This is a genomic window from Phycisphaerales bacterium (genome assembly GCA_016699835.1).
Taxonomy (GTDB): domain Bacteria; phylum Planctomycetota; class Phycisphaerae; order Phycisphaerales; family UBA1924.
Map to the genome: position 1 here is coordinate 518470 of CP064987.1, position 57162 is coordinate 575631.

The window sequence follows — 57162 nt, forward strand, 5'->3', positions numbered from 1 at the left end:
TCGGCCTCTGGTTCATCCACCTGCTCATCGTCGGCATCCTCGTCGCCTATGTCACGTCCCACGCCGGTCTCGTCAGCGGCTCGGATTACCTCAAGGTCTTCCGCGTCGCAGGAACCGCGGCTCTCCTTGCCCACGCCGGCGGCGCCCTGCCCGCCTGCATCTGGATGGGCGCCCCATGGTCCCATCTCCCCGGAAAACTCATCGATGGCGTCGTCTACGCCCTCCTTACCGCCGGCGCCTTCGGCTGGCTCTGGCCCCACGCCCAAGTCGCCGCAAACTGAGTCACGCACTGCGCTCAAAATAAACAACTACGCGTGTGCTTCGCTCGCCGGCTCGATCACGCGCCACACACCAACCGCCCCGATCGCCCCCGCCACCGGCGCGACGACGTACATCCACAAATGCTCCAGGTGCCCGCTCACCACCGCTGGCCCGATCGACCGCGCCGGGTTCATCGACGCCCCGCAGATCGGCCCGGCAAAGAGCGCTTCCAGCCCCACCGTCGCCCCCACCGCAATAGCCACGTTCAAAAGCGGCCCGCCACGCGAGCCTGACCCCAAAATCACCAGCATCAGAAAGAACGTGAGGACTCCCTCAAGCACCAGGCTGACCCACGCCTCGCCGCTGGGGAGCGTCGCGCCGAGATGTGACGCCTCGAGAAGCGTCGGGTCATGACCCACAAGCACACGCAACAGGGCGCTCGCCGCCAATGCCCCGGCGATCTGCACAATCACATACGCCCCGGCCAGTCGCACGCCGATCTCACGCCGCATCACAAACGCGATCGTCACCGCCGGATTGATGTGCGCCCCCGACACCCGCCCCAGCGCGAGGATCATCGCCAGCACCACCAGCCCAAAGACCATCGCCACGCCCACGTGCGTGATCGCCCCCCCATGCCCCCCATTTGACGCCGCGTCGAACACGATCGCCCCCGTCCCCGCGAAGACAAGGCAGAACGTCCCCAGCCCTTCGGCCAGCAACTTCGATCCTACAGAATGATGCGGCAAGCCCGACATGGGGCGGTAGAGTACACGCGTCACTCGCGCAAAGCCTCTACCCACGACCTCTCTTCGATTCCCCAACCATCACCACATGAGCACCTGCTTCCGTGCATGCGGTAGTGCCATGAATAGCCACCCAGACGTACAGACCCGCCTGGGTGGTTGCGTGGGACCATTGGACGCATCCAACACGGCCGACTCACACGCGACTACTTCTCAAGGTCGCTCAGATTCGCACCAAAGTTGATGTGGTACGCCTGCCCATCGATCACCAGCGCGGGAACAGATTTCACGCCCGCCCGACGAGCCGTGGCGATCCGGTCCATGGCCTTTCCAAGGTGAACGATCTCGACGTCAAACCGTCCCTTGTCCAGCGCCGCAGCGACCGACTGCTCCGCGCTGACGCACACCGGACATCCCGCATGATAAAACGTGGCCTTGCTCTTCATCGTGTACACTCCTTACGCATGGGCTCGGACGCACCGTGCTTCCACCCACGTCCTCAAATTACTCGCAGGACACGGGCAATCAACCGGGCACCACTTTGTGCCCTACGTACATTCTGGTTGCATCTGCAATGAAATCAGCCAAGAAAAAAATATCGCCTCGGCGCCGCGATCGACCCCGAGTGCCGGCCCCCTGCGACCCCATATTGACAGGGCGAACACCCAGTCTCCTGACGTGGCCTCGATGATCGAGTCGATTGTCGGGTGCAAGTGGTCCCTCCACGTGCTGGCCCAAATCCGATGCGGAGTCAATCGACCAGGCGCGCTCGCCCGTTCGGCAGATGGTCTCACGACAAAGGTCCTGAACGAACGTTTGAACAAAATGCTCCGGTTTGGCATCCTCGCGCGCCACGCCTATCCCGAGGTCCCGCCACGCGTCGAGTACTCACTCACACCCTTCGGCGAGCGATTCGCCGAGATCCTCGATGCGGTTGAGCGTCTCAAACACGACGCGGCCAGAGGACACATCGAGACCAACTCGACAGAGGTCGTCGATCGTTGACCACTCAACCACTCGAATCTCGATCAGGTCCCGACCAGGCCGCAACTCGTGCTATGGTCCCACACGTGCTTGAACCGTGACCCAGAGTGGCGCTACGGCTCGATCATCGCCGGCAGATCCCGGTCGATATCCCGGCACCACCGCCGAGCCGTCGCCGCGTCGAACTTCTGCGGGAGCGTGCACTCGTGCTCCAGCACAAACCGGACCACGGCCTCGATCACCCGTGATGGCGCGATCCTGCCCGACGTCCAGTACTCGTGATCGACCCAACTCATCGACGCCTCGTGCTGCGTCGCCGCCCCGTCCTCGAAGTGCACCTCGAGCCGATACACCCACCCGCGCGGCGTGTCGCATTCGTCGAGGATCTCGATCCGTTGCACTCTCGCCAAGGGCATGGGTCACAACTCCAGTTCACGCGCACTCGCCGGGGGCACTCAACCCTCTCGGCCCGGCCGACACACATCGGCCGCTCCAATCACTCGGGCATATCGACCTACGCTCTTCACCAGACTTCGAAACTTCGTGTACTCGGACGCTCGCGGGCATTCCCGGGCGCCCCTCCGACCGACATTCGCTGAACCATGTTCATCCTCGAGACGATACGACTGGGTTTGGCCAATCTCAGGCTCCACCTCCTGAGATCCATCCTCACCGCGCTCGGCATCATCCTCGGCGTCGCCGCCGTCATCATCATGAGCAGCCTCGGCGAAGGCTCCAAACGCGAGGCCCTCAGCCAACTCGAACGCCTCGGAGCCCGCAACATCATCGTCCGCTCCCAAAGGCCCCCCGAGAGCCAGAGCCAGGGCCAGCAGCAGCGAAGTTTCGTCAGCCGCTTCGGCATCACCCGCGCCACCTTCGACGTCCTCGCCGAAAACTTCAAGGACGCCGAGGCCATCGTCCCCCTCAAGGAAGTCGGCAGCCAGGTCATCCGTGACGACAAGCGAAAAACCAGCCAGGCCTTCGGCACCACCCCCGAGTTCCTCACCGTTGCCAACCTCCACCTCGCCAAAGGCCGCTACCTGAACCAGAGCGACCTCGACCAGAAAGAGGCCGTCGCCGTCCTCGGCGCCAATGTCGCCCGAGAGTTCTTCCCCCTCGAGAACCCCCTCGAAAAGACCATCCGCATCGACGACCGCGCCTTCCGAGTCGTCGGCGTCCTCGGCGAGATCGGCCTCGCCGCAGGCCGGGGCGCCTCCCTTGTCGGACGAGACCTCAACCTCGACGTCCACATCCCTATCACCACCGCCCGCGCCGCCTTTGGCGACACCGTCAGCCGCGGCGGCTCGGGAAGTTTCGAGAACACCGAGACCGAGGTCGCCGAGGTCTACATCGCCAGCCCCACACGCGAGCGCGTCATGCCCGACGCCCAGCGCGTCCGACGCATCCTCGACGTCCGCCATGCCGCCACACGCGACGTCATCGTCCACGTCCCCTACGAACTCCTCGAGAATGCCAAGAAGACCGCCATGACCTTCAACCTCGTCTTCGGCGCCATTGCCGGAATCTCCCTCCTCGTCGGCGGCATCGGCATCATGAACATCATGCTCGCCAGCGTCACCGAACGCACACGCGAGATCGGCATCCGCCGAGCCATCGGCGCCACCCGCGATCAAATCCTCTGGCAGTTCCTCGTCGAGACCGGCGTCCTCACCGCCATGGGCGGCGTCGTCGGAGTCCTCCTCGGCGTCGGCGGCAGCCTCTTCGTGCGATGGGCCGTCAAAAGACTCCCCACTGCCCCCGTCATCGGCACCCTCTTCCCCCGCGACCTCAACCTCCCCACCAGCATCACCCCGGGCTCCATCGTCCTCGCCTTCGCCGTCGCCACACTCACGGGCCTCATCTTCGGCATGTATCCCGCCAAGCGCGCCGCCGCTCAGGACCCCATCGTCGCCCTCCGCCACGATTAGGCACAACTCACTTCTTCAGTCTGATCACCCGCCACGCCTTCGTCTCAAGATTCACCTCGATGATTCGCTGATTGTTCGTGTCCGCGACATACGCCACTGCGGCCTCCCCCTCCTTCACGCCACCAATCACGCACACGCCCCCCGGCTCATCCAGATACAAATCCTTCATCTCCCCGATCGCCCCATCGGCGCGCTTTCCCATCCCCACAAACGCCCGCGACGAACGCGCCCCGGCGTCCACAATCTTCAGCCGATGGTTGTACGTGTCCGCCACCAGCAACTTCCCGGCCTCGCCCGGAATCACGCTCACCCCAAGGCAATGCTGCAGCCGCGCCTCCGGATACGTCCCATCCACATCGCCAAACTCGAACAACCCGCGCCCGATGATCGTCCGCACCGTCCCCTTCGCCAGATCCATCGCCCGGATCGCCGACGTCTCCGAGTCCGCGAAGTACAGCGTCCCGCCATCACCCGACAACGACAACCCCGAGGGCTGCGCGAGCGCCGCCTCCCTCGCTGAACCATCAATGATCGACTCCCGCCCCGACCCCGCGAGCGCCCTCGCCTCGCCCGACGCCACATCCACGCTCCACAACTGGTGCGTCCCCGCCATCGCGACATACAGCGTCTTCACGTCCGCCGAGAGCGCCACATCCCACGGCGAAGCCAGCGACTGCACAACCCCAGCACGCCCACCACGACGGTCATACCCCTGCTTCCCCGTCCCCACCAGCGTCCCCACGCGCCATGTCGTCGTGTCGATCGTCCGAATTGCGTGATTCTCCCGATCCGCGACATACAGAATCCGCGTCCCATCAAACGCCAGCCCCTGCGGATCATGGAACACGGCCTCATCCGCCGCCCCATCCACCAGCGTCCGCTCCGGCGACACAGACCACCCCTTCCCGATCACCCGCTCAACCTTCGCCACGCCATCCTCACCAGGCAGCCGCGCCGCGATCACTCGATTCCCCGTCGAATCGCTCACAAACAACCATCCTCCATCGCCCCGCGTCGCGAGCACCTTCCCAGGGAAACTAAGCGAGACCACGTCCTCGGCCTTCGTCCCAGCCTTCGAACTCGATTCCGTTCCCGCCTTCGGGTCGCGCCACGCCTTCGCCGCCAGCGTCCCTTCCTTCTTCCCCTTCTCCAGGAGCGCCCCCACCAACTGATCGAGCAACTCCCGATTCCCCTCCCCCGACTCGCTCCCCACCACGAACCCGCGCGAATCCACCACCACGAAACTCGGCCACGCTCGCACGCCATACTTCGTCCAGATCCCCATCCCGTCATCGATCACCACCGGATGATGGATCGAGTACCGCTTCACCGCCCGCTCCACGCTCGCCCGCTGCCCCTCGTTGTCAAACTTCGCGCTGTGCACGCCAACCACCACCACCGGCTGGTCCTTGTACTTCTCCTCGATGAACTCCAGATCCGGTAGGATGTGCATGCAGTTGATGCAGCAGTACGTCCAGAAATCCAGGATCACCACGTGCCCCTTGAGTTCATCGCTGAACCGCAACGGCACACTCGTGTTCACCCAGCCCAGATTCGGCGAGAGTTCCGGCGCCATCTCATCCTCTCCATTCAATTCCAACTCCATCCCGCCACGATCGATCGACGCCACGGCACGCGACAGCGACCCCTTCTCCCCAGCGATCGAAGCGAAGTATGCCGTCCCCGCGACCATCGCCCCAAGAAGCAGCGCCATCACGAATCCACCTGCCTTGCTCATAACCCGCTCCTTGCGCTCTACCCACCCTCGTGGGGCAGGCGGCCCGCCTGCCTCTACATCTTCTACAACTCCCCCACACCCGAGGTCATATTCGATCTCTTCAGTCACGCTTCGATGCCCCACCACCCCATCGGTCTCACTCCTCATCGGCCATCCGAACCCGAGCCCGAAACCTCCGGATCCTCCCCAATCACCCGCTCCACATCAATGGTCGCTCCCTGCGACGCAACCCTGACACCACCCCCGGACAATCGCCGCAGCGTGTGCACCAGGCGCGCCATGTCCCCGCGAAACGGCGCCTCAAACCGCATCGCCGCCCCACTCACCGGATGCTGAAACGCCAGCATGCACGCGTGCAGCGCCTGCCGATTCATCAAACCCTCCACGCTCTTCGGCGGCGCCGACGCCTCAGGCCCCATCCCGTTCGCGTTCCAACCCACCAGCACCTCATCCCCTCGCTCGCCACGCAGCCCCAGCGCCCGCCCGCCATACATGTCGTCCCCCACGATCGCCCACCCCTCGTGCGACAGGTGCACCCGAATCTGGTGCGTCCGCCCCGTTCGCAACTCCAACTCCACCAACGTGTACTCCGCCGTCGCCAGCCCTTCGATCCTGGGAACCGTGTACCGCTCACGCACCCGCGCCACCGTCGTCGATGGCTTCCCCAACTCGTCGTGCCGAACGACATACTTCTCCCGATACCCCTTCTCTTTCGAAGGATGAGGCCCGATCGGCAACTCGATCACATCCACATCCGGCTCCACACGACCATGCACCAGCGCCAGGTACCGCTTGTCCACGCGCCGATGCTCGAACTGGTGCCCCAGTTTCCAGTGCGCCTCGTCCTGCTTCGCAAAGACGATCACCCCCGTCGTGTGCCGATCCAATCGATGCACGACACCGGGCCTCGCGATGTCCTTCCCCACGCTCGACAGCGCCCCGCCGCGCCCCGAACCGTGCATCAGGTGGTACGCCAGCGCGCTCAGCATCGTCCCACGCAGATGGCTCCGCGCTGGATGCACGATGATGTCCGCCTGCTTGTTCACCACGATCAACGCGTCGTCCTCATACAGCACATCCAGCGGGATCGCCTCCGGAACAATGTTCCGCTCCGGCGGCGGCGGCACTACCACCTCCACCACATCACCCGCGTGCAACACCGTCGACGCCTTCGGCACCTTCTCGTTCACCAGCACCCCGCCCTCGTCGATCAGCCGCTGCAAACGGCTCCGCGACATAAACGTGATGCGATCCGTCAGATACTTGTCCAGCCGCTTCTTCAGATCACGCCGGATCTCAAAGACGACACGCCGGATCTCGCTGTCGTCCTCGCCCCCCTCGCCACCCTCGCCACCGCCCTCTTCGCCAGTCTCGGCACGCGAAGACTGCTCCTCCAGCGCCCGCCGGATCGCCTCGGGGTCCACCTTCCCGCCACGCATGATGTACGAAGCCCCCGCCCCGACACGCACACGCTCATCGCCGTCCTGAGAAACAGAGTCCGGCATCCCATCCTCGACTGAATCTCATGGGACAGAGAGGGGGGAGGGGGAGGCCCACCTGCCCCTTCTCTTTCCTACATGCCCTCGTGGCACAGGCGTCCCGCCTGTGTCCTACTCCTCATCACCCACACACACCCTATGGCGTCCCTTGAGGCGCCGGCTCCGGCGCGGGCCCGCCGGGAGTCGCCGTAGGCGTCGGCATCGGCCCAACAGGCGACACCGCTCCCGCACCAGGCTGCAAATCCAGCACCGCCCCCGTCTCCTTCTTCGGCAAGTCCGACTCTTTCAGCAACGCCGGCGACTGAATCACGCTGTCGATGCTCGACTCCCGAGACTCCGCCAAAGCCACCGCATACTCGAACCCCGAAGATTTCGCCAGCGCCTTCGCCCGCTCATACTCGCTCTTCGCCTGATCCGCAGACCCCCGGCACTCCGCCAACGCCGCCAGCCCGAAGATCGCGCGAAGCCGCAACAGTTCGCGCCCCTTCACGCCGCTCAGTTCCTTGTCAACTTTCGAGTACGACCGTTCGATCTGCGTCAGCAGCCCCTCGCGATCCTCCGGCGTGAGAACCATGCTCGGGTCCTTGAGCGTCCCATCGACATCGGTCTCCGCCCCAGGCTGGATACCACGCACCAGAGCCTGCAGCCGTGTGTCCGCCGCAGTCAACTCCGCGAGATTCGCCACCGCGCTGTCGCCCTCAAACTCCCGCGCGATCGCCTGCAATGACTCCGGGCTGGGCGACCCGCTCTCGGTCGCGAGCGTCAACTCCGAGAATCCACGATCCAGTTCCGCTTCCTTGTGCTCGCGATACTTCCGCAACCCCACAAACCCCAGCGCGATCACCGCAAGCACCAGCAGCACAGGCGTGCTGTACTTCTGCAGGAAGTCAATGAACTCCTGATTAAGCCGAGACTCCTCGAGCCCGGCTCCTTCCTTGATCTGCGCGTGCCGTTTGTCCATCGCCATGTCGGCCCCATCCTTCAATCTTGAAACTGCGTCACCAGGTTCCCCCACGCCGAAACCGCCGCGGGAACCACAAGTCTAGACCCCACCCGGCGTGCCCCCACACTCCGCTTAAGTCTCCCCCTCGTCCCAGAACTTCCACGCCCGATCCGACTCCAACTCCACCTTGGGCACCAATCGCTCCCGAATCAACGCCGAGAGCCGATCACAGCCCGCGCCCGTCCTCCCCGAAACCGCAAGATCGTGTTCAAACGCCGCACTTCCCGCGTCCGCGCGCAATGCCAGCGTCATGATCTCGCCCGCCGTCTCGACCGCCACAGGCCGCGCCGTCGAATCGCCGCACGACAAAACCAAATCCGCCTCACGCACCAGATCCAACGCCCGCGCGCGCGCCTCACGCTCCCCCGCATCGCCATGCTCGCGGATCCCCGCCGTATCCACCATCCGCACAACCACACCATCGCACTCGACCATCACCCCCACATGATCGAGCGTCGTCCCAGGCTCGTCCGCCACCACCGAAACCGCCCGGCGTGCCATCGCGTTGAGCAGCGTCGACTTCCCGATATTCGCCGCCCCCACGATCGCCACCAGCGCCGGATCCATCAATCGCCCAAGCACGCGCGCGCGTCGACGATCATCCTCCGTCCACACCCCATGTTCCACGTGAAACATCTCATGCCGCCGCGGCTGCTCCAACAGCAAATCAATCCCCAACGGACTCGCGCACCGCGCGAGCGCGTCGAGCATGCGCGCTTCCAACGCCGTGCTCGCTTCGGGATACAACTCGCACGCGTCGGCGGTTCCACGTGGAACGCCCGCGCGTTCGAGGGCGGCGGCGAGGGCGGCGATCACGGCGATCCCGCCGTGGGGCATGATCTGCGCGCACGTCTCGGCGAGTCGGGCCACCAGGGCCGTGTCCACACCAACGATCGATCGCAGCGCGATGTGACCTACCGGAACGTCGCGAACGCCGAGCGCACGCAGGACGGTTTCGACATCGCCTTGGATCTGCACGATCGCCACCGCACCCGCGGCGTGGGACGGCGTCAGCAGCCGCCAGGTGGCGTCGATCACAAGTCGTCCTCGTCGTCGGCGTCGTCGAGGGCGAGTTGGCAGGATCGCGCGATGCCGACGAGTTGGAGGTCGGGGTCGAGGCGATCGATGATGGGGTCGCCGTCGAAGAGGGCGACGGCATCGCCGCCGGTCGCGAGGACGGGCGGGTAGGCGCCATAGGCCTCGGCGTATTGGTCAACGAGATATCGCGCGAGCCCGCGGACGCTGGCGGCGACACCGAGTTGCATGGCGTGGGCGGTGTCCTTGCCGAAGACGCCGCGTTCGGGGTTCTGCGGCGCGAACTCGAGTTTCGGGAGCGCGCTCGTCTGCTCGTGGAGGGCGCGGAGCATCATGCGGACGCCGGGCGCGATGGCGCCGCCCTGGAAGACGCCCTCGCCATCGACGAAGTCGACGGTGACGGCGGTGCCGGCATCGATGACGACGCACGCCGAGGAGACGCGTGTGAACGCGCCGAGGGCGGCGAGGAGCCGGTCCTGGCCGACGGTCGAATCATCGTCGAGGGCGTTGGGAATGGCGATGGGCAGATCGATGCCGAGGCGGTAGACCTCGACGCCGAGTGAGGCGCGGAGTTCGGTGACGAGTGCGTCGGCAACCTTGTGATTCACGCTCGCCAGGGCGACGACGGCATCCGGTTCGTTCGACGACCACTCGGCGGCGCGGGCGACGATGGACTTGATGTCGGCGTTGTCGAAGGACTCGGCGGATTCGACGCTGGCGCCGCGGAGCAGGCCGAGGCGGGTGCGTGAGTTGCCCACGTGGATGGCGAGCACGGCGGAGAGGTCATCGGGCGTGTCGGTCATGGTCGAGCGTACGGCAGTTGGTTCCTTTGGAGTTTGGACAGGAGGTTGGAGTATGGGAAGGAGGCACAGGGGGGCGCCTGCGCCACGAGTAGGGGCAGTCAGTGAACTGATTCATGGTCGCGTCGCGAAGGTGGCGTGCCGTAGAGTTGGTTTATGGCGACCTGCAAGGCCGATCCGTCGATCGAGCGTGTGGTGGTGGACTCGTTCACGTTTCCGCTGGGGGTGTATCCGGTGGAGACGATGACGCCGTCGCCTGGGTACACGGTGGAGTTTGAGCCGGCGGATGGCGACGACGAGGAGGGTGACTGGGAGGAGTGGCCGGATCGGTATGTGTACGACATCGTGATCTCGGCGCATCGGCTCGAGGCGCTCTGCCATCGTTTGTTCTCGCTGCTGCCGGGGCGGATCTATCCGATCCTCGACGTGCTGGGACATGACGCGTATCGCGAGATCGATCCGTATATCTCGTACGACCTCATCGGGCTGGATCGATTTCTCGACACGCTGCGGCGGTACCACGACTTTTTCTTTGAGGACGGGCTGTGCGGCTTTGGTGCGATGAGCGAGCAGCCGTTTGTCTATCTGTTTGTCGATGAGCACAAGATCATCACGGTGCGTGTTGAGCCGTCCATGAAGGAGCGGCTGGATCGATTGCTCGAGACGTTTGATCTGGAGCCCGCGAGCGGCGACGTGATCCCGGCGGGGGCGGACTCGGCATCGCACGAGCATCGGTCGGTGCTGCTCGCGCCCCCGGACAAGCCCGACATGCTCTCCACGGATGAGATCGTGGAGCGTTTGCGCGACGACTGGGAGTTGCTGCTGAACGTGGACCCCGAGGAGAACGTGGACGAGCAGGGGCGGGAGTTGGGCGTGACGAGTTGGCGGGTGATCGCGCGGTGCGAGGTGGATATTTCGGCGGAGCCGTTGCGATATGCCGAGGTGCTGCTCTATGCCGGTTCGTTGCGGCGGGCGGAGGAGATCGCGGCGGATGCGGTCCTGGAGTTGGCCCCCAAGCCGGTGGACTATGACATCGCGACGGCGGACCGGATCGGGGTGGAGACGCTCCGCGAGGCGATGGGTGAGGCCGGGGCGGCCCTTGAGGATGAGGGCGCGATCCACGAGGAGGGGGTGATCGTGGCGCGGTGGATCGACGACACGCCACAGCTCTCGGATCGCATCGATCTGTGAATGCAGAACTTGCGCGAACTCATCGGGCTTGTCGGTTGTGATACCGTCCAAAGCCCTGCCGAGGATGGCATGGATGAGTTTGCTGTTGGGTTGGTCGTGTTTGCGTGCGGCGAGAATGGGCAGTATCTTGTGGAGGTGCCGGAACCGGAACGGGTTGGATGCGGATCCGATTCACGTTCCGGAACGCCGCCCGCTCGTGCACGCGCACGGGACACTTGGGATGGCGTCGGGTGGACCGGGTGTTCGCTGGCGGCTCCTACGGGGCATGACCGGGCGAGAAACCACGATCCCTCGCGGCAGGCACTCGGCACCATGCCAATACTTTGGCCTTGGTGCCGGTGGCACGCGTCGTTGAGTCGGGATGGGTCGGCCTTGGAACCGGTCGCGAATCGCGGACGGGGCTTCGGACGACGCCAGGCATGGCGCAACGCGAGCGGCACATGAGTCGGGTCGCACACGCGTGCGACCACGACGCCAAACTTGAGGTACGACAATCGATCGGGCAGGAAGCCCGTGCAGTCACGAAGTGGATTTGGAGAGAACCATGAACGTTCGCAACTCGCAGTCGGTCCGCACCCTCCTCGCTGCCGCCGGTCTTTTGGTGAGCGCCCACGCGATAGCGTTCGCGGAGACGGCTCCTCTGGAGGCAGCCCCCACGACGGATTCGGTGAAGGACGCGAGCATGTCGCTCGACCAGGCGAAGGACCATGAGGCGAACGGGCGGCTCTTTGAGGCCCGCGAGATCCTTATCTCGCTGACGACCGACCGCGGGATGCTGGGGCTGACCGACACGCAGCGTGTCGAGGCGTCGGACCTGCTGGCGTCGACGAACCGGAAGATCAAGTCGCTGGCCCCCACGGATCGCAGTGTGCTCACGGCCGAGTTCTCGCTGCACGCGGGCGACCTGGTGGGCGCGGAGCGTCATGCCGACGCGGTGGTGAAGGACCCGCAGGCGAGCAACGGGATGGCGATGCGGGCGAGGAAGATTTTGGAGACGATCGGCGAACGCCGCGCGGAGATCTCGGGGACGGCTCCTGCGATGCTGGACCGGGCGACGGCCGCCCTCGACTCGGGCGATACGGGAACCTGCAAGACGCTGGTCGAGACGCTGTCCAAGTCGGGCGTGACGCTCGACGGTGCGAACGCGGATCGGTTGTCGCGGTTGCAGTTGGCGATGTTTGACCTGCACAACGCGTCGGCGCCATCGGCGGGGTTGCTGCAGCCTGGCGTGGTCCGGCCTCGGAATCCTCGCGAGAACCCGCCCGAGCCCACTCCCGAACCCACGCCGGAGCCGACTCCGGAGCCAACGCCGGCGCCGGCCCCGGAGCCTGTGGTGGTGACGCCAGCGCCCGAGCCTGTGGTGGTGACTCCTGCCCCCGAGCCGACGCCCGCTCCGGCCCCGGTGCCGACGGTGGACCCGGTCGAGCAGGCGATGCGGATGTCGATGCAGCAGTTGCTGGCCGAGGCGGATCAGGCGTTCAACGCGGGGCGGTATAGCGATGCCGTGTCGAAGTATCAGCAGGTTCGTTCGACAGGCTCGCAGTATCTGAGCGGCGACCAGATCCAGATGGTTGATTCGCGGATGGCCGAGGCGCGGGCGCGGCTGAACACGAATGTCGGCACGCAGAACATCCTGGATCAATCGATCCAGACGCAGCAGGCCATCTTGCAGAACGCCCGCGCCGAGTTCTCGAACTACATGGAGCAGTCTCGGGCAGCACTGGCGTCAGGGGATTATGAGGCCGCCCGGAACATGGCGGCGAGCGCACTGCTCCGCCTGGGGCAGGCGAAGAACTTTCTCTCGGCGGGGGAGTATGAGTCGCTCCTGCAGCAGCAGAAGGATCTGCTCGCGCAGATCGGAATCGAGGCGGATCGTGCTCGGGCTGCGGAGACCGTGAAGAACGCCCAAGAACTCGAGATTGCACGCCGCACCGCGGAGGCGACGCTGGAGCAGACCAAGCGTCAGCGGATCGACGAATCGATCAAGCGGATCCGGGCGTTGCAGGTTGAGCAGAACTATGGCGACGCGCTGCAGCAGGTGGACGCGCTCCTTCTGATCGACCCTCGCAACCCGACGGGTTTGCTGCTGCGTGATGTGTTGACCGACATGCTGGCGTATCAGCGGGACTCGTTCGCTCGTGACCAGATCCAGAAGAGCGTGGCGAACCACTCGGCGGAGACGGTCGAGGCGACGATTTTGCCGCGTGGGATCATCAACTACCCGCCGGATTGGCCGAATATCAGCCGTATCCGCGGGACGCCTCTCGCGTTCGCGGACACGGAGGAGAATCGGCGGACGCTGGCGTCCCTGGGCAAGAGTGCGCCGGCGAAGTTCGAGGACAACTCGCTGGGCGACGTGATCGCGTACATTGGGTCGATCAGCAACACGCAGATCGACCCGGACTGGGCGTCGCTCGAGGCCGAGGGGATCGACAAGGACACGCCCGTCACGCTGAACCTGACGAACGTGTCGATCCGGACGATTCTGGATCGCGTGTCGGAGAAGGTGAGCATCGATCCGTACGACACGTCCACGGGGGCGAGTTGGACGATCAGCGACGGCGTGGTGCTCTTTGGCTCGAAGAAGCAGATCAACCGGAACAAGGCGCTGGTGATCTATGACATCAAGGACCTGTTGATCGAGGTGCCGAACTACACGAACGCGCCGGAGTTTGACCTGAACACGGTGCTGCAAGGCTCGGGCGGGCGCGGCGCGTCGCAGGCTCGGTCGCCGTTCCGTGACACGGGCGGAGCCGGGCAGAACGACGAGGATCGCCCGACAATCGAGGAGCGGACGGACGATCTGATCCGGATCATCACGGCCCACGTGGACCCCAACGGGTGGTCGAACAACGGCGGCGACATTGGGTCGATCGACAAGTTCCAGGGGAACCTGATCGTCAACAACACGCCGCGGAACCACCGCGAGATCCACGGGCTGCTCTCGAAGTTGCGTGAGTTCCGCGCGATGCAGATCAACGTTGAGGCGCGATTCCTGCTCGTGTCGACGGGGTTCTTCGAGGAGGTCGGCGTCGATATCGATGTGTACTTCAACGCGAAGAACAACCAGGTTCGGACGGCCCGGGCGACGGACCGGAACATTCAGGCGAGCGACTTCTTTGACTTCCAGCGCGGCGGGCTGCGTCGTGTGCTCGATTCGGAGCAGTATGCGCCAGATGGGAGCATCACGCCCGCCACGGGCACAGATCCGACGGCGAACAACGCGCTCCAGAATGTGTCGAATCCCTCGCCGATGTCGGTCGTGGGCGCCGGGCAGGGCTCATTGAGCCTGGCGGAGCAGTTGATCCAGGGTGGGTTTGCCGGGCTGGTCGGGCCCGAGGCCCCGGCGCTGGGCATTGCCGGGCAGTTCCTGGACGACATCCAGGTGGACTTCCTGATCAAGGCGACACAGGCCGATCGGCGGACGGTGACGCTGACGGCTCCTCGACTGACGTTCACGAACGGGCAGACGTCGAACCTGATCGTGGCGACGCAGCGGGCGTTCGTGTCGGACCTCCAGCCGGTGACGGCCGAGGGCGCGGTCGGGTTCGATCCGACGGTGGGCGTCGTGAACGAGGGCGTCGTGCTCATCGTGAACGGGACGATCTCAGCGGATCGTCGGTATGTCACGCTCGACGTCTCGACGAGCATCTCGAAGATCGACGGGTTTGCGCAGCAGGAAGTGAACGCGACGGCGGGGAACCGGATCGTCGGCTCGGGCGATGTTGCCGGGTCGTTCATCCAGTTGCCGACGGTGACGGTGACGCGTGTGAGCACGACGGTGACCGTGCCCGATCAGGGGACGATCCTGCTCGGCGGGCAGCGCCTGGTGACGGACTCGGAGGTCGAGACGGGCGTGCCCGTGCTCTCGAAACTCCCGATCCTGAACCGGCTCTTCTCGAACCGGATCTCGTCTCGTGAAGAGCAGACGCTGCTCATCCTGATCAAGCCGACGGTCCTCATCCAGAACGAGCAGGAAGAAGGCTCGTTCCCGGGGATTGGCGAGAGCATTCGGGCCGGGTTCGGCGGGTAAGGCGTCGGCCTGACGAGGGGCCACATCCCATGAATCGCTTCCGCCCCGCCCTCATCGGCGGGGCGTTTTCTTTGGCTGGGGCCTCGAGGACGTGAACGTATCGGCGTGCCCTGACGTGTTGGATCCGTCACAGATCGGACGTTCCACTTCGTATTCCCGGCTTCTCGTCGAAGGGGGGGAGAAATCGTGCCGACATTGTCGAGGCGCGGGCCGCGCATGGGCCTATGGATGGGCTGACTGGCGGTGGGCCGCGCTACACTCTTCCCCTTGCGGGCGGTCGTCCGAGAACCACCGGTCCTTGCCCGTTTTGCTCACGTCTTCCACGGAGGTCCAGCATGACCCAGGAATCCCGGCTTCGCGTCAAGCGTCAGAACGACATCACGGTCGTCGAGTTTGTCGACCGCAACATTCTCGACGAGGCGAACATCCAGGCGATCGGCGACGAGATCGCGACGCTGATCGATGCCGAGGCGACGCCGAAGATGCTGATCAGTTTCTCGAACGTCGACCACCTGTCGTCGGCGGCGCTTGGCACGCTCATCACGATCAACAACCGCGTCCGGCACAAGAACGGGCAGTTGCGTCTCTCGAACATTGACCCGCAGATCTACGAGGTATTCGTGATCACGCGGCTGAACAAACTGTTCCAGATCTTCGAGACGTCTGACGAAGCGATCAAGAGTTTCGCGTGAGTTCCAGGGCGTGAGGCCGGGCACGAGCCGGCTGGATTCCGGTTGATCGCACGATGACGAGATGAGTGGAGCCCGATTGAGTTCTCCCGCGCCCACACACGGTTCCGCGACGCATGCGCCCTCGCGCGGGACGATCGTGGTCCGCGAGGGGAAGGCGGGGATAGAGCCGGCCCTCGTTCGGCTCGTGGTGGCAATCGAGGAGCACGCCTATCCCAAGGCCGGGGTCTTCGCGATGAGGCTGGCCTTGCACGAGGCGATCACCAACGCGATCGTGCACGGACACAAGGGGATGCCCGAGACGACGCCCGTGTTGATTGAATATGAGGTGACGGCGTCCCACGCGACGTTCACGGTGGTCGACCAGGGACCGGGCTTCGACCCCGAGGCGATCCCCGACCCGACGCTCGACGAGAACCTCGAGAACACGTCGGGGCGGGGTTTGATGCTCATCCGGGCGTATATGGCCGAGGTCTCGCACAATGCCGCGGGGAACCGGCTGACGATGCGATTCGTCCGGAAATAAGGGCGATCGAGGGTGATTCGCGACTGATTCTGCGAAACCTTTGGCTGCTAGAATGATTCTAAAGATCAACTGGGACGACTGGCGGAGGCCCGCCGGGGGATTCCGTGGAGACTCGAATGGCTCTGAAACTACCCATCTACATGGACCATGCTGCGACGACGCCGTGCGACCCTCGCGTGGTGGAGGCGATGCTGCCGTATTTCACGAAGGTGTTCGGGAATCCGGGGAGCCGGAACCATCGGTTCGGGTGGGAGGCGGAGGCGGCGGTGGACAACGCTCGCGAGCAGGTCGCGGCGCTGATCGGGGCGAACGACAAGGAGATCATTTTCACGTCGGGCGCGACGGAGAGCAACAACCTGGCGATCAAGGGCGCGGCATACATGTATGAGAGGGCCGGCGCGGGATCCTCGAAGCGTGGGCACATCATCACGAGCATCATCGAGCACAAGGCGGTCCTTGATCCGGCGAAGCGACTCCTTAAGGAAGGGTTCGATGTGACCTTCCTGGAGCCGCCGGCGGACGGGATCATCACGGCGGCGATGGTGAAGGAGGCGATGCGCGAGGACACGATTCTCGTGAGCCTGATGTGGGCGAACAACGAGATCGGGACGATCAGCGAGATCCGCGAGATCGGCGCGCTCTGCCACGAGCGAGAGATCGTGTTCCACACGGACGCGACGCAGTGGGTCGGGAAGATGCCGACGGACGTCGAGAAGGACAACGTCGACCTGATGTCGTTCAGCGGGCACAAGATCTATGGGCCCAAGGGCGTGGGCGGGTTGTACGTGCGTCGGCGCCGGCCTCGGATCCGGCTGCAGTCGCTCGTCGATGGCGGCGGGCAGGAGCGCGGGTTCCGTTCGGGGACTTTGAACGTGACTGGGATTGTGGGCCTCGGGAAGGCGGCGGAGATTGCGAAGGCCGAGATGCACGCGGACGGCGAGAGGCTGTTCAAACTCCGGACGAAGATCGAAGCGGAGTTGACGAAGCGTTTGGACAGTTGCGCGGTGAACGGGCACAAGGACAAGCGTCTGCCCCACCTGACGAACATCTCGTTCGGGTTTGTGGAGGGGGAGAGCCTGATGATGGCGGTGAAGGAGATCGCGTGCTCGAGCGGGAGCGCCTGCACGAGCGCGAGCCTGGAGCCGAGTTACGTGCTCAAGGGGTTGGGCGTCGGGGACGAACTGGCGCACAGTTCGCTGCGGCTGAGCCTTGGGAAGGGGACGACGGCGGAAGAGGTGGACTATGCGATCGAGAAGATCGCGGAGAATGTGAAGAAGTTGCGATCGCTCAGCCCTCTCTATGACATGCACAATGAGGGTATCGATCTGTCGAAAGTCGAATGGGCGCACCACTAGGAGGATTCGAATGGCCTATGGACCGAAAATCATCGATCACTACGAGCACCCGCGGAACGTGGGGAACTTTGGCACGCAGGCCGAGGTGAAGTCGCGCAAGGACGTCGGCGTCGGGCTTGTCGGCGCGCCCGAGTGCGGCGACGTGATGCAACTCCAGATCAAGGTGGACCAGGAGACGGGCCTCATCGAGGACGCGAAGTTCAAGTGCTTCGGGTGCGGCTCGGCGATCGCGTCATCGTCGCTCGCGACGGAGTGGCTGAAGGGCAAATCGCTCGACGAGGGCCTGGCGATCAAGAACACGCAGATCGTGGAGGAGTTGAGCCTCCCGCCGGTGAAGATCCACTGCTCGGTGCTGGCGGAGGACGCCATCCGGGCGGCGATCGCGGATTACAAAGCGAAGAATGGCGTGAAGGCCGCACAGAGCGCGCACGCCGGAGCGTAGTTGAATGAGCATGGCGCGAGCCGCCGAACTGACCGATCGAGCTTGCCGATAGGATTATTCATGAGCACGACAACGACCACACCGAGCACCGAGACCCAGGGCGTGATCCTCACCGAGGTGGCCGCGAAGGAGATCAAGCGGATCATCGTCGAGCAGGAACTCGACGCGGAAAAAGTCCGCCTGCGCGTGGGCGTGAAGGGAGGCGGGTGCTCGGGGTTCTCGTACATCCTCGATCTCACCGAGACGCACAAGGAGACCGACGAGGTCTTCGAGCAGCACGGCGTGAAGATCATCGTGGACCCGAAGAGCCTCTTGTACCTCAACGGCGTGACGATCAACTTCCGTGACGAGATCATGGGACGCGGGTTTGTGTTCGACAATCCCAACGCGACGAGCACCTGCGGCTGCGGATCGAGTTTCCAGGCCTGAGTTGATCGCGGGCTGGCTCGTCGATCCGCGGATTTTGCCACGGCTGACAGACGGTATTCGTTGGAGTTTCTGTGTACGCGGGCGCCACGGCAAGACGTTTCGTGCCTGATTCGGCGTTGTTCCTCAACGCGTTTGCCCTTCGTTCGCGGCTTGCGGTGGAACCGAACCGGTGTTAGGATCAGGCGAGGCGGGAGGGGCACGCGTCGGGTTTCTGGCGCACACTCTCGGTAGGGACGACGCCCCATGACGCAATCACCGGTTCCGCTCGGCACAACGCAGAGTTTCATGCCGCCCTCGGCGACGCAGTTCAGCGTCTTCCTGGCGAACAAGGTCGGGCGGCTTTTGGATCTTGTGGAGCGGCTGGACACGGAGACGTGCCGCATTTGTGCGTTGTCGGTGCACGAGGCGAGCGATCACGCGGTGGTGCGGATTGTGCCCAACAACGCGAAGGCGGCGCGGGAGCGGCTAAAGACGCAAGGACTGCCGTTCTCGGAGCGGGAGGTTCTGCTCGTGGAGATCGGGCCGAACCAGAGCCTGGCGAAGGTGTGCCTCGCGCTCCTGTCGGCGGAGTTATCGATCCACTTCGCGTATCCGTTGCTCACGGCGATGGATCGCGGGCCGGTGATCGCGCTCGCGGTGGACGACATGACGCTGGCGGGGCAACTGCTGCGGAAGATCGAGTTCCGGTTACTGGGGGAGAACGACCTGCCGCAGTATCGCGGATCGTGAATCGATCGCTTTCGACTGGTCAGTTGAGGAGTTCTAGTGGACACCCTCGGCGGCGAGCCATCGCTCGGCATCGAGGGCGGCCTGGCACCCCATGCCCGCGGCAGTGACGGCCTGGCGATAGTCGGCGTCGGCGACGTCGCCCGCGGCGAAGACGCCGGGGATATTGGTGTATGAGTTTCGCTTCGTCAGTTCGACGTAGCCCTTATCGGTGAGGTTGATGCCCGAGCCTTTGAGGAACTTGGTGGCCGGTGTGTGGCCGATGGCGATGAAGAGGCCCTTGACGTCGAGGCGGGAGCGTTCACCGGTCTGGGTGTTCTCGAGCGTGACGCCCTCGATCTTGTCCTGGCCCAGAACGTCCACGACGTGGCTGTTCCAGACGACCTTGGCGTTGGGGCGGTCGAGGAACCGCTTCTGCATGATTTTGCTGGCGCGGAGTTCGTCGCGACGGTGGATGATGTAGACAGTGCTGGCGAACTTGGTGAGGTAGGTGGCCTCTTCCATGGCGGTGTCGCCGCCGCCGACGACGGCGAGGGGCTGGTTTCGGAAGGCGGGGAGGGCACCGTCGCAGACGGCGCAGGCGGAGACGCCCCCACCGCTGCGGGCGAGTCGCATCTCGTTGTCGAGGCCGAGCCAGTTGGCGGTTGCGCCGGTGGCGATGATGACGGTGTGGGCGTGGACGGGCTTGCCGCCCTCGACGTGGAGGGTGAAGGGGCGCGTGGAGAAGTCGCAGCGTTCGATGTCTTCTTCGATGACCTTGGTGCCGAAGCGTTCGGCCTGCTTTCGGAAGGTGTCCATCATCTCGGGGCCGTTGATGCCGTGCTCGAAGCCGGGGTAGTTCTCGACCTCGGTGGTGAGCATGAGTTGGCCGCCCGGGAGGACGGGGCCTGGGTCCTGCTTGGGGACGCCCGTGTAGAGGACGGGTTCGAGTTGGGCGCGAGCGGCGTAGATGGCAGCGGTCCAGCCGGCGGGGCCTGAGCCGATGATCGCGACTTTGTGGGCGTGTGAGGGCATCGTGGTCCTAAGAGCGTGGTCCAAAGTTGGATGCCGGGCGTTGATGGAGATTACTTGAGGAGTCCAACGGACTTTTTGTACTCGCGCGAGAGGGAGAGGATCGGGGGCCAGAGGATGTAATCGGCACCCTGGACCGTTTCGGTGGTGTTCTGGGCGCGCTGGCAACCCTGGTCGGTGGTGTCGCTGCCGAGGGAGTAGAGGACGAAGAACTCTGGCGGAATCTTGGCCTCGAAGTTCGGGCCGAAGTGGTTGACGATGGCGATGGAGAGTTCCTCCTCTCGCTTACGAGCCGGTTTGTAGATGAATGGAGGCTTGGAGAAGAGTTCTCGGTTGGTCCAGTTGTATGGATCGGAGTCGATGTCCACGATCCAGGAGGGGCGTATGGCCGTGATGACCGGGGGTGGGAGTTCGCGCGAGCGCCAGGTTCCGACGAGGGCGATGCAGACGCGGGTGCCGCCGAGTTCGACTCGGACGCGGTTGCGTTTGCCGAAGATCTGGCTGCGATCGCCGACGCCGGCGATGACGATGGAGTCCTTCTGGGTGTCGAGGCGTTCGAAGGCCCAGGCGGCGTTGAAGTGTCGGTCCCAGATCTTCAGGCCCCAGCGCCGCTTCCAGTCGTTGTCGCACGCGTCGACGGCGGCAAGGCTCTCCTTTTTATTCGCGATCGTGCGGGCCTGCTCACGCCAGTACGCGCCCTCGGAGAAGATCCGGAGCGGGTGATTCGAGATGACGAGGCGTCCCATGTTTCGGGCGAGGACGTCGGCGTTCATTGTGCCGCTGCCGTCGTAGACGAGCGAGAGGAGTTGGCGGCCGGCGATGGCGTTGCCTACCGGGAACTTGGCGCGTTCGACGGAGACGTAGGCGGTCGGATCGTTCTCGATGTTGAGGCGGCCCAGCATCTCGCGGAGTTCGGCGTCGGAGAGGAGCTTCTTGCCGATGCGGTCCTGGTAGAGGACGTCGCGGAGGCGCTCGAGACCGAGGGACATCGTGTCGTATCCCCAGCCGACTTCCTGGGCGAAGGTGCGATCGACCATCTGGCGGCCGAAGTAGATGACGGAGATGATGACCTTGCCGGCCTCGGCGGGCTTGTCCTGGGTGAGGAGGCGTGTGGCCTCGATGTGGGCGAGGCTCATGAGTTTGCTGAGCGCCGGGAGACAGTGGAATCGGGCGGCGGAGAGCATCGGGGGGTCACCGAGATCGGTGTAGAGTCCGGCGCGAAGGATCTCGAAGTCGATGCCCTCGGTGCCGTAGTGCTGGCCGAAGCCATAGGCGTCGCGCCAGGCCTGTACGGAGGTGACCTTGTCGAGTGCGGCGAGGGCGTCGCGTTGCGGCTTGCCCATGGCCCATGCTTCGAGGGCCTGCCATTGCGAGGAGTCGGCGGGTATCTCGCAGACGGTCATCGGATCGGCAACGATGTCCGGGGCGGCGTCGAGTTTGGCAAGCAGCGGGAGGAGCACGAGATCGCTCCGGAGTTCGGGGCGGCGATCAAGGGCTTCGTAGGCGTTGTTGACCTGCTCGAGTTCGGTGTTCTGGGCGACCGCGAATGGCGCGATGAAGGCCGCTGCGAACGCGAGGACGAGGATGTGTGCGGCCCGAACGATTCGTGTTGCATGGGTCATGGCCCCATCGTAGCCCACGGGCGAAAAGATCGGGCCTCAAGAATGACATCGCCCCGCACGAGGGCGGGGCGATGAGAGTTGCGTCGTGTCGGGGCTCGGGTCAGGGGGCGATGGCCGACTCAACCTCGGGGACCTCATCCTTGGCATCCATGGCCTCGGTGAGCCGGGCATTGAGTTTCGTCAAGGCCTCGTCGCTGATCTGGCGGACGCGTTCGCGGCTGAGGCCCATCATGTCGGAGATGGTCTTGAGCGTCGCGGGCTCGCACCCGTCGAGGCCGAACCGCATGCGGAGGACGATGGCCTCGCGCTCGTCAATGGTGTTGAGGAGTTTGCGAAGGGCGGAGAGTTCCTCACGCTCGAGGCAGTTTTGCTCGGGTGTCAGGATCTTGTCGTCGGCGAGGATCTCGGCGAGAGTGAGGACGTCGCCCTTACCGTTGCTCCCGGCCTGGGTGGCGGTCTGGATGGCCTTGACAGCTCGCTTGATGATCCGGACCTTGCGGACCGGGAGGTCCATGGCCCTGGCGAGTTCGTTCATGGACGGTGGATAGCCGAGTTCGGCCTCGAGTTTACGGGCGGCGAGTCGCCACTTGGCGATCAGTTCGACCATGTAGGCCGGGACGTGGACGGGCTGGCTTGCGGTCGCAAGGGCCCGCTTGATGCACTGCTTGATCCACCAGGAGGCATAGGTGCTGAAGCGAGTGCCCTGGGCTGGATCGAAGCCCTCGACGGCACGGAGGAGGCCGATATTGCCCTCCTCGATGAGGTCGGAGAGGCTGAGGCCTCGGTTCAGGTATTGCTTGGCGATGGCCACAACCAGTTTGAGGTTGGACCGGATCATTTTGTCGCGCGAGATGGGGCAGTTGTCGTTGATAATGGCCCAGCCGAGTTCGCGTTCTTCCTCCATTGTGAGCAATGGATAGCCGGCGATCTCGCGCATGTAGACAGTGATGCTCTGGGCGACCCCAGAGTCTGCGTCGCGCCTGCGTCGGAGGTTGTTGTGTTCCTTGGTTGCCACTCTCTACCCTGCCCTTCTCCTGGCTTCGCCAGTCCACCCTCAGGCAGCGTGGTGAGGGTGAGTATATCACCATCACCTGCTCAAGGGAGGAATCGGGTCGTCTCTCTTGATCGACCCGAATGCTGAGGCAATCAAGCCCCGGCGAAGCGCCCTATCTCTCACTATGAACGTGCAACGGTTTTGGCGAAATGCAAGGAAAGTTCGGAAAAAAACTTAGAAATCTTCGTATCGTTGCACGCATCACACCCTGACACTGGTCGAAAATACCATACGGAAGGGTGGGCAGATCGGTTTCTGCGAACACGGACCGAACAGGTATTTTGAGCACGATTTCACATGTCCCTTGATCTCTTCTCCATCTTAAAGGACTGGCCATTCGAGCCTGGGCACATCAAGGCCAGGATCATCGAGGGGGACGATGGCGAGCCCAAAATACAGGTCCGTTTGGATTTGGGCATGATCCAGATGGCCATGGAGGGGAGGCCAGATGGGCAACGACCGAACGGTTATGGGAGTTACCTGGAGTACTACGAGTCGAAGCTGGATCGGAGCGAGATTGAGGGTGGAGAGGCGGGAGCAGAAGTTGTCGAGGGGTTCTCGCTGAGTTCGGAGGATTGTCGGTTACTCCGGGAGGAGGCGGCTCAGTACTACCACCGGTATGTGGCACTGATGGTGCTGGAGGAGTATGAGGGCGTTGTTCGGGACACGACCCGGAACCTGCGGGTGATGGAGTTGTGTGCGGCGCATGGTGAGACCGAGAGTGACCGGACGGGACTGGAGCAGTTCCGGGCGTATGTGACGATGATGCGTGCGCGGGCGATGGCGAGCCTGGCGATCAAGCAGAACGAGCCAAGGGCGGCGGTGCACGCGCTGGACGAGGGGCTGACGGCTCTGCGGCAGCATTTCTCGGATCGCGGGCAGGCGCAGATGTTCGACAGTTCGAGTGAGGCGGAGATGCTGAAGGGGATGCGGGACGCGCTGGTGCCGAAGTTGCCGGTGAGCCAGGGGTCGGAACTTCGCCGGCGTCTGCAACGGGCGATCGAGCAGGAGAACTATGAGTTGGCGGCAATCCTGCGCGATGAGATCAAGAACCTGAAGGACGCGGGGCCGAGGGCGACATAGGGCCTGTGGGGGCGTGCGATTCAGGCGAAGAGATCGAGTGCCGAGGGGGGGTTCTCGCGACCCGGGGTGGGTGCGGGCTGGTGATTCGCACGAGAATCTCGAGAGGCCGAAGTGTCTTTGTCCTGCTTGGGCCATTCGCCATCGACGAGATCGGGGTCGATGACATCCTTCAATCGATCGACGGCAGCGTCACGGAGTTCTCGTTGCTGTTCGAAGATGTCGCGGGTTTGATCTGGGTCTGGGCGAGACGATGATCGTGTGGGCTTTGGGGCGACTTTGGTTGGGGTGGTGTTGGTCTGGGCGGCGCTGTTCGGGGCGTCGTCCTGATGATCCTGTTCGCCCGGGCGTTCGCGGGATTCTCGCGTCGGCTGCACGCGGGCGTTGGATTGGATGCGTTTGACAGCGTCGGCGCCGGCGAGACTCGCGGCGGGCGTGGCGCTGTAGTTGGCTCCCGTGGGATCGAGATTCATGGCTCCACCTCCGTCTGCTCCACAGAGATTCGCATCGACGTGGAGTCTCGTCGTGTGGAGCAGGAGAGCCTTGTCGGCATATAGATTGGACTGAGGCGTCCGTGTGGATGGCCTGTGCCGCTGCAGTCGTCGCAGAGCGACGTGGTTCTCGGAGCGAGGTCAACCCATTTTTCTCAAGTTGCTCTCACAGCCCCCAAGCGGGTGACTACGGGACGTTCCCAGAACCTGTGGAGTGTGTGGGTGGGTGTCGCGAGATACTCGGACGGGGCTGTGCTCGTCCGATCACCGCCTGTGCGTGGGCAAGGACTCACTTTCACACGTTGAAGTACTTGGCCTCGGGGTGGTGGACGATGATGGCGCTGGTGCTCTGCTCCGGATCGATCTGCCAGTTCTCGGTGAGTGTGCAGCCGATGCGCTCGGGCCTCAAGAGACGGAAGAGTTTTTCCTGGTCGGCCATGTTGGGGCAGGCGGGATAGCCGAAAGAGTAGCGGCTGCCGCGGTATTTCTGGGTGAAGAGGTCCTTGATCTTCGCGGAGTCCTCGGTGGCGATGCCGAGTTCCTGGCGCATGCGTTTGTGCCAGTATTCGGCGAGGGCCTCGGCGGTCTCGACGCAGAGGCCGTGGAGGTAGAGGTATTCGGTGTAGTTGTTGGACTCGAAAAGTTTGCGGGAAGCGTTGGAGGCGTTGTGGCCGACGGTGACGCAGTGGAGGCCGAGGATGTCGTGCGAGCCCGAGCCGATGGGGCGGAAGAAGTCGGAGATGCAGAGGCGGCGCTTGTCGGGCTGGCGCGGGAAGGTGAAGCGTTCGAGTTCGCGCGTGCCTGGGGCGGCGGGGTCCCAGACGACGAGGTCGTCGCCGTCGCTGTTGCAGGGGAAGTAGCCGTAGACGACCTTTGGCGTCAGGAGTTTCTCGCGAAGGCATTGGGTCTTGAGGCGCTCGAAGACGGGGAGGATGGTGTCCTCGATGAGGGCGTCATACTCGTTATCGGAGAGCGCGCCCTTCTTGACCTGCCACTGGCCTCGGAAGAGAGCGATGGGGTTGATGAAGGGGTAGATGTCGTCGAGGTGGATTGAATCGACGACGCGTGTGCCGAGGAAGGGAGGCGTGGGCACGGGGGCGTTGGCGGCGACATCGGAGCGGGCTTTGATCGTGGCCGTGGATGACGCGCTCGCGGCGGAGTCGTTGGCGCTCGCGAGTTTCTCGGCTCGCGTTCTGACGATGGCGTCCTCGGCCTTGGAGCGTTTGGCGAGGCGGTCGTCGATTTCGGAGTGGAGCGTGTCGTGCTTGCCGCCCATGATGAGGTCCATGGTGCGCAGGCCGTCGAACGCGTCCTTGCCGTAGTAGCAGTGGCCCTGGTAGGTGGAGCGAAGGTGGCTCTCGCAGTAGTGACGAGTGAGGGCGGCGCCGCCGAGGAGGATGGGCGGCTTGACGCCTCGCGTGTTGAGTTCCTTGAGGTTCTCTTCCATGACGTTGACGGACTTGACGAGGAGTCCGGACATCCCGATGGCGTCGGCCTTGTGCTCTTGCCAGGCGGCGACGATGGCGTCGATGGGCTGCTTGATGCCGAGGTTGACGACCTTGAAGCCGTTGTTGGTGAGGATGATGTCGACGAGGTTCTTGCCGATGTCGTGGACGTCGCCCTTGACGGTGGCGAGGACGATGGTGCCCTTGGCGGTGCCTGCGGCCTTCTCCATGTGCGGCTCGAGGTGGGCGACGGCCATCTTCATGACCTCGGCGGACTGGAGGACGAAGGGCAACTGCATCTGCCCGCTGCCGAAGAGTTCCCCCACGGTTTTCATGCCGTCGAGGAGGTGGTCGTTGATGATGTCGAGGGGTGAGTACTTCTGCATCGCCTCGTCGAGGGCGGCGGTGAGGCCTTCCTTCTCGCCATCGATGATGTGCGCGCGGAGGCGCTCTTCGAGAGTGAGCGTGCGGGCCTCGCGCTTGGTGGTGGCTGCGGCGGATTCGTCCTTGAACATCTCGACGAAGGCCTGGAGCGGGTCGAAGCCCTCGCGCCGGCGGTCGTAGATGAGTTCGATCGCGGCGTTCCAGTGGTCGTCGGCGATCTTGGTGCGCGGAAGGATCTTGGAGAAGTGCAGGATGGCGCTGGTAAGGCCGGCCTCCTGGAGTTCGTGGAGGAAGACGCTGTTGAGGACGACGCGGGCGGCGGGCTTGAGGCCGAAGGAGACGTTGGAGAGGCCGACGGTGGTCTGGGACTCGGGGAAGGCACGGGAGATGGCGCGAACGCCCTCAATGGTCTCGAGCGCGCTGCGTCGATCGCTCTCGAGGCCCGTCGAGACCGGAAGGACGAGCGGGTCAAAGAGAATGTCGGCAGGGGCAAGACCATGGACCTTTGTGGCGCGCTCGAAGGCGCGGCTGGCGATGCTCAGTTTGCGATCGGCGGTGCGCGCCATCGAGGCTTCCTTGTCCTCGTCGATGGAGCCGATGACGAGGGCTGAGCCATAGGCCTTGGCGAGGCGGCAGATCTCGTCGAACTTCTCCTCGCCATCCTCGAAGTTGGCGGAGTTGATGATGCACTTGCCGGCGGCGTTGCGCAGGCCGGCCTCGATGGTCCTGACCTGTGTCGAGTCGAGCATGAGCGGGACGTTCACCTGTCGCACGACACGCGAGACGATGTCGGCCATGTCTTTGGCGTTGTCGCGGCCGGCGTAGTCCACGTTCAGATCGAGAACATGGGCGCCGTCGTGGCGGACCTGCTCGCGGGCGAGGGAGACGATGCCATCGAAGTCTTCGGCTTCGAGGAGCCGCTTGAAGGCGCGGCTTCCCGAGGCGTTCATGCGCTCGCCGACGATGAGGATCGACTGATCCTGGCGGTATTCCTGGGGGCTGTAGAGCGAGGTGATGCTTGGTTCGAGGGGCGCGGGATTGAGGATTGTGCGCGGGAGCGAGAGGCGTGCCGTGCGGTTCGATCGGGCGATGGACTCGCTGGCCTTGACGAGGGTTTCGATGTGGGCGGGGCGCGTGCCACAGCAGCCGCCAACAATGCCGACGGAATCCTCGGCGAGGAATCGCTCCATGGCCTCGGCGAATGGCTCAGGTTTCAGCGGAAACTCGGTGCGACCCTCGACGAGGACGGGGAGACCGGCGTTGGGCATGACGGAGACGAGGCGGGGCGTGTTCGTTCCCGGGATCGTGCCCATCGATGGCCAGTTTCGTGCGAGCCAGTGGACGTGGTCGCGCATCTCCGTCGGACCTGTGGCGCAGTTGAGGCCGAGCGAGCAGATCGGGTAACCCGCGAGCGCGTGGGCGGCGGCGGCGATCTCGGTGCCCAGGAGCATGGTGCCTGTGGTCTCGATGGTGACCGAGGCCATGATGGGCTTGTCAGCGGGGGTGAGACCTTTGGATTCGAGTGCGCTCAGGATGGCGTTGATGACGCACTTGACCTGGAGGAGGTCCTGGCAGGTCTCGATGACGAAGCAGTCGATGCCGCCGTCGAGCAGACCGAGCGCCTGGGTGCGGTAACTGTGGAACATCGCGTCCCAGTCGATGTTGCCGAGAGTGATGAGTTTGGTGCCGGGACCCATGCTGCCGGCGACGAAGCGCGGCTTGTCGGCGGTCGAGAACTTTGCGCACGCGGCCCGGGCGAGTTCCGCGGCGGCCTTGTTGAGTTCGTGGGCGCGGTCCTGCAAACCGAACTCGGCGAGGACGTGGGGCATGCCGCCGAAGGTGTCGGTCTCAACGAGGTCCGCGCCGACGGCGAGGAAGGACTCGTGGATAGATTGGATGAGATCAGGACGGCTGGCGATGAGGATCTCGGGGCAGTTCTCGTGGCCCTGGTAGTCGCGCTGGACGTCGAGATCGGCGTCGTGGGTGGCCGTGCCCATGGCGCCGTCGAAGACGTGGGGGCGGCGGGCAAGTTGGGCAAGCAAGGGAGTGGGCATGGAGTCCTTTCATCCATTCATCCGGATGAACGGTAATATAGCGTCCTGGCAGGACTATCGCGGTTGATGGCCAACCCGGTCGAACTACTTCCTGGAAGTGCTGGAGTTCAATGGAGGCCGGAATGAGGTCATCGGCCAATACCAGTCCATGAGCCACCCAGAGTGGCATGTGGATGGGAAAGCCGCCGGGAAGTCGGGTATGATCGTGGCCCCGTTTTGGCCGGCTGGCCGGGCGAGGCTTGGAGCACTGCGATGAAGGACGGCGTACACCCCAAATATTACCCGAACTGCAAGATCTACCACAATGGTCAGGTCGTGATGACTGTCGGTGCGACGGTTCCCGAGATGCACGTCGAAGTGTGGTCTGGTTCGCACCCGTTCTTCACGGGCAAGCAGACGTTCGTGGATGCGGCCGGCCGCGTCGAGAAGTTCCAGAAGAAGTATTCCGGGAACTACTTCGCGTCGAAGAAGAAGGCCTGAACCGGGTCGTGATCGAGTTCGGCATGTCGCCGTACTTTGGGCGGCAATCGCGGAAGTGCTGGGCCTCGTTGATCACGCCGCCGTGAACTTAGAAGCTACTCGCGACCTACTTCTATTTCGCACGACAATCGATTCCCCGATAGCTCAATGGTAGAGCGAGCGGCTGTTAACCGCTAGGTTCTAGGTTCGAGTCCTAGTCGGGGAGCTTCCTTCCGACCCCGCCTCACGGCGGGGTCGTTTGGTTTACAGGCGGACCGCTTTGCCCTTCGCGGCGGGTTGGCCAGAAACCCCCGCAGAATCCGGGCGGTTTGGCGATTCGGGCCTGCGGGCGGCGGCGCTCTCGGTTCGAGGGCATTTCAGAGCCAACCGGTCAGGACACCGGGTGTCTCGGCATGGGTGCGTCGGAATCCTCTCGAACTCTCGGTGTCTCGGGTTGACGGGCGGAGGGGTTAACAGGGGCGGAGGAGGGCGGCGAATGGCGAAGACCCGCTCACTCGCGACGTCGTACGCCGTGGTGCTGGGCACCGTACCGCGGAAGCCGTGACGCCAGCACAGCCATCGCTTGTGCGGCCGAGTCTGCTCCGAACACCTGGTCGTCTGGCTCGTCGGCATATCGGATTCGGTCATCGATCCGCTGCCCCGCTACTCGGCCACTCCACCCGTCAACCCGCATAGCGATGATCAGACGCTTGTAGATCCACGCAAGACAGATCTCGGACATCGTGCCCGCACCACCGCCGATCGCGATCATGGCGTCCGCGTGGGCGACTACCGAGTTGCGGACGTGATCGAGACCGGAGGGGATGACGATGTCGACGTAGGGGTTCGCCTCGGCGGGGTCATGGCCGGGTAGTACCCCGATGGTGTCGCCCTCGGCGTATCGGCTCGCCGACTTCGCTCCGCGGCAGGCAGATTCCATGACGCCGCCCAAGCCACCGGTCATCACGCGGTAGCCCGCGTCAACGAGTGCGCGGCCTATCTCTTCGGCGAGCACATCCTTCGCTGAACCGGCAGACACCACGGCGTCGCCAACCACTGCGACCACCTTGCGACGGGATTCGGATCTCATGGACGAGGCTCCTGTTGCGACGGCTTGGTGCCCGAGAGGCGGAGCGTGCCCTCCTCACGGTCTGCTCGGTCAAAGGCCGGATCAAATGGTGCAGTTTCAATGCCCATAAAGCCTGCAGTCTCAAGCAGATTGGACAGGCTCTGCCGGTCATACGCGAACAAGTGCTCACCGAAACGATCTCGGAAGTGGTAGTTCAGATGCTCGATCGGCAACCGGACCTCCGGTGGATGCCATCGCTCTCGAGCAACCCGGAAGTACTGCGCATTGTCGCCCTCCACGTACGCCCGAATGACCTTCTCTGAATCCGGTACCCCCACACGGACGGTGCCGCCGGGGGTCAGCACGCGGTAGCACTCCGTGAGGACGTGCAGCGCCTCGTCCGGATAGGCGACATGCTCCAGGACATGCTCAAGTCGGACGCCGACCAACTGCCCATCCTGAATAGGCCAGCGAGCGCGGATGTCGAACATGACGTCGGCGTCTCGGTAGAGGTCGGCGTTGATCCACCCAGGAATCAGGTACTTGCCGCACCCAAGGTTCAGCTTCTGGCCTTGGAAGTTCACCCGCCGTGCTTTCCGACAGCCGAGAAGGTGACGTGCCGAATACCTGATCTCGCGCAGGAGTCCACGAAGTGACCGATCAAGAGGCGATCGGCGTGTCGGCCGTGCACTCGTGGTGGGGGTCATGATCGCACCTCCCCGCGCGTCCAAGCGTCGATCTCGTCATCTGGCACGAACACCCCGGCAAGGTACGGCACCGCGGTGGTGCGGACACCTCTCAACGAAGCCAAGCACGCCATGATGAAGAAGTCGTGCGTCACGGCCACAACGCGGCGATCGTTTGTCCGACAGGCAGATGCGGATACGTCCCGAATGGCCCGCAACACCAGTTGGTCGCAGGGCATGAGGACTCCCGGCATCAGCGAGCCGTCCATCCACGCCTCCATGAGGCCCGCCCACCCCAATCGAGCCTTGACGAGTTCATAGACATCACGATCGGCAACGCGGAAGTCGACAAGCGAGTCGAGGACTGTCAGTGACTGTTCATCGCGCCCGGCTCCGCGGGCAACCGCCTTGGCAGTCTGCACGGCTCGCAACACGGGACTCGATACGAGCGCGACACCGCTACCCAGCCTGCGTCCGAGTGCCTCGGCCTCTTCGTGGCCGTTCGCGGTGAGATGTACGGCGTCCTTCTGCTCGGCGCTCAACCCGGTGAATGAGGGCCGTTCACCATGCCTCACGAAGAGAATGCCGCCGCCCTGCCCCCAGAGCTCACTCATGATCTGCTCCGGTGAAAGAGGTACAAGAACATCGCTTGGGGTACGCGGGCGACGCGGCCTCTTGGCGACCAATGCTGCGATCTGAGACTCTCGGTCTGGCCGATCGGCTCCCTTGCCCATGCCAGAAGGTTCGTAAAGGTACAGCGGCTCGCGGATCCAGACCCTCCGCTCGGCCATCTCCACGATCGGCAGCATGAAGCTCCAGTCGACCGCGATGTCAGCGTATCTGTCGCCGACACGCAGTTCGTGGTCGGGAATTGCATCGAAAAGGTACTTGCGGAAGGTGCGCAGGTGCTGCCAGACGTTTCCGCCGCGGGCCTGCCGTGGGGATTCAAACGTGACTGGGTACTCCACGTGCTTGTCGGTGCGGAGCATGGACCCGACGGTAACCTGTGCTCCCTCCGCGTACGCCTGGGCCACGCAATCGAGCACCTTCGGGCCGAGAAGCGCATCGTCGAGGTCAAGCGTGACGATCACGCTGTTCGGGTTCGTACACACACGGCGGATCGCGAGCGTCATGTTCGCGAGCTGGCCTCGGCGTTCTCTCGGTTGGATCAACGTAACCCGATCACTCCAAGGGCCAACCGCGAGTTGCAGTGCCTCGCGAGACAACGGGCCGGAGCCGTCGTCGATGATCACGGCTCCCCAATCCGATCGCTGCTGCGCGCCGATGGACTCAAGGCACCGCGACATTCGGCTGGGCGGCACATTGCGGCCCGTGATCACGAAGATGAATGGCTCCGCGCGATCTCGCGGTACCCAGGACAAAGGACCGCCGACCAGATCAACCCGGCCAGTCTGCGCTTCGGGCACCGGGAACTTCTCGATCAGATCGAGCAGCAGCATCCACTCCTGATGGCTCCGCTTCAGCTCGTTTGGGGGATGCACGAAAGCGGTCTGAGCCGACGCTCCCCGGAGCGAAGTGATCCGCCCGCTCTTGACAGACTGATCGATCGCTCTGTGCCAAGATAGGGACGGGCGGCCGTTGTTGAGCGGATTCATGAACGGCCGCGCTGCGAGGAGTCTCTGCCGGTGGAGCAGGCAGCCTCGCACCTCGACGCGCCACGGCGTTCCATCGTGATGAGCGGTGAAGTGCGCGTCGGTGTGCTGGGGAACGCTGAGCGACGCGGTCACAGCCTTCGGATCACCTTCGAGCGCCTGGATCATCTCGGTCAGGTAGTCGTCGGTGTGAGACGTCCTATGAACGAGAATGTCCGAATCGACCTGCAACACGTACTCGCCCACCAACTGGTCGAACGCAAGGAGCGGAGCGACGAGCGGTGCGCCGTCAACGCTGTGGGTGCCGTCGTACTCAAGATCAAACCAGCGCTTCATCACCGCTCGAGAGTCCGCTCCCGGACCTGGGCTGACGAGGACGCGGTCGATGACCCCGCGGGCACGCAATCTCTCTGCAGCCTTTATGAGCTCGTCAAAGTTGGCTGATGAGTGCTGGCGGACAAAGCCGTCTCGGAGGCAGTCGACGACGAGCAGTCGCTCGCAGAAGACGGTGGGTCCTTCGAGCTGGTGGACGAGGTGAGTTACCTGACGTTCGATCGTCGCCGCCTCCATAGCGCAGGTCTTGATCACGAGCGACACCCTCGGGGCGGGCGGATCAACCCGCACAGGGCGGCACACAAGCGTCAGGAAGTCAGAGGCGGGCTCGAACCGCTCTGTATCGATCGTGTCACTGGCAATGCGGCGTTCGACGCGCAGTCCATGCCGCAGGAGGTCTCGCTCGATCTTCACGAGCGGACGGTGGAACTCTCTGCGTCCAGCTCCGGTTTCAGCGTTCTCAACGTACCAGAAGGAGTCGTCATAGCACCTGCCAGCGGGGAGGTCTCGCCTGCGATGGAGGTTGGTGGGGCCGCCGAACGTCGCGATCGGATTGCAGAGCGTGATCACGACAACGCCATCTGGCGTCACCGCAGTGCGAAGGTCGGCAAGGACCTGCTCATACGCGGCGTCATCACCAAGTTCGCACAGCACGAGCGACGAGACCACCGCCTCATACGGTCCTGCGTTCATCGCAGCGAGTCGATCAGAGGTCAGCGTCAGGCATGATGGGATAGCACCAAAAGCCTGCCATCGTGCGGGCATGTCCACGCCAGGGTCAAAGCCGACCGTCCGAAGCCCAGCCTCCGCGAGGTGGCGAGCGCTCCTGGCCTTCTTGCCACAGCCGTAGTCCAGAACACTGCGTGCACCACACTCCAAGATGATCGGGTCGACGACTGCTGCCACGATTCGGGTCGCAGACGGCCGCTCCTCATTCAACGCTCGCCAGAACCGCTCAAAGCCATCGAGTTCGGGCATTGAACTGTCCACCAGAGCACGGCGCATGAGCTCATCGAGATCCGAACGGTGCGGCCAGCGCCAGGTCAGCCACGCGCGTTGCGCCATCGCTCGGTAGCCCGTGTCGGTGAAGGGGCGGATGTCCGATCCGTAGTCGATCAGCTTCAGCCCGCTTGCGGTCACGCGCAGGTTCTTGGGGTGCATGTTCCTGAACGTGATCCCGTGCGTCTTGCACTCGCGGAGGAGGGCGAGCAGCTCCCCGCCGCGACCGCCGGTGTAGGGCGTTGAGGGCTCGAACGGATACACCAAGAGCAGCGTCTCATCTCGTACCTCGACTCGAGTGATCGGGTAGAGGTGCTCGGGGGAATCGATGCGTGCCGCGAACTCCCTGAGAGTCGCCAGCGTGTCGTGGTTCGGGCGTCGCTTGAGGAGATCGAAGACCTTGAATACGCGCTGCTCGTCCGTAAAGACAATTCCCTCGCCGCCAGCACCGAGAAGCCGCAAGTTCTTCGCTCTGTATGCACGCTTCAGCAGTGCCCTGGCGCGTTGCTCGCGAGACTCCGCGACTGCCGTGTCTGCATGAAATGGAGTCTGTCGTGTTGCTCGGTACTCGCTGATGAGCCCGTCCATCGAAGCGAACGCATCTCGAATGCTGTTCTCCAAGGCCGCTCTTCGCACCTTCTCGGCGAACTGGGCAACGGCAGTGGGCTTGAAGAGGCTGCAGATCAGGTCCATTTCCTGCGCGATGCGAGCCAGAGCTTCTCGTGCGGTGCCATCGGCCCACGGCGAGTGGCTGGCCAACAGGCGTCTTGCTCGGCAACGAATTCCGTCCGCGAGCCCGAGTACACGCCACGCGCTGAGCGTGAACGCTGCCAGACGCTCGTCCGTGTACTTGCGAACGAGACGAGCACCCCGCTTGAGTTCTTCAGAAGACCACGCCAGCAGTGGCTCGCGTCGCTGAGTCGTGGGTCTAGCCGCCATCAAGTCGCTGGCTGCGCGATACAGCGCATATCCGAGGATGTCTGCCAGAAGGGTCGCATCCTCAAGCCGGCTAGGTGTGGTGAACGAACGGTCGTGCCGCACCCCGGCAGCCGCGTGCATCACGACGTTGAGGCCCATCTGGTCACGCATAAACATGGCAGTGAGCATGTCGGAGCGGCGGACGTAGAGGTTGCCGAAACGAGCGAGCGTCTGTGGGTAGGCCAGCAGATGTTCCGGGTTGAAGAAGATCGTCGATCCGCCTCGCTGTACTGACGGCACGGCGGATTCGAGCTTCAGCGAGCCGGCCTGCGTGACCAGTGGGCGGAACACGGGCTCACCTGCCAGCAGTCGGCCTACTCGGCTTCCGATCATGGTCAGTGCATCCGCATGGGTCGCGACGTGGCCTGATGGCTTGAGTGAGAGCGGAGTCTCAAGGTGATCCGTGTGTCGCGACAGGTCGTAGTAGATGTCCTGAAGCGAGAGTCGCGTCTCGGCGTCGTCTGCAGTTGCATCGATCCACCGACTGTCAGGAGTCTGGCTCTCCCAGATAGCCACATGGTGAGCGAGGTCAAGCAACTGCATGCGCAGCGTTGCGGTGAAGGGGAGAGGGGCAGCGCCGGTGTCGGGCCCGATCACGACGTCCACGCCTTGGTCACGAAGCGCAAGTAGTGCACCGATGTCCGGGCTCGCTCTCTCAACCGTTACCCCATCGGTATCGACCAAGAACGACAGTCGCTTGTCATCGTCGAGAATCCACGCCGCCGCCCCGGGGTGGCGTGCCGCGATCCGCCCCACGAACGTGTTGAGCACTGTGCGTGACACGGCGATCGGCACTCGCTGTCGTGACGGATCCGGGGTGTCGACGAGGGTGCCCTGGGCCCAAGCTTCGCGCTGTCGTTCGATCGAGACGAGCTCGATCACCAGACCATCAACCTGAAAGCGTTGAACGAGATCCTGCAACGGCCGCGTGCCATTCGCCGGCAGCGGACCGTTCTCGACAACGACCACGGTTACTCCGGATACACCGGGACGGGACTTCAAGCCGAAGATGTCGGACAGCAGTCCCTCGACGTGAGGCTTGGGTATGGCGTCGGTGACGAACCCGATGACAAGCTCCAGCGATTGCGTCGTCGGCACAAGCGGCGGTACATCGGATTCTGGCAGGGCAGCGGGCTCTGGTGGCCGCCAACCAAAGAGCTCAAAGGCCCTCGCGGCGGCAGCGTTCTTTGCTGCAGCGTCGAATCGGTGCGCGTACTTCTTCCAGAACCGAGTGAGGCCAACGTGCTTTGCCGAAGAAGCCGGGGAGGTCAGGCGGTCTGGACGCGCGTCTGCGTAGTGGTGAACGGTGTGGACCGATGTTGCACCGAATCGGAGTAACGGCAGATCTGCCAGGCGGATGCACAGATCGCGATCGGTGCAGCTCGGCAAATGCTCGTCGAACCCACCTGCCATGAGCAGCATATCGAGTCGGACGAACAGGTTGGAGCCCTGGATGTGCTGGCCCCTGATGAACTGCTCGCGGGGACAGAGATGGTCGGGAATGGAGTGCCGATGCCCGGGGCCTTCTGGTGATTCATGTCGAACGAGGCCGGACGCGACCATGTTTAGATCGCGGGAGATCGCCGCTTCGAGGCACGACTCGATGTGCGTGGCCGCCCAGGCATCGTCATCGTCGAGGATGGCGACAAACCAGAGATCGGCGGAACGAGCGATGCCCGCATCGCGGTGCAGTTGGTCGATCCCTGTGTTCCATGCGCCGGCGGCTCGTGCCGGGGTGCGCCGGTTGCGCATCACGGTCACGCGAAGCCGATCACAGCACTGTGCCTCGAGCTGTTGCCTCAGGTCTGCGAGATCCTGATCAGGCATCTCTTCCTTGGTCCGATCCACCACGATCACGAGCCGGTCGGGTGGTCGCGTCTGGGCGAGGACCGAGGGGATGGCCCGCTCACGGAGTAGCTCGAATCTGCCACATGTGGCAATGAGCGCGACGACAGCGTGGCCGCTTACGGACTGTGGACGAGTGTCCATCGGGAAACCTCCGATGAGCGAGGTGGGGATCCGCTGATGCCGCCATGCAGCGATGCATGGCTATGCCCTTCGGGCACATCCCTCGATCGTCGGACTAGTAGCGTGCAGCTCGCTTGAGCTCGGCCGCAGGAGAGATCTCGTCGCTCATCGAGTCGAGATCCGAACCTCGCCTCACGCTGCCATCCGGCAAACAGGGAGTCACAGTCAACGGGAGATGCTAGGAACGTGTTCATGTGGACGTCAGAGGCTGGGGTGACAGATGGGCTTCACCATTCGCCACGCCAGTGTTTCAATGGCCGCTTGGCCCGATACGCAGTCACAACCGTGCCGTCGTTGGAGAGGACCACCGCCAGGTTCTCGGCCTCGGCCACCTGCTGTCCAAGCAGCGTCTTGGCGGCTCTCAGCGCCCGTCGGCTGAGGTACGCGACTTCGCATCCCTTTCCGGCGTAGAACCGCTCGCCGAACTCAATCGCGATCTGGATCGCCCATCCACCAATGCTCCGTTGCTCAAGCCGTTCGCTCGCGTGCGAGCTCACCACGAGCGTTGGCTTTCGTCCGCGGTGCTTGCGTTCGCGCGAGGAAACAAGCGCGACATCGCCGCACTCATCCGACCAGGTTGTCTTGAACACGGGTTGCCCTGCCGCGATGCCGAATCACCCTGTCGGGGCTCAATCAGGGAGTTCGGCGACACGCCGACTCCGTATGGTCATCGCAGCCCTGATTTGCGTGTGGGCTGCGAGGGGCGGAGACCACATCCCACTATCGAGTCTGGCACGAGGCCAGAGGGCAGATGCCCAAAGGAGGCGGGCGGGGACGAACCCCGGGGCCGGCGCATCAGGACGTTCATCGGATTCCTGATCTACCGGATTTCTCGCCAGCTTTCCCGACGAGGGACGAACTGAGCATCTGTGTATACGGTCGAGCTGACGAAAAGTTTCACGCTCAGTGCCCCAGACCTCGGAAGCCCATGTTCGTGCGGGGTTTGCGCTTTGTCCAACGAGGCTTCGGGATTCCGCCCTCCGACGGGTTAGGTGCTCTTTGGCGGGTTGCTGTTGACCCGCGAAGGAGCCGTTCGTGTCCCAGCAGGACCCTCAGGACTCCGCCGCCCAGCGGCGCGAGGTCGTCATCGCCACGCTCGCCGCCGCCGTGCATCGTTGGCACCGCGACCAGATCCGAGCCGGCGTTCGCGCCAAGCGGGCCGCCAGCATTGCGCCGGGGGAGCATCACAAACCCGAGAGTTCTCGACTTGACCCTGCGGAAGATGATCGCCCTGATCGTCCGCTCCCGCTCGATCCGGACACGGCCGCAGGCCATGTCGGGGGCGAGCGGGCAGGAGGACTTTCATGGCGCTGAACATCCACGCGGAACTCAAGCGGCTCGGGACGCTCAAGACGCCGCAGCTCAAGGCCCGCTACGCCGAGCTCTTCGGCGAACCCACGCGGTGCAACAACCGCCCGTACCTCATCAAGCGCATCTGCTGGCGGATCCAGGCCGACGCGGAGGGTGACCTTTCCGAGCGAGCCCGCCAGCGGGCGGCCGAACTGGCCGACGACGCGGACCTGCGCCTGCAGGCACCCAACGGGTCGGCCGGGCCAACGACGATCAGTGCGGCGGCGTCCCCCGCGCGAGCCATCGCGTCGCTCCGAGTTTCGCGGGCCAGCGACGTGCCGATGCCCGGGTCGACGCTGTGGCGGACCTACAAGGGCAAGGCCTACAGCGTGATCGTGCTGCCCAAGGGCTTTGAGTGCGAGGGCAAGGTCTACCGCTCGCTCTCGGCGGTGGCCAACGCGATCACCGGCAGCCACTGGAACGGCGCGAAGTTCTTCGCTGACTCGATGAAGATCGCCTCGAAAGAGCGGGCCTCGGCTGAGGTTGGTCCGGAGGCCGCATCATGAACGCGGCCGCCACCTCCAAGACGCCCGGGCTGATCCGCTGCGCGATCTACACCCGTAAGAGCAGCGAGGAGGGCCTCGAGCAGGAGTTCAACTCCCTGGACGCGCAGCGCGAGAGCGGAGAGCTCTACGTCAGCAGCCAGCGTTCGGAGGGGTGGGTGTGCCTGCCCGACCGCTACGACGACGGCGGGTACACCGGCGGCAACATGGAGCGGCCGGGCCTCAAGCAGCTCATGGCCGACATCGACGCGGGCAAGGTCGACTGCGTGGTGGTCTACAAGGTGGACCGTCTAAGCCGCTCGCTGCTGGACTTCGCCCGGATCATGGAGGTGTTCGACCGCAAGAAGGTCTCGTTCGTCAGCGTCACGCAGCAGTTCAACACAACGCACTCGATGGGTCGCCTGACGCTGAACATCCTGCTGTCGTTCGCGCAGTTCGAGCGTGAGATCATCTCCGAGCGCACGCGGGACAAGATCGCGGCCACCCGCCGCAAGGGCAAGTGGTTCGGCGGCAAACCCATCCTCGGGTACGACGTCGTGGCCGGGAAGCTCGTCGTCAACCGCGACGAGGCGTTCCGGGTGCGGGAGCTCTTCGCGATCTACATCGAGACCCGGTCGGTGCGAGCAACGACGGAGGAGGCGCTCAAGCGCGGGTGGACGACCAAGAGCTGGACACAGAAGGACGGCACCAAGGTCGGCGGCCTGCCGCTGACCAACCCCTACGTCCACCGCGTCCTGACCAACGTCTCCTATCTCGGCAAGGTGCAGCACCACGACCAACTGTTTGAGGGCGAGCACGAGGCGATCATCGAACCGTCGCTGTGGAAGCGAGCGGCGACGATCCTCGAGGCCAATGGGCGCGACAAGGGAAGCGACGTCCGCAACGCGCACAACGGGCTGCTCAAGGGTCTGGTCCGCTGCCGCAACTGCGACAAGCCGATGTCGCACACGTTCACGACCAAGGCGGGCAAGCGCACGTACCGCTACTACGCCTGCCACGCGGCCCAGAGCCGGGGCTACCACACCTGCCCGTCCAAGTCGATCCCCGCCGAGCAGTTGGAGTCTTTCGTGGTCGACCGATTGCGGGCGCTGGGCCGCGACCGGGAACTGGTCGCCACGATCCTTGATCGGGCCCGGGCCCAGTCGCGGGAGTTGACGGCGCAGCTGGAGGAGCGCCGCGCGACGCTCCAGCGCGAGCTCCGCTGGCTCGCGAGCGACGAGCGCCGCGCCGGGGCCTCCAGCGACGCGGATCGGCTGGCGGAGGTGGCGGAGCGCTCGCGGCAGATCGGAGAGCAGATCCGCGAGATCGAGGAAGAGATCGCCGACGCCGCCAAGACTGAACTCCGCCGCGACCAGGTGGACGCGGCGTTCGCGGAGTTCCGCCCGCTGTGGGACCAGCTGAGCACGCGCGAGCGCACCGAGCTGCTCCGCTCGCTGATCAAGACCATCGAGTACGACGGCAAGGCGGGCGAGGTGACACTGGTCTTCCACCCCGAGTCGTCCCGCCTGGCCGCGGAGTGCAAGTCATGAGCCTTCCGGATCGAGCCACGTTCAAGGTCAGCTTCGAGACGGGCGTCAACACCGGCCGCACGATGCGCGTCGGCAGTCCGCCGCCGCCGGTGCCCGCGCCCACGCCGCGCCAGACGCCCCGGCGCGTGCCGCGCGTGGCCAAGCTGATGGCGCTGGCGCTGCGCTTTGACTGGCTGGTGCGAACCGGGCAGGTGAAGGACTTCGCCGAGATCGCGCGGCTCGGACACGTCACCCGCGGACGGCTCAGCCAGATCATGGACCTCGTAAATCTCGCCCCCGACATCCAGGAGCAACTGCTCTTTCTCGCTCCCGCCGAGCGGGGCAAGGACCGGATCACCGAGAAGCATCTGCGGCCGGTGACCCGCCTGCCGGACTGGGCGGTCCAGCGCCGGGCTTGGCGGGCACTCAACCGCCCTGACGACATGGTGTCAGCCCCCGCGCCGGACGGCGTCGTGGCGATGCGTGCGAAGGCTGCGCAAGTCGAGTAAATGTCGGATGTTGTGGAGGGATTCAGGATTCCCTGTCGGACCCTGACAAATACCTGTTCTGTGACATGGTTCGGGATACACTCGGGTTAACCGCCCCGGGTGGAGACCGGGGCTTTCTCGTAGGCGGAGGCCCGGTTCCATGAGCAGTCTTTCGTTCCGTCGGTTCACAAGCGCGTACGCGCTGCGGGAGGTCGACCCCGCCGTCCTGATCGACTTCCTGCGGCCCCACGCCGCCTTCCTCGCCGCGAACGGCGTGATGCTGCCGACGGACCCGAGGCACCTCGACGTCGAGCGCGTCGAGATCGCGTTGCTCAGCAACATTGGCGCGTTGCCGGTAGAACTGGTCGACGCCCTTTGGCACCTGCACGAGATGGCCACCCCACTGGGCATGGAATCGCTGCAGGCCGCCGCGGAAGTTGCGGGCATCGCGCTGCCGGACGACCATGCATCGCCGGCGGACATCGCGGCCCGCGTCTGGGTCGAGAACCCCGACGTGGTGCGGCGCTGCCACACCGAGATTTCCGTCTCGCGCCGCCGCTCGTTCGAGACCTTCGTCCCCGCGCCCGGTGCAACGCTCGCTTGGGCGACGCCGGGCCCGGAACGTTTGGCGGCGCTGGAGGCGGGCGTCGTCGCGTGGTACGCGGCGCGTCGCCGCGGGCCGGGGGCGCGGGTGCTCTTCTTCGACCACGGCGACGAGGTGCGATTCCTCGTGCGGCACGGGGGCCCCTACCGCCGCGAGGGCAGCCTCGACGACGGCAAGCCGGGGTGCGTCCGCTACCGCCCGATGGCCCATGGGCTGATCGTCTTCGACCGCCGAACGTGGGAACTGCGAATCAACGCCGCGACCAAGGGCGAGTGCGCCGCGTACCGCCAACTCGTCGGCCAGCACATCTTCGGCCGCGCCGACTTCTTCCCCGCCGATCAGGAGCGGTACGACCTCGAGCCGCTCCGATCCCGGGGCCGGGGCAGCCTTGTGTGCAAGCACATCACGGGCCTGGCTTCGGTGCGGCTGATCGAACTGGTCATGTACGTGGGCGGCCCGTTCCACAGGCGAAAGGTCGAGAAGGCCGACGACGTGCTGCTGGCGCTGGAGCACGCCCGCGAGTCGATCCCCGAGGACGCGCTGCTGAGCGCCGCCACGTTCGAGGTGCGGTTCACCGACGGCCGCAAGCCCAGGCCGGTCACCATCCGGCACGGCAACCGCGCGACGTACACACGCGACACCGACGCGGATCTCATCGAGACGTTTCTGCGTGGCGGCGGATTCGTGAAGGGAGGCGGCCATGCGCTTGTGGCAGTCGCTTGAGCGGGTGCAGGGCTGGGCCGGCGTGCGGTCGGTCTGGCGCGAGCACATGGGAGACGACCTGCAGTTCCTCCAGCCGCTGCTGCGCCCGATGGAGGAACTGGCGATGTCGGTGCCGTGGCCCGGCACCATCGAGGGCCGCAAGGTCGTCGTTCACGACGAGGACGACATCGTCGCGGTCGATCCCGAGACCTGCGAGTCCGCGCCGATCCGGCGTGAGGACATCGTGCTGTGGCAGCTCGACGCGGACACGCTGTTCAAGGGCGTGGCGGCGGCGCTTGGGCTCACGGGAACGCCCTCCTCCGTTGGCATGGGCAACAGGCTGTGGTGGCTGGGAGATTACGTGCCCGTGGAGGGTGAGCGCTTCCCGGTGTACCTGGCGACGACACGGGACGCGCAGTCGCTGCTCCGCAGCGCCGGACATATCTCGGCGCTATCACAGCGGCCATTCGTGCTCGTCACGCCTACGCGGGCCGGCGCAAGCGAGGAACTCAACCGAGTGGTGGAAGGCCGGTCATCGGCATGGATCACGCTTGCCGAATCCGTAACGTGGCAGGGCGAAGGCGTGTTCGAGCCCAAGCAGTCGCTCGAGCAATCGATGGCCGACTTCAAGGGTCGCCACATCAAGGTCGCAGCCGCCCGGTCCGACACGCCCAGGTTCGCAACGCCGCCGGGGTCGCGGTGGTCGGATGTGCGGATCCGGTTCACCGATGCGCACACGGTGTCCGTGACCGTCAAGACTCAGACCGGGGTCTTTGATTTCGCCTCGATGGGTATGGGCGTGGCCAGAACCCGCAAGCCCGACGTCCAGTGGGCGTTGCTCTACGCGTTCGCCAAGGGGCGTGGAACACTGGACTGGCGGAGTCCGGAGGCGTCTCCCAAGAACCAGAAGCGCCGCGAGCGGCTCGCCGAGAGGCTCCAGGCCTTCTTCGGAATCGACAGCGACCCGATCCGGATCGAAGGCAATGGCTGGGCGACGCTGTTCCGCCCCGAGACCGACCATTGACGCCATCGACATGTCGATGAGGGCGAATCGGATTTCTCAAAGTTCTTTGGTGGCATGCACGGTGCGCAACCCGCTGGATTCCAGCGGGTTGCTTCGCTTTTGGGGCTGCCGCTCGGCCTGAATCTGCGGCCGCCATCGACAAGTCGCCAGTTGGGGACGACAGGCCCGCATCCCACGCCAATCCCGCCCCGGTGAGCTCTTCGCCGGACCTGTCGCTCCCCGGGGCCTTCTGGCCATGCCAGAAAGGTCCGGCCTATGTCGACTCGCGCCATCGATCCATCCACCCTCAAGTTCGCCAAGTCACTCGTTCGCATCAAAGCCAAGCAACTCCTCCGCGTCATACGCGATCCCGCGACGAGCAGCCAGCAGGATCTGGAGCAGGATCTCCTGCTGGAGGTGGTCGTGCGCTGGCCCGGCTTTGATCCCAATCGCGGCAACGCCGAGGCGTTCGTCGAGAGCGTCGTCCGCGCCAAGCTCTGCAAGATGCTCCGCGACGCCAAGCGGGCCAAACGGGTTACGGGCCCGACCGTCAGCGCCGACGGCGGCGACGCGATCGATCCCGCCGACGATCTTCGCGTCCTGTGCATCCGCATGGATGTCGAGACTGTCGTTGGCAAGCTCGACGCCGTGAAGCGCAGCGTGTGCGATCAGCTGCTGCGCGAGTCAGTGAGCGAGGCGGCACGCCAGCTCCGCACGCCGCGCTCCACGCTGGAGTACGCGGTTAACAGCGTGCGCGAGCGCTTCGAGAAATCAGATGTTGATCAGTATTTCTCGTGAACACGTCCCGCGACGGGTTAGGTGCTCTATGGCAGCACCGCGTTCCTTGCCGCCCTCGGAGATCACCATGAACACCACGCCCCGCACCGTCTACCGATTCGAGTTCGTGCACCGCGTCGACATCGACGAGGTCGAGCAGACGCTCGCGCTCTCCATCCTGGCGGTCGGTTGCCTGCAGGGCGAGGCCGCTGTTCGCCTGGACGCGGGCTACGCCATCGACCGTGAGCGCCGCGTGATCGTCGTCGACGGCGACACGGAGACCGGGCGTGCGGTGACCCGCGTCTTCACCGGCTTCTGCATCCACGAGTACGGCGACGACGCCTTCAGCGTGCGCCGGCCCGGTGACAAAAGCCCGCAAGGTGGTGCTGCCGCCCAAGCGCCCGCGAGCGCCGTCGCGTGAGCCGCCGCACAAGAGCCACCGCCTCGGACCTGCCGCTCGTGCGGCTGGGCCAGGGCGCGTTTACCCGCGACATCTGGCCCGAAGACCTCGACCCCTCAATCCCCAAGCACGGAGTTCACATGCCCCCAGCCACCCTCATGAACCAGATCAGCAAGGGCCGCAAGGCTCAGCCCCGCCGAGTCATGCTCTACGGCACGCACGGCATCGGCAAGAGCACGTTCGGCGCGATGGCCGAGTCACCCATCTTCGTGCCTACCGAGGACGGGCTGGCCGACATCGACTGCGAGTCGTTCCCGCTGGCCAAGAGCCTCGGCGACGTGATGGCGGCGCTGGAGTCGCTGTACTCCAGCGACCACAAGTACAAGAGCGTCGTCATCGACAGCCTCGACTGGCTCGAGCGCCTGATCTGGGCCGAGGTGTGCGCCGACGAGAGCGTCGAGAACATCGAGAAGATCGGGTACGCCAAGGGGTACACCTTCGCCGTCGACAAGTGGCGGATGGTGCTCGGGGCGCTCGATGCCCTACGCAGCGATCGCGGCATGACGATCGTGCTGATCGCGCACGCCAAGATCGAGAAGTTCGAGAACCCCGAGACCGTGCCGTACGACCGCTACTCGCCGCGCCTGCACAAGCTGGCCAGCGCGCTGGTGCAGGAATGGGCCGACGAGGTGCTCTTCGCCACGTACAAGGTCCACACCGTCAAGGTGGCCGAGGGGTTCAACCAGGCCAAGCACAACGGCATCGGCACCGGCGAGCGGATCATCCGCACCGTCGAGCGCCCGGCCCACGTCGCCAAGAACCGCTTGGGTTTGCCCGACGAGTTGCCTCTCGACTACCGCGTGTACGGCGCGTTCGCCCGCGGCGAGAACCCCTTCGCCGAAGCACCCGCATCTTCTGCCCCCGCGTCGTCGCCCGATGCGGCGAGCACCTGATCCCCATCCATCGCACATCCGCTCTCGCACCTCTGCACAAGGAACCTGACCCATGGCCAGTTTGAACAACTTCGACGCCTCGCAAGTCGATCCCTCCGTGGCGCTCGACCCGCTCCCCGCCGGCAAGTACCTCGCCGTCATCTCCGAGTCGGAGCTCAAGCCGACCAAGACCGGCGTCGGCAAGTACCTCCAGCTCACGTTTCAGATCATCGACGGCGAGTTCAAGGGCCGCCTGGTCTGGGCCCGCCTCAACCTCGAGAACAAGAGCGAGATGACGGTCAAGATCGCTCGCGGCGAGCTCTCGGCCATCTGCCGCGCCATCGGCGTCATGCAGCCCAAGGACTCGGTCGAGCTGCACAACGTCCCGCTGGAGATCAACGTCGGGCTGAAGAAGCGCGACGACAACGGCGAGTTCACCAACGTCATCAAGGGGTACGCCAAGAAGGGTGGCGGATCGCCGGTGGCCCGCCGCGCTCCCGTTGGCGTCGGCCCGGGGAGCACGCCACCCTGGAAGCGATAGGCCCACATGGTCGTGTCCTCGAGCTCCCGTACCCGCCCAGCGTGAACCACATCTGGCGGCGGATGGGCTCCAGGACCGTGCTGAGCCGCGAGGGACGGCGCTACCGCGCGAGCGTGTGCGCCGCCCTCGCGGCGAGGCGGGTGGTGCGGATGAACGGGCGGCTCGAGGTGCGTGTCACCGTCTGCCCGCCCGACAACCGCCGCCGCGACCTCGACAACGTGCAGAAAGCCCTGCTCGATGCGCTCGCCAAAGGCGGTGCGTACCGCGACGACTCGCAGATCGATCGGCTGGTGGTTGAACGCGGCCCGGTGACGCCGGGCGGCAAGGTGCTGGTGGTGATCGAGCACATCGCTCACCCGGGATCGGAGACCGAGCATGAGCACTGAAGAACTGAGCCTGACGAGCCTGAAGATCAACGGCGGAACGCAGCCGCGGGAGGCGATCTCCGAAGAGACGGTGTCCGAGTACGCCGAGGCCCTGCGCGAGGGCGCGGTTTTCCCGCCGGTGGTGGTGGTCCGCGACGGCGCAAATCTCTGGCTGGTCGACGGGTTCCACCGGTACCACGCCCACCGGCGCTGCGGGCGGGAGACGATCGCCGCGGACGTGCGCGCCGGCACGCTGCGCGACGCCGTGCTGCACTCGCTGTCGGCCAACGTCGAACACGGGCTGCGCCGGACCAACGCCGACAAGCGTAAGGCCGTTCTCACGATGCTCACGAACGCACTGGTCGCGACGGACGACGATGGCAATCCGTGGTCCAACCGCGAGGTTGCTCGGCGTTGCTGCGTCGGTCCGGATCTCGTGGGCCGTCTTCGAGGCTCACTATCCGAAAACGATAGTGAGCCTTCCCAGACTACCCGCTCCTACACCACCAAGCACGGCACGACCGCCGTGATGAAGACCCGGAACATCGGCCGCCGGAAGGCCGGCAACCCCGACCGAACCCGCGGTGCCATCGCCCCGAACGCGATGACGCCCGTCCGCGGGCACTCCACCCCGAGCAAGAAGACGGCCATCGAGCTGCCCCACGACCCGCGCTGGGCGGCCCGGAGCCTCCTGAGCGCCATGGGCGCGGAGTTCGTCCGCGCCCTGATTCCCGAACTGACCCACTGCCTTGAAGGAGCCCACGAATGACCACGATGACCCCTCGATTCGCCCTGAACGCCGCCGCCAGCGCCGAGACCGCTGTCGAGCGGGCCCGACGAGCCTCCCGCAACGCCACGCTCTCCCTTTCCGGCCCCGAGCCGACAGTCACCCGCGTGCTGGTGACTCCCGCGATGGCGATGGACTGGCTCGACAACGCCAACACCTCCAACCGCAAGGTCAGCGACGCGCACGTCCAGCGCCTCGCCCGCGACATGGCGAGCGGAGAATGGAAGCTGACGCACGAGGGCATCGCCTTCGACCCCAGCGGCATCCTGCTCGACGGCCAGCACCGGCTCTGGGCGGTGGTGATGTCCGAGACGCCCATCGAGATGCACGTCTGGCGGAACGTCACCCGCGAGGCGCTGATGGCGATCGACTGCGGGAAGTCCCGCTCGCTCTGCGACGTTCTCCGTCTCGGCGGCGGGCACGGAGAGGTGGGAACGACGGACCTGGCCGTGCTCCGCGCGATGCTCGGCGGGCTCGCCGGGCCCGTCGCCCTTACGCCCTCCCAGGCGGCCGAAGCGCTGGGCAAGCACGCCGCCGCGGTCAAACTCGCGGTTGAGGCGCTGCCGCGTGCCCGGTGGATCGCGTGCGCGGCGACCCGGGCCGTCATCGGACGGGCGTACTACTCGTGCGATCACGACCGGCTCCGCGAGTTCGGGCGGATGCTCGGCACCGGCGTGGTGCCCGAGGGCGGTGCCGTGGCCGTGGTGCTGCTCCGTCAGTTCCTGTGCGAGAAGGCGGGCCACTCGCGGCAGGCCGGGCACGAGCGGTACACCAAGACGCAGCGGGCCCTCGTCGCGTTCCTCAAGGGCGAGGCGATCTCCAGGCTGTACGCGGCGACGCAAGAGCACTTCCCCCTGCCCGAGGAGGTGGCCCGCTGATGATCGTCGCCACCCCCTCGACGCCGAGGATCGAGCTCCGCCCGTACCAGCGCGAAGCGGTGGACCAGGTGTACGCGCACCTCCGCGGTCGGGATGACAACCCGTGCGTGGTCATCCCGACCGGCGGGGGCAAGACGCCGGTGATCGCGACGATCTGCCGCGACGCCGTCACGCAATGGAACGGACGAGTCGTCATCCTCGCGCACGTCAAGGAACTCCTCGAGCAGACTGCCGAGAAGCTTCGGTTCATCGCGCCCGACCTGCCCGTGGGCATCTACTCGGCGGGCCTCAGGCGCAAGGACCTCGGCTACAGCGCCACCGTCGCGGGCATCCAGAGCATCTGTAAGAAGGCCTGCGACCTCGGGCCGGTCGATCTGATCATCGTGGACGAGGCCCACATGGTCCCCGCCGAGGACGACGGGATGTACCGGCAGTTCATCTCCGACGCCAAGGTCGTGAACCCCAACGTCCGCGTCATCGGGCTCACCGCCACGCCGTACCGCCTGAAGTCCGGCGCGATCTGCGCCCCCGAGAACATTCTCAACCACGTCTGCTACGAGGTCGGCGTTCGCGAGCTCATCGTGCAGGGATTCCTGTCGCCGCTCAAGACCAAGGCGGGCATCCAGAAGATCAGCACCGACGACCTGCACGTCCGCGCCGGCGAGTTCGTCGCCAGCGAGGTCGAGGACCTTATGGACAAAGACGGGCTGGTCGAGGGCGCATGCGCGGAGATCGCGCAGCACACCAAGGACCGCAGCGCCACGCTGATCTTCTCCTCGGGCATCCGCCACGGGCAGCACATCGTCGATGTGCTCAAAGCCAAGCACGGCATCGAGTGCGGCTTCGTCACCGGCGACACGCCCGACGGCGTGCGGGCGGCGATCCTCGGCCGCTTCCGCTCCGGCGAGCTCAAGTACCTGTGCAACGTCAACGTCCTCACCACCGGCTTCGATGCCCCGCACATCGACTGCGTTGCGCTTGTGCGCCCGACCATGTCGCCGGGCCTGTATTACCAGATGGTGGGGCGGGGCTTCCGGCTGCACCCTGGCAAGACTGAGTGTCTCGTGCTGGACTTCGGCGGCAACGTGCTCCGGCACGGGCCGGTCGACGCGATCCGAATCGCCACCGACGATCGCGGCGACGGCGAAGCCCCGGCGAAGGAGTGTCCGAACTGCCAGGCCCTCATCGCGGCGGGATACCAGACCTGCCCGCAGTGCGGGCACCAGTTCCCCGATCCGAACCGCCAGCAGCACGAGGCCAAGGCCAGCACCGAGGGCATCCTCAGCGGCCAGACCACCCGCGAAGAGCACCGTGTCAGCGAGACGACGTATCACGTCCATATGAAGCGGAGCGATCCCTCCGCGCCCCTGACCATGCGGGTCGAGTACCGCGTCGGCTTCAACCGCTACTTCCGCGAGTGGGTCTGCTTCGACCACTCCGGATACGCGCGAACGAAGGCGGAAGCCTGGTGGCGGGCACGATCGGTCGAGCCGGTGCCCGGCGGTACGGAGGAGGCGGTCGACATGGCCAAGGCCGGGGCGCTCGCCCCGACGCTCTCGATCACCGTTGAGAAGAAGGCCGGCGACCAGTTCGAGCGTGTCACCCAGCACGTGCTTGGCGACAAGCCGCCGCGTTTGGACAGCGAGGAAGGCCTGCCGGACCGGCCGCCGGAGCCCGCGGGCATGACGTACGGCATCCCCGAAGACGAGATTCCCTTCTGATGAGCGATGGATCCTCCATCCTGCTCGAGTCGGCGCGCACGTACCTCGCACGCGGGTACGCGGTCATCCCTGTGCCGGCGCGGAAGAAGATACCCGTGCTCAAGGGGTGGACGGACCTGCGCCTTTCCGAGAGCGACCTACCAGCGCACTTCAACGGCACCGGCAACATCGGCGTGCTCCTGGGCGAGCCGAGCGGGTGGCTGGTGGATGTCGACCTCGACTGCGAGGAAGCGGTGGCGCTCGCGCCCAAGTTCCTGCCGCCGACGGGCGCGATGTCCGGACGGCCGGGCAAGCCCGCGTCGCACTGGTGGTACATCTGCGAGGGGATCAAGACCCGCAAGCACCAGGACCCGGTGTCGAAGAAGATGATCGTCGAGCTGCGGAGCACCGGGGCGCAGACCGTCGTTGGCCCGAGCATCCATCCCAGCGGGGAGCCCTACGACCACCTCGACGGCGATCCCGCCGTGGTCGACGCCGGGGAACTGGCCGCCGCCGTCGCTGCGCTGGCTGAGGCCGTGACTGAGGCCAGGCACGGGCGCAAAGAACGTCCGCGTTCACAGCCAGAGGCGCTCGGAACGCCGACGTTCCCAGCGGGCGACGCCGTGCTGCGCCGCGCCGCGGCGTACCTCGACCGCATCCCACCAGCGATCTCCGGCTCGGGCGGGCACAGCCAGACGTACGCGGCAGCGACGGCGATGGTGCACGGCTTTGGGCTCGACCCGGAGGCGGCGTTCTCGCTGCTGCGGGAACGGTACAACCCGCGGTGCGAGCCGCCGTGGTCGGAGAAGGAACTGCGGCACAAGGTGACGGACGCCGCCAGCAAACCGCACGACCGTCCGCACGGGTGGTTGCGCGATGCGGGTCCCGCCGAGTCCAGCGACGTTGATCTGTCCGAGTTCAACCCTGAGCCCAGGCGTGGCGTCGTCGAGCGGGCCCGCTCGGAGCGTCCGCCAGATCCCGGTCCGTTCCCCGCCCACCTGCTCCGCGTGCCTGGATTCATCGAACAGGTCGTGGCGTACAACCTGGCCACGGCGACGCGCCCGCAGCCCGTGCTCGCCCTCGCGGCCGCTATCTGCCTGCAGGCCGTGCTCGCGGCCCGCAAGGTCCGCGATGAGCGCGGCAACCGCACCAACGTCTACTGCGTCGGCGTCGCACCTTCCGGCGCTGGCAAGGACAATGCCCGCAAGGTCAACAAGAACATCCTCTTCGCCGCCGACATGGTCGAGCACGAGGGCAACGAGGACCTCGCGTCCGACGCCGGGCTGGTGACCGCGGTGGAGGCCGAGCCGGCGGTCCTGTTCCAGATCGACGAGTTCGGCCGCTTCCTGCGCACCATCGGCGACCCGAAGAAGGCCCCGCACCTGTTCAACGTGCTGACGGCGCTGATGAAGCTCTACAGCAGCGCCGACACGATCTTCCGCGGCAAGGCCTACGCCGACGCCAAGCGGAACAAGGTGGTCGACCAGCCGTGCGTCAGTGTCTACGGCACAACTGTCCCCGAGCACTTCTTCGAGTCCCTCACCGCCGACAGCCTCAGCGACGGGTTCATCGCTCGCTTGCTCGTGTTCGAGTCGGCCGAGACGCCGGCGCGGCAGCGGGCCAAGGCGTTGAGTGTTCCCGAACCGCTGAAGCAGGCAGCGGAATGGTGGGGAGCGCAGCAGCCCGGGGGCAACCTCTTCAAGGAGCACCCCAAGCCGATCGTGGTCGAGACCACGCCGGAGGCGGGCGATGTGTTCGATGCGCTTGCCTCAACGGTGGATGCCGAACTGGGCAAGCCCGACGAGACGGGGCGGTCGCTGTGGGCCCGCGCCGAGGAGAAGGCGTGCCGCCTCGCGCTGATCTACGCGTGCTCCGCGAACGCCGAGAAGCCCGTGATCGACGCCGACGCCGCCCATTGGGCGTGCGACCTGTCGTCGTACCTCACCCGCCGCATGCTCTACATCGCCCACGAGTGGGTCGCCGACGGCGTCTTCGACGCTCGGCAGAAGCGCGTCGTGCGAGTGGTGCGCAAGGCGGGCGGAAGGATCTCCCGCAGTGAACTCTGCCGCAAGACCCAGTGGCTAACCCAGCGGGAGCGGCAGGAAGTCATCGACAACCTGCTGGAGACACAACAGTTGCGGCAGGAAGAGGAATCCTCCTCGACGCGGCCGAAGGTGGTGTATGCCCTTGCCTGAACCGGATCTTTCAATCTTTCAACTAGTCACCGCGCGCGTAGGCGATACGCGCACGCGTGGGCACGCGCACGGGCGGAAGGGAGGTATTGAAAGATTGAAAGATCTCTCTCTTCCATCATGTACTTCTCCCCTCCCGCCCCACCGCGCCCATGCAGGTCGCGTGCCAGCCCGCGCCTACCGCCAGCCCAACAGCCCGAAGCCGAACGGCGGGGAGGCGGATGGCGTTAGGTACTTCCCGGGCCAGGTCGCGAGGCTTGGCCCGCGGGAACAGCCGCGGGACCAATCAGAGTTTCTTTCGTCTGTCCGAGCGCTTGTGGAGGTCGCGAATGCATGGATGCACTGATGCAGGAAGAGTGGCGCAAGGCGGCCGGCAAGATGGCCAGCAAACTCCGTGCGGACGCTCGCAACGGCGTGATGCTGGCGTCGCCCTGGCCGCGTGCCGTTCACAGCATGGTGGTCGGCTGGCAGATCCGTCTGAGCCAGCCGCCGACGTCTCCGCGCCCGAGGCGATGGCGTCCGACGTGGGAGGTGTTCGCGGTTCTGGCGGTCGAGAACGCGATCACCGCTCTGAAGCACGTCAATCGCCCAGCGTGGCACAAGTGGGCGGCGTCCAGGGTGACCCCGACGCGTCGGTACATCCCCAAGCGCAACCGCCCGCCTGCACTCCGATCTCAGCCCCAGGGGTTCTCAAGCTCCTGAGTCAGCAGCGGCACCTGTGCGCACTGTCGGGGCGGCCCCTGACTCCGGAGTCGGCGGCGCTCGACCACATCGTGCCCATTCGACTCGGCGGTCAGCACATCATCGAGAACGCGCAGATCCTCGACAAGGACGTCAACCGCGCGAAGAACGCCATGACCAACGCCGAGTTCATCGCGCTGTGCCGCGAGGTCGTTCGCTGGTGCGGGGTCGCCGGCGTGTTGGACTGCGGAGCCAATCCCGGCTCCGAACACCCTCCGAATCCGCTGGGTGCCGCCCCGCCCGCCAGAAGCGACTCGGGGCGTTGGTAGGCCCTCCCGCCAAGGACGCGACGTGGGCCAACGTGGGCGGACCCGTGGCCAACGGGCGGGGCCTGTAGTGGGCGGGATTCGGGGCGCTGAGCGCCCCCCGGACGGGCCCGTCAGCCCGAGCGATCCAGCCAACCAGCGATCCAGCCATCCCAGCCCCCCGGACCTGCCGCATGTGCGGCGGGCCACCACGACGCCCCACGCGCTGGCGCTTGCCGCCGCGCGTCCGAACGGAGATCGCTGTGAACATCGAGACGCTTCCCATCGACGCGGTCAAGGAGTACGACCGCAACCCCCGCACGATCAGCGACGCCGCCATCGACGCGGTCGCCAAGAGCATCGAGGCCTTCGGCTTCAAGATCCCGATCCTGATCGACGCCGACAACATCATCATCGCCGGGCACACGCGGCTCCGCGCGGCGCGGAAGCTCGGGCTGAAGGAGGTGCCGACAATCCGCGCCGACGACCTCACGCCCGACCAGGTCAAGGCGCTGCGCATCGCCGACAACAAGGTCGCGTCGCTGACCTCGTGGGACATGGAACTGCTGCCCATCGAGCTGGCGGACCTCAAGGGTGTCGACTTCGATCTCGCGCTGCTGGGCTTCAGCGCCGAGGACCTCGCGGCGATCATGGCTCCCGCCGGCAACGAAGGTCTCGTCGACCCCGACGATGTGCCCGCGCCGCCCGACGCCGCGACGACGATCCCCGGCGACATCTGGGTGCTGGGCAACCACCGCTTGATGTGCGGCGACTCGTCCAAGCCCGAGGACCTGGACCGACTGCTCGACGGCCAGCCGATCCATCTGGTCAACACCGACCCGCCGTACAACGTGAAGGTCGAGCCGCGGAGCAACAACGCGATCGCGGCCGGGCTGTCGTCGTTCACGATGGCGCAGCGGAAGGACGCGAGCGCCGGCGACCAGCAGTCGGCGGACCTGCACCGCTACCCCGAGAAGTCCAAGCCGACGCACAAGAAGCTCCGGGCCAAGGACCGGCCGCTGGCCAACGACTTCGTGTCCGACCAGGAGTTCGACCGCCTGCTCGCGGCGTGGTTCGGCAACATCGCCCGCGTGCTGATCCCCGGCGGGGGCTTCTACATCTGGGGCGGCTACGCGAACTGCGCCAACTACCCGCCGGTGCTCAAGGCGATGGAGCTGTACTTCAGCCAGGCGGTGATCTGGATCAAGGAGCACCCGGTCCTGACGCGCAAGGACTTCATGGGCAACCACGAGTGGTGCTTCTACGGCTGGAAGGAGGGCGCGGCGCACCGCTTCTTCGGCCCCAACAACGTGCCGGACACATGGAGCATCAAGAAGGTGAACCCGCAGAGCATGGTCCACCTGACGGAGAAGCCCGTCGAGTTGGCCCGCCGCGCCATCGAGTACTCGTCGCGGCCGGGCGAGAACGTGCTCGACCTCTTCGGCGGCAGCGGGAGCACCCTCATCGGCGCGGAGATGACGGGGCGGCGGGCGTACCTGATGGAACTCGACCCGCTCTACTGCGACGTCATCGTGCAGCGATGGGAGAAGTTCACGGGCCGCAAGGCGGAGCGGGTTGGCTCAAACGCTGTGGCCGAAGAGAAAGCCGCGACACGCGTCGCGGCTGGGAGCAAGGCGTGATGTGTGTCTCACTCGTCGAGGGTCGGCAGCGGGCCGTCGACCGCTTCGTCCCATTCGAGGGCGTAGCGCTCGGCGATGTCCTCGAGGTCGTGCTCGGTCAGGTAGTCGGCGGTCTTCCGTTCCTGGCAGGCGGCGACGGCCCGCGCGAGGTCGGTCCACTCTTCGATGGTGAGCATCTGGTCTTGGCGTGCGCCGAGCAGGTAGAGAGCGGCCTGGAGCACGGCTTCGAGTTGCGCTTCGCGGTTTGGGGCGGGCGTCGCGGTCATGGTTCAGGCTCCCTTCCCCGCGACGAACACCCCGCGCTCGTGCTTCTTGAAGCGGGCGGCGGTGCCCTTGGCGGCGATCTCGCGGATGATGGCGGCGTACAGCGTGGCCTCGGGCGTCTTACCGCCGGGGGAGCGCCACAGCCCCTTGGCCTCCATCGCGGCGATCATCTCCTTGGCCCGCATCGGCACCTCGCTCGCGGCAAGCACCTGCGCGGCGGCGTCGAGGGCGCTGACGCGCTTGGGCTTTGGGGCCTTCGGCGTCTTCGGGGCCTTGGCCGTCTTGGGTGCCTTCTCACTCTTGGCCTTCGTCCCCTTGGCAGCCACATCCACGTTCGCGTTGTTGGCGACCTCTTTCTCGCTTGGGACCTCGTGGTCCTGCTTGCCGCCCGCCAACCGGCCGTTGATCTCGGCGAGCGCCGCCTTGCGGAGGCGCTCCGTGCTGGAGGCTTTGGCGTCCGGGGCGGCCTTCGCCGCCGCGCGGGCCTTGCGGGCGTCGCCCATCTCGCGCTGGACCTTGCCCATGTTCTTGATCGTGCCTTTGCGTGCCATGTCGAACTCCTTCTGTCTCGTGCGGAATCCCGCCGCACGCTGCGGCGGGGAAGCGTGGTCGTCGCGGTTCCCCGCGACGCCGCGTGGGGTCTGTCAGCAGCCCGCGACGCGCTCCATCTCGGTGAGCACTTCGTGGACCATCGAGTTGGTGGCGGCGGCCCGGCCCCGTCGATCGGTCCCGTAGACCACCTTGGCGACCTCGGTGGCTTTCGCGTAGCGGCTCTCGCGGTCCTCGTCGCGGGCGATGTGCGCGATGCAGATGTCCTGCCTGCCCGCTCGCCGGGTGTGCTGTTCGATGGTCACTTCCGCGCCGCGGTCGGTGCGGCGGATGGTGATGTCTTGGTCGATGCCCTCGATCACGATCGTCTTGATGGTCATGGCGTGGCTCCTTGCGGTTGGTGGTTCTGGTTACTCGGCGTCGTTCAGGAAGGCCTCGACGTGCTCGCGGTCCATGTTGCTGAGGAACCCGACCAGGTCGATCAGGTCGCTGCGGACCTTCCCGAGGCTTCCCGCGAAGCCCCAGTTGCGCGGGTCGGCCTTGGCGGCGTCGGCGTGCTTCTCGAGTTCCATCTGCAGCACATCCATCAGGCGGGCGATGTCGTTGCGGCGAGCGGCGTACATCTCTGCGGCGGTCGGTTCTGGCTTCGTGGTCTTGGGGGTGCGCTTCGTCATGCTCGTGCTCCTTGGGGTCGGGGGTTCTGGTGGTCTCTGGTAAACAGCGAAGCCCGCATTACGCGGGCTTCAGGTCGTCGGGCGGTTGTCGCTGGGGCGGTCCCAACTCGTCGTGTCTTTGGGCTGGCCGACCGCCCGGAGGTAGTCGATCAGTTCGTCGGCGGTCCAGGTATCGCCGTCGATCGCGTCGTGCTCGTTGGGGGCGTCCTCGTTCTCGCGGTCGATCTCGAAGAGGCGGAAGCCACCGAGCGCTCCGGGGCGTGGTCCCCAGTGGCCGTCGAGGTGGCGTCCGCGACCCGCGGGAACCGTGGCGATGCTCCAGCAGCGTCCGTCCGGCGTGTGGAGTTCGATCGCGGGGATTCGGAACCCGGCCTTGGCCAGGGTCTTGGTGAGGTCGATCGTGGTCTTCGTGGTCGCGTCCATGTTCGTGGTCTCCGTCGCGTGCGGTGGGTTCGTTCTTGCCGCTCGCGTGTGACACACATTGGCCGGCTGATGGGGAACAGGCAAGGCGTTCGGCCTGCATTTCTCGATGAATCCGCGACATGTGGGCAACTGCGTCCGCGATGTGGGCAAGTTCGCGAGGGAGGTCCGCGATGACTCCCGAACACGCGCCTAGTTCCGGGCCCCACGGCGCATCGGGACAGGGAACCTCCCGGCTCAACCCCGCCGCGCTTGGCGTCGCGGATGCCGCGCGGGTGCTCACGCGCATCGGGGGAGCAAGCGGCAAGCACATCACCGAGGAGATGCTCCGCGCCGACATCGACGCAGGCGCGCCGACGAACGCGAACGGCACCATCAACCTCGTCCACTACGCCGCGTGGCTCGTGAAGGAGATGTCCGTGGGGGGTGCAGGTGGCGATTGACCCACGCCAACTCAAGCCCGGTGAGCTCGCGCGGCTGCTCAACAGCACGCCGCTGGGCGAGGTGATCAGCGAGCGGCAGCTCCACCGACATCGCACGCGCGCGGGGTTCCGCGTCGCGGCCGACGGCGACGCGGGCAAGGTCGATCTCTTTCGTTACGTGGCGTGGCTGGTGACGACGCGGCACGAGGCCCTGGCCGAGGCGGCCCGCACACCCGAGGGGCTCACGGGCTACGAGGCGATGAAGGAGCGGGCTCGGCTCCGCAACGCCATACTCTCGCTCTCGGGCCGCGACATCGGCGACCTGCCTCCCGTCGCTGACCCCGCGCGGCGTGCGCGGGCCGCGAAGGACTTCCGGTACTTCTGCGAGACGTACTTCGGGCAGACGTTCCACCTCAGGTGGTCCGACGACCACCTCAAGGTCATCGCCAAGATCGAGCAGGCCGTGCTGGACGGCGGGCTGTTCGCGATGGCGATGCCGCGCGGCTCGGGCAAGACCAGCCTGTGCGAGGTGGCGTGCCTGTGGGCGCTGCTGTACGGGCACCGCGAGTTCGTCGCGCTCATCGGCTCGGACGAGGAGCACGCGGCGGGGATGCTCGAGTCGATCAAGGCGGAGCTGGAGAACAGCGAGATCCTCGGCGCGGACTTCCCGGAGGTCTGCCATCCCATCCGGTCTCTCGAGGGCATCCATCAGCGGGCTTCAGGGCAGCTCTACCAGGGGAAGCAGACGCATATCGGCTGGACAGCCCGCGAGATCGTGCTGCCGAC

General features: G+C 65.4%; 55 protein-coding genes and 1 tRNA gene (2 of these 56 cut by a window edge). 34 read left to right on the forward strand and 22 right to left on the reverse strand.

The features are described from left to right. A protein-coding gene (locus IPK69_02110) for a hypothetical protein (GenBank protein ID QQS09442.1) crosses the window boundary here: on the forward strand, positions 1–281 show its 3' end. It extends 298 nt beyond the left edge of the window; the window shows 281 of its 579 coding nt (coding positions 299–579); the start codon falls outside the window, past its left edge; its stop codon occupies positions 279–281. Between the two features lie 27 nt (positions 282–308). Here IPK69_02110 and IPK69_02115 read toward each other — a convergent pair whose 3' ends face one another. Both IPK69_02115 and IPK69_02120 read right to left on the reverse strand, forming a co-directional pair. Beyond that, positions 309–1019 carry an aquaporin gene (locus IPK69_02115; protein ID QQS10394.1) on the reverse strand — a complete coding sequence of 237 codons (711 nt, stop codon included), beginning with the start codon at positions 1017–1019 and terminating at the stop codon, positions 309–311. 194 nt (positions 1020–1213) lie between these two features. Further along, complete coding sequence (locus tag IPK69_02120; GenBank protein QQS09443.1) at positions 1214–1453, reverse strand: thioredoxin family protein; 240 nt, start codon at positions 1451–1453, stop codon at positions 1214–1216. Positions 1454–1694: 241 nt separating this feature from the next. Between IPK69_02120 and IPK69_02125 the strand changes: the two genes are divergently transcribed. Then, on the forward strand, positions 1695–2012 hold the full coding sequence (locus tag IPK69_02125) for a helix-turn-helix transcriptional regulator (GenBank protein ID QQS09444.1): 318 nt from the start codon (positions 1695–1697) through the stop codon (positions 2010–2012). A 92-nt stretch (positions 2013–2104) separates the two neighbouring features. Here the strand turns inward: IPK69_02125 and IPK69_02130 are convergent, their stop codons facing one another. Next, entirely contained in the window at positions 2105–2407 is a 303-nt protein-coding gene (locus IPK69_02130) for a hypothetical protein (GenBank protein QQS09445.1), read from the reverse strand. Positions 2408–2623: 216 nt separating this feature from the next. Here IPK69_02130 and IPK69_02135 point away from each other — a divergent pair, with 216 nt between their 5' ends. Beyond that, entirely contained in the window at positions 2624–3919 is a 1296-nt protein-coding gene (locus IPK69_02135) for an ABC transporter permease (protein QQS09446.1), read from the forward strand. A 7-nt stretch (positions 3920–3926) separates the two neighbouring features. Here IPK69_02135 and IPK69_02140 read toward each other — a convergent pair whose 3' ends face one another. The 5 genes from IPK69_02140 to IPK69_02160 form a co-directional block, all read right to left on the reverse strand. Next, positions 3927–5657 carry a redoxin domain-containing protein gene (locus IPK69_02140; GenBank protein QQS09447.1) on the reverse strand — a complete coding sequence of 577 codons (1731 nt, stop codon included), beginning with the start codon at positions 5655–5657 and terminating at the stop codon, positions 3927–3929. 143 nt (positions 5658–5800) lie between these two features. Then, entirely contained in the window at positions 5801–7162 is a 1362-nt protein-coding gene (locus IPK69_02145) for an RluA family pseudouridine synthase (protein QQS09448.1), read from the reverse strand. Positions 7163–7292: 130 nt separating this feature from the next. Beyond that, positions 7293–8123 (reverse strand): hypothetical protein, encoded by an 831-nt coding sequence (locus tag IPK69_02150; GenBank protein ID QQS09449.1) that lies wholly within the window; start codon positions 8121–8123, stop codon positions 7293–7295. Between the two features lie 108 nt (positions 8124–8231). Next, positions 8232–9197 carry a 50S ribosome-binding GTPase gene (locus tag IPK69_02155; GenBank protein ID QQS09450.1) on the reverse strand — a complete coding sequence of 322 codons (966 nt, stop codon included), beginning with the start codon at positions 9195–9197 and terminating at the stop codon, positions 8232–8234. Then, positions 9194–9997 carry a type III pantothenate kinase gene (locus tag IPK69_02160; GenBank protein QQS09451.1) on the reverse strand — a complete coding sequence of 268 codons (804 nt, stop codon included), beginning with the start codon at positions 9995–9997 and terminating at the stop codon, positions 9194–9196. The genes IPK69_02155 and IPK69_02160 overlap by 4 nt, the downstream gene beginning before the upstream one ends. Positions 9998–10150: 153 nt before the next feature. Between IPK69_02160 and IPK69_02165 the strand changes: the two genes are divergently transcribed. The 8 genes from IPK69_02165 (at position 10151) to IPK69_02200 (ending at position 19388) form a co-directional block, all read left to right on the forward strand. Beyond that, positions 10151–11185, forward strand: a complete 1035-nt coding sequence (locus tag IPK69_02165) for a hypothetical protein (protein ID QQS09452.1) — start codon at positions 10151–10153, stop codon at positions 11183–11185. 544 nt (positions 11186–11729) lie between these two features. After that, on the forward strand, positions 11730–15218 hold the full coding sequence (locus tag IPK69_02170; protein ID QQS09453.1) for a hypothetical protein: 3489 nt from the start codon (positions 11730–11732) through the stop codon (positions 15216–15218). Between the two features lie 335 nt (positions 15219–15553). Further along, positions 15554–15910, forward strand: a complete 357-nt coding sequence (locus tag IPK69_02175) for an STAS domain-containing protein (protein ID QQS09454.1) — start codon at positions 15554–15556, stop codon at positions 15908–15910. Between the two features lie 61 nt (positions 15911–15971). Continuing rightward, on the forward strand, positions 15972–16433 hold the full coding sequence (locus tag IPK69_02180) for an ATP-binding protein (GenBank protein QQS09455.1): 462 nt from the start codon (positions 15972–15974) through the stop codon (positions 16431–16433). A 122-nt stretch (positions 16434–16555) separates the two neighbouring features. Next, positions 16556–17788 carry an IscS subfamily cysteine desulfurase gene (locus tag IPK69_02185; GenBank protein QQS10395.1) on the forward strand — a complete coding sequence of 411 codons (1233 nt, stop codon included), beginning with the start codon at positions 16556–16558 and terminating at the stop codon, positions 17786–17788. 10 nt (positions 17789–17798) lie between these two features. Then, positions 17799–18230 carry a Fe-S cluster assembly scaffold IscU gene (gene iscU, locus IPK69_02190; protein ID QQS09456.1) on the forward strand — a complete coding sequence of 144 codons (432 nt, stop codon included), beginning with the start codon at positions 17799–17801 and terminating at the stop codon, positions 18228–18230. A gap of 60 nt (positions 18231–18290) precedes the next feature. Beyond that, positions 18291–18659 carry an iron-sulfur cluster insertion protein ErpA gene (gene erpA / locus IPK69_02195; GenBank protein ID QQS09457.1) on the forward strand — a complete coding sequence of 123 codons (369 nt, stop codon included), beginning with the start codon at positions 18291–18293 and terminating at the stop codon, positions 18657–18659. A gap of 243 nt (positions 18660–18902) precedes the next feature. After that, positions 18903–19388 (forward strand): acetolactate synthase, encoded by a 486-nt coding sequence (locus IPK69_02200; protein QQS09458.1) that lies wholly within the window; start codon positions 18903–18905, stop codon positions 19386–19388. A gap of 33 nt (positions 19389–19421) precedes the next feature. Here the strand turns inward: IPK69_02200 and trxB are convergent, their stop codons facing one another. The 3 genes from trxB to IPK69_02215 all read right to left on the reverse strand — a co-directional run bounded on the left by trxB (position 19422) and on the right by IPK69_02215 (position 22955). Continuing rightward, complete coding sequence (trxB, locus tag IPK69_02205; GenBank protein QQS09459.1) at positions 19422–20399, reverse strand: thioredoxin-disulfide reductase; 978 nt, start codon at positions 20397–20399, stop codon at positions 19422–19424. A 50-nt stretch (positions 20400–20449) separates the two neighbouring features. Next, positions 20450–22018: a hypothetical protein gene (locus IPK69_02210; protein ID QQS09460.1), complete on the reverse strand. Its 1569-nt coding sequence runs from the start codon at positions 22016–22018 to the stop codon at positions 20450–20452. A 100-nt stretch (positions 22019–22118) separates the two neighbouring features. Next, positions 22119–22955: a sigma-70 family RNA polymerase sigma factor gene (locus IPK69_02215; protein QQS10396.1), complete on the reverse strand. Its 837-nt coding sequence runs from the start codon at positions 22953–22955 to the stop codon at positions 22119–22121. A 414-nt stretch (positions 22956–23369) separates the two neighbouring features. On the opposite strand from IPK69_02215, the gene IPK69_02220 reads away from it, so the two are divergent. Beyond that, positions 23370–24155, forward strand: coding sequence for a UvrB/UvrC motif-containing protein (locus tag IPK69_02220; protein QQS09461.1), 786 nt, complete (start codon positions 23370–23372; stop codon positions 24153–24155). A 20-nt stretch (positions 24156–24175) separates the two neighbouring features. Here the strand turns inward: IPK69_02220 and IPK69_02225 are convergent, their stop codons facing one another. Both IPK69_02225 and metH read right to left on the reverse strand, forming a co-directional pair. After that, positions 24176–24625, reverse strand: coding sequence for a hypothetical protein (locus IPK69_02225; GenBank protein QQS09462.1), 450 nt, complete (start codon positions 24623–24625; stop codon positions 24176–24178). Between the two features lie 313 nt (positions 24626–24938). Continuing rightward, on the reverse strand, positions 24939–28526 hold the full coding sequence (gene metH, locus IPK69_02230) for a methionine synthase (protein QQS09463.1): 3588 nt from the start codon (positions 28524–28526) through the stop codon (positions 24939–24941). A 252-nt stretch (positions 28527–28778) separates the two neighbouring features. Here metH and rpmE point away from each other — a divergent pair, with 252 nt between their 5' ends. Beyond that, complete coding sequence (rpmE, locus tag IPK69_02235) at positions 28779–29006, forward strand: 50S ribosomal protein L31 (GenBank protein ID QQS09464.1); 228 nt, start codon at positions 28779–28781, stop codon at positions 29004–29006. A gap of 133 nt (positions 29007–29139) precedes the next feature. Next, a tRNA-Asn gene (locus IPK69_02240) sits at positions 29140–29211 on the forward strand. 285 nt (positions 29212–29496) lie between these two features. Here the strand turns inward: IPK69_02240 and IPK69_02245 are convergent. From IPK69_02245 to IPK69_02260, 4 genes are all read right to left on the reverse strand, one after another. Further along, a complete protein-coding gene (locus IPK69_02245) occupies positions 29497–30075 on the reverse strand; it encodes an LOG family protein (protein ID QQS09465.1) in 579 nt (192 codons plus the stop codon). Further along, positions 30072–30638: a methyltransferase domain-containing protein gene (locus IPK69_02250; protein QQS09466.1), complete on the reverse strand. Its 567-nt coding sequence runs from the start codon at positions 30636–30638 to the stop codon at positions 30072–30074. Before IPK69_02250 ends, IPK69_02245 begins: the two co-directional genes overlap by 4 nt. Positions 30639–30757: 119 nt before the next feature. Then, positions 30758–36652, reverse strand: a complete 5895-nt coding sequence (locus IPK69_02255; GenBank protein ID QQS09467.1) for a glycosyltransferase — start codon at positions 36650–36652, stop codon at positions 30758–30760. A 266-nt stretch (positions 36653–36918) separates the two neighbouring features. Then, a complete protein-coding gene (locus tag IPK69_02260; GenBank protein ID QQS09468.1) occupies positions 36919–37281 on the reverse strand; it encodes a hypothetical protein in 363 nt (120 codons plus the stop codon). 445 nt (positions 37282–37726) lie between these two features. Between IPK69_02260 and IPK69_02265 the strand changes: the two genes are divergently transcribed. The 18 genes from IPK69_02265 (at position 37727) to IPK69_02350 (ending at position 54047) form a co-directional block, all read left to right on the forward strand. Next, positions 37727–38005, forward strand: coding sequence for a hypothetical protein (locus IPK69_02265; protein ID QQS09469.1), 279 nt, complete (start codon positions 37727–37729; stop codon positions 38003–38005). After that, positions 37996–38547, forward strand: coding sequence for a DUF2924 domain-containing protein (locus IPK69_02270; GenBank protein QQS09470.1), 552 nt, complete (start codon positions 37996–37998; stop codon positions 38545–38547). Before IPK69_02265 ends, IPK69_02270 begins: the two co-directional genes overlap by 10 nt. Beyond that, positions 38544–40073, forward strand: coding sequence for a recombinase family protein (locus tag IPK69_02275; protein ID QQS09471.1), 1530 nt, complete (start codon positions 38544–38546; stop codon positions 40071–40073). Before IPK69_02270 ends, IPK69_02275 begins: the two co-directional genes overlap by 4 nt. Next, on the forward strand, positions 40070–40561 hold the full coding sequence (locus tag IPK69_02280; protein QQS09472.1) for a hypothetical protein: 492 nt from the start codon (positions 40070–40072) through the stop codon (positions 40559–40561). Before IPK69_02275 ends, IPK69_02280 begins: the two co-directional genes overlap by 4 nt. Positions 40562–40700: 139 nt before the next feature. Next, the gene (locus IPK69_02285; GenBank protein ID QQS09473.1) at positions 40701–41867 is read left to right on the forward strand and encodes a hypothetical protein; all 1167 of its coding nucleotides are present in this window, start codon (positions 40701–40703) and stop codon (positions 41865–41867) included. Further along, the gene (locus IPK69_02290) at positions 41845–42870 is read left to right on the forward strand and encodes a hypothetical protein (protein ID QQS09474.1); all 1026 of its coding nucleotides are present in this window, start codon (positions 41845–41847) and stop codon (positions 42868–42870) included. Before IPK69_02285 ends, IPK69_02290 begins: the two co-directional genes overlap by 23 nt. Before the next feature lie 255 nt (positions 42871–43125). Then, positions 43126–43647, forward strand: coding sequence for a sigma-70 family RNA polymerase sigma factor (locus IPK69_02295; protein ID QQS09475.1), 522 nt, complete (start codon positions 43126–43128; stop codon positions 43645–43647). Positions 43648–43714: 67 nt separating this feature from the next. Then, on the forward strand, positions 43715–44047 hold the full coding sequence (locus tag IPK69_02300; GenBank protein QQS09476.1) for a hypothetical protein: 333 nt from the start codon (positions 43715–43717) through the stop codon (positions 44045–44047). A 119-nt stretch (positions 44048–44166) separates the two neighbouring features. Continuing rightward, entirely contained in the window at positions 44167–44979 is an 813-nt protein-coding gene (locus IPK69_02305) for an ATP-binding protein (protein ID QQS10397.1), read from the forward strand. A 52-nt stretch (positions 44980–45031) separates the two neighbouring features. Continuing rightward, positions 45032–45499, forward strand: a complete 468-nt coding sequence (locus tag IPK69_02310) for a DUF669 domain-containing protein (protein ID QQS09477.1) — start codon at positions 45032–45034, stop codon at positions 45497–45499. Positions 45500–45561: 62 nt separating this feature from the next. After that, positions 45562–45885: a RusA family crossover junction endodeoxyribonuclease gene (locus tag IPK69_02315; GenBank protein ID QQS10398.1), complete on the forward strand. Its 324-nt coding sequence runs from the start codon at positions 45562–45564 to the stop codon at positions 45883–45885. Next, positions 45875–46633 (forward strand): ParB-like nuclease domain-containing protein, encoded by a 759-nt coding sequence (locus IPK69_02320; GenBank protein QQS09478.1) that lies wholly within the window; start codon positions 45875–45877, stop codon positions 46631–46633. Before IPK69_02315 ends, IPK69_02320 begins: the two co-directional genes overlap by 11 nt. Further along, the gene (locus IPK69_02325) at positions 46630–47529 is read left to right on the forward strand and encodes a hypothetical protein (protein ID QQS09479.1); all 900 of its coding nucleotides are present in this window, start codon (positions 46630–46632) and stop codon (positions 47527–47529) included. Before IPK69_02320 ends, IPK69_02325 begins: the two co-directional genes overlap by 4 nt. Further along, entirely contained in the window at positions 47529–49250 is a 1722-nt protein-coding gene (locus IPK69_02330) for a DEAD/DEAH box helicase (GenBank protein QQS09480.1), read from the forward strand. Before IPK69_02325 ends, IPK69_02330 begins: the two co-directional genes overlap by 1 nt. After that, positions 49250–51424, forward strand: coding sequence for a DUF3987 domain-containing protein (locus IPK69_02335; GenBank protein ID QQS09481.1), 2175 nt, complete (start codon positions 49250–49252; stop codon positions 51422–51424). Before IPK69_02330 ends, IPK69_02335 begins: the two co-directional genes overlap by 1 nt. Before the next feature lie 330 nt (positions 51425–51754). Continuing rightward, positions 51755–52123, forward strand: a complete 369-nt coding sequence (locus tag IPK69_02340) for a hypothetical protein (GenBank protein ID QQS09482.1) — start codon at positions 51755–51757, stop codon at positions 52121–52123. Between the two features lie 71 nt (positions 52124–52194). Next, entirely contained in the window at positions 52195–52431 is a 237-nt protein-coding gene (locus IPK69_02345) for a hypothetical protein (protein QQS09483.1), read from the forward strand. 170 nt (positions 52432–52601) lie between these two features. Further along, positions 52602–54047, forward strand: coding sequence for a ParB N-terminal domain-containing protein (locus IPK69_02350; GenBank protein QQS09484.1), 1446 nt, complete (start codon positions 52602–52604; stop codon positions 54045–54047). 8 nt (positions 54048–54055) lie between these two features. Here IPK69_02350 and IPK69_02355 read toward each other — a convergent pair whose 3' ends face one another. The 5 genes from IPK69_02355 to IPK69_02375 form a co-directional block, all read right to left on the reverse strand. Further along, positions 54056–54313, reverse strand: coding sequence for a hypothetical protein (locus tag IPK69_02355; protein QQS09485.1), 258 nt, complete (start codon positions 54311–54313; stop codon positions 54056–54058). A gap of 3 nt (positions 54314–54316) precedes the next feature. Further along, positions 54317–54862, reverse strand: a complete 546-nt coding sequence (locus tag IPK69_02360) for a winged helix-turn-helix domain-containing protein (protein QQS09486.1) — start codon at positions 54860–54862, stop codon at positions 54317–54319. Positions 54863–54955: 93 nt separating this feature from the next. After that, a complete protein-coding gene (locus IPK69_02365; GenBank protein ID QQS09487.1) occupies positions 54956–55240 on the reverse strand; it encodes a hypothetical protein in 285 nt (94 codons plus the stop codon). A gap of 30 nt (positions 55241–55270) precedes the next feature. Then, positions 55271–55534: a hypothetical protein gene (locus IPK69_02370; protein QQS09488.1), complete on the reverse strand. Its 264-nt coding sequence runs from the start codon at positions 55532–55534 to the stop codon at positions 55271–55273. A 69-nt stretch (positions 55535–55603) separates the two neighbouring features. Next, positions 55604–55957 carry a hypothetical protein gene (locus IPK69_02375; GenBank protein ID QQS09489.1) on the reverse strand — a complete coding sequence of 118 codons (354 nt, stop codon included), beginning with the start codon at positions 55955–55957 and terminating at the stop codon, positions 55604–55606. Between the two features lie 170 nt (positions 55958–56127). On the opposite strand from IPK69_02375, the gene IPK69_02380 reads away from it, so the two are divergent. Further along, the gene (locus IPK69_02380; protein QQS09490.1) at positions 56128–56397 is read left to right on the forward strand and encodes a hypothetical protein; all 270 of its coding nucleotides are present in this window, start codon (positions 56128–56130) and stop codon (positions 56395–56397) included. Then, a protein-coding gene (locus IPK69_02385) for a phage terminase large subunit family protein (protein QQS09491.1) crosses the window boundary here: on the forward strand, positions 56387–57162 show its 5' portion. The gene runs 1510 nt beyond the window's last position; the window shows 776 of its 2286 coding nt (coding positions 1–776); the start codon lies at positions 56387–56389; its stop codon lies off the right edge, out of view. Before IPK69_02380 ends, IPK69_02385 begins: the two co-directional genes overlap by 11 nt.

Bases quoted from the DNA above. Each gene is read 5' to 3' on its own strand.
- IPK69_02115 (QQS10394.1), bottom strand. From the start codon at position 1,019: ATGTCGGGCTTGCCGCATCATTCTGTAGGATCGAAGTTGCTGGCCGAA.
- IPK69_02120 (QQS09443.1), bottom strand. From the start codon at position 1,453: ATGAAGAGCAAGGCCACGTTTTATCATGCGGGATGTCCGGTGTGCGTC.
- IPK69_02125 (QQS09444.1), top strand. From the start codon at position 1,695: ATGATCGAGTCGATTGTCGGGTGCAAGTGGTCCCTCCACGTGCTGGCC.
- IPK69_02130 (QQS09445.1), bottom strand. From the start codon at position 2,407: ATGCCCTTGGCGAGAGTGCAACGGATCGAGATCCTCGACGAATGCGAC.
- IPK69_02140 (QQS09447.1), bottom strand. From the start codon at position 5,657: ATGAGCAAGGCAGGTGGATTCGTGATGGCGCTGCTTCTTGGGGCGATG.
- IPK69_02145 (QQS09448.1), bottom strand. From the start codon at position 7,162: ATGCCGGACTCTGTTTCTCAGGACGGCGATGAGCGTGTGCGTGTCGGG.
- IPK69_02150 (QQS09449.1), bottom strand. From the start codon at position 8,123: ATGGCGATGGACAAACGGCACGCGCAGATCAAGGAAGGAGCCGGGCTC.
- IPK69_02160 (QQS09451.1), bottom strand. From the start codon at position 9,997: ATGACCGACACGCCCGATGACCTCTCCGCCGTGCTCGCCATCCACGTG.
- IPK69_02165 (QQS09452.1), top strand. From the start codon at position 10,151: ATGGCGACCTGCAAGGCCGATCCGTCGATCGAGCGTGTGGTGGTGGAC.
- IPK69_02170 (QQS09453.1), top strand. From the start codon at position 11,730: ATGAACGTTCGCAACTCGCAGTCGGTCCGCACCCTCCTCGCTGCCGCC.
- IPK69_02175 (QQS09454.1), top strand. From the start codon at position 15,554: ATGACCCAGGAATCCCGGCTTCGCGTCAAGCGTCAGAACGACATCACG.
- IPK69_02180 (QQS09455.1), top strand. From the start codon at position 15,972: ATGAGTGGAGCCCGATTGAGTTCTCCCGCGCCCACACACGGTTCCGCG.
- iscU (QQS09456.1), top strand. From the start codon at position 17,799: ATGGCCTATGGACCGAAAATCATCGATCACTACGAGCACCCGCGGAAC.
- erpA (QQS09457.1), top strand. From the start codon at position 18,291: ATGAGCACGACAACGACCACACCGAGCACCGAGACCCAGGGCGTGATC.
- IPK69_02200 (QQS09458.1), top strand. From the start codon at position 18,903: ATGACGCAATCACCGGTTCCGCTCGGCACAACGCAGAGTTTCATGCCG.
- trxB (QQS09459.1), bottom strand. From the start codon at position 20,399: ATGCCCTCACACGCCCACAAAGTCGCGATCATCGGCTCAGGCCCCGCC.
- IPK69_02210 (QQS09460.1), bottom strand. From the start codon at position 22,018: ATGACCCATGCAACACGAATCGTTCGGGCCGCACACATCCTCGTCCTC.
- IPK69_02215 (QQS10396.1), bottom strand. From the start codon at position 22,955: ATGCGCGAGATCGCCGGCTATCCATTGCTCACAATGGAGGAAGAACGC.
- IPK69_02220 (QQS09461.1), top strand. From the start codon at position 23,370: ATGTCCCTTGATCTCTTCTCCATCTTAAAGGACTGGCCATTCGAGCCT.
- IPK69_02225 (QQS09462.1), bottom strand. From the start codon at position 24,625: ATGAATCTCGATCCCACGGGAGCCAACTACAGCGCCACGCCCGCCGCG.
- metH (QQS09463.1), bottom strand. From the start codon at position 28,526: ATGCCCACTCCCTTGCTTGCCCAACTTGCCCGCCGCCCCCACGTCTTC.
- rpmE (QQS09464.1), top strand. From the start codon at position 28,779: ATGAAGGACGGCGTACACCCCAAATATTACCCGAACTGCAAGATCTAC.
- IPK69_02245 (QQS09465.1), bottom strand. From the start codon at position 30,075: ATGAGATCCGAATCCCGTCGCAAGGTGGTCGCAGTGGTTGGCGACGCC.
- IPK69_02255 (QQS09467.1), bottom strand. From the start codon at position 36,652: ATGGACACTCGTCCACAGTCCGTAAGCGGCCACGCTGTCGTCGCGCTC.
- IPK69_02270 (QQS09470.1), top strand. From the start codon at position 37,996: ATGGCGCTGAACATCCACGCGGAACTCAAGCGGCTCGGGACGCTCAAG.
- IPK69_02275 (QQS09471.1), top strand. From the start codon at position 38,544: ATGAACGCGGCCGCCACCTCCAAGACGCCCGGGCTGATCCGCTGCGCG.
- IPK69_02280 (QQS09472.1), top strand. From the start codon at position 40,070: ATGAGCCTTCCGGATCGAGCCACGTTCAAGGTCAGCTTCGAGACGGGC.
- IPK69_02285 (QQS09473.1), top strand. From the start codon at position 40,701: ATGAGCAGTCTTTCGTTCCGTCGGTTCACAAGCGCGTACGCGCTGCGG.
- IPK69_02290 (QQS09474.1), top strand. From the start codon at position 41,845: ATGCGCTTGTGGCAGTCGCTTGAGCGGGTGCAGGGCTGGGCCGGCGTG.
- IPK69_02295 (QQS09475.1), top strand. From the start codon at position 43,126: ATGTCGACTCGCGCCATCGATCCATCCACCCTCAAGTTCGCCAAGTCA.
- IPK69_02300 (QQS09476.1), top strand. From the start codon at position 43,715: ATGAACACCACGCCCCGCACCGTCTACCGATTCGAGTTCGTGCACCGC.
- IPK69_02305 (QQS10397.1), top strand. From the start codon at position 44,167: ATGCCCCCAGCCACCCTCATGAACCAGATCAGCAAGGGCCGCAAGGCT.
- IPK69_02310 (QQS09477.1), top strand. From the start codon at position 45,032: ATGGCCAGTTTGAACAACTTCGACGCCTCGCAAGTCGATCCCTCCGTG.
- IPK69_02315 (QQS10398.1), top strand. From the start codon at position 45,562: ATGGGCTCCAGGACCGTGCTGAGCCGCGAGGGACGGCGCTACCGCGCG.
- IPK69_02320 (QQS09478.1), top strand. From the start codon at position 45,875: ATGAGCACTGAAGAACTGAGCCTGACGAGCCTGAAGATCAACGGCGGA.
- IPK69_02325 (QQS09479.1), top strand. From the start codon at position 46,630: ATGACCACGATGACCCCTCGATTCGCCCTGAACGCCGCCGCCAGCGCC.
- IPK69_02330 (QQS09480.1), top strand. From the start codon at position 47,529: ATGATCGTCGCCACCCCCTCGACGCCGAGGATCGAGCTCCGCCCGTAC.
- IPK69_02335 (QQS09481.1), top strand. From the start codon at position 49,250: ATGAGCGATGGATCCTCCATCCTGCTCGAGTCGGCGCGCACGTACCTC.
- IPK69_02340 (QQS09482.1), top strand. From the start codon at position 51,755: ATGGATGCACTGATGCAGGAAGAGTGGCGCAAGGCGGCCGGCAAGATG.
- IPK69_02350 (QQS09484.1), top strand. From the start codon at position 52,602: ATGTGCGGCGGGCCACCACGACGCCCCACGCGCTGGCGCTTGCCGCCG.
- IPK69_02355 (QQS09485.1), bottom strand. From the start codon at position 54,313: ATGACCGCGACGCCCGCCCCAAACCGCGAAGCGCAACTCGAAGCCGTG.
- IPK69_02360 (QQS09486.1), bottom strand. From the start codon at position 54,862: ATGGCACGCAAAGGCACGATCAAGAACATGGGCAAGGTCCAGCGCGAG.
- IPK69_02365 (QQS09487.1), bottom strand. From the start codon at position 55,240: ATGACCATCAAGACGATCGTGATCGAGGGCATCGACCAAGACATCACC.
- IPK69_02370 (QQS09488.1), bottom strand. From the start codon at position 55,534: ATGACGAAGCGCACCCCCAAGACCACGAAGCCAGAACCGACCGCCGCA.
- IPK69_02375 (QQS09489.1), bottom strand. From the start codon at position 55,957: ATGGACGCGACCACGAAGACCACGATCGACCTCACCAAGACCCTGGCC.
- IPK69_02380 (QQS09490.1), top strand. From the start codon at position 56,128: ATGACTCCCGAACACGCGCCTAGTTCCGGGCCCCACGGCGCATCGGGA.